The following is a 55,681-nucleotide window of genomic DNA, read 5'->3' on the forward strand; positions in this document are numbered from 1 at the left end:
ATTGTCATAGGCAATGTCGTCGGAAATAGCGGCGAGTTGCGCCTCAAGCGAGGCATGGCTGGCAAGGTCGAGCGGGAACAATTCGTCCAGCTGGCGCATCGCCCAGCCCGGACGGATAACCGGACCATTATGTTTCGCCAGCCCCTCCAGCATCTCCCAGCTGAGGTTCAGCCCCGCAAAGCGCGGATAGGGGCTTTCAAGCAGCATCAGCGTCCGCAGCGTATGGGCATTATGGTCGAACCCGCCATGGTCCTCCAACGCCACCTCCAGCGCATCCTCCCCGGCATGGCCAAATGGCGGGTGGCCAATGTCATGCGCCAGGCACAGCGCCTCGGTCAGATCCTCGTTGAGGCCCAGCGTGCGCGCGGTGGTGCGGCCGATTTGCGCGACTTCAAGGCTATGGGTCAGGCGGACGCGATAATGATCGCCATCGGGCGACACGAACACCTGAGTCTTGTGCCGCAACCGGCGGAAGGCGATCGAATGGATGATGCGGTCGCGGTCACGCTGAAACATATCGCGCGGCCCCCGCACCTCGCCGCCCGGTTCAGGGTGCAGCCGGCCGAGGCTGGCGTCGGGATGGCAGGCATAGGGCGCAAGGCTGGTCATGCCGCCGCCCTTACTCGCCGCCGAGCCTTTCGACCACCTCTCCCGCTTCGCTTTTCCACGCGAATACGTCGGCACCATCGGCCTTGAGCTTGCTCTCCACCTCCCTGGCGCGGGCAAAGGATGCGAACGGGCCGACAAGCAGCCGGTTGGTCCGACCCCAGCTTGCGCTCCAGGCATCCTGGGCGGCAAGGCTCGCATATTTCTTTCGCAGCCCCTTCATCGTGAAGCCGAGCGCGGACCTGCTCTGGCCGACCCCGACTTGCAGCCAATTGCGCGATGGGTTGGCTGCAAGGCGCTTCTTTTCCTCGGCCTCTTTCTTGGCCTTGGCCTCGGCTTCCGCCTTGGCCTTGGCAGCGGCGTCCTTCTTGGCCTTGTCTGCCGCGGCCTTTGCAGCGGCCTGCCGTTCGGCGCGGCGCTGGGCCTGGAGCGCGGCGACCTCGTCCAGATTGACTGCCGCGATGCTGGTCTCGCGTTCGGCTTCGGGCACGTCGATTGCCCGGATGATGTCCGCGAGCGTGCGGGTCGCCTCCGGGTTGGGCTGCGGCGTTGGGGCAGGCGGGGGTGGTGGCGGCGCAGCGGGGAGCGGCTGCACGGTTTGCGTTGCCGGAGCGGCCGGCGTGGAGGATTGCGCAAGAGTGATGGCGTTGAGCTGTGACCCGGCGGACGGCGTGGTGGATGCCGGGGCGGTGGGTGGCGCGTCGATCGTGTCGAAACCCGGCGCGGGCGGGCCCTGCACCTGCGCAGGCGACGCCTGAGCCTGGCGGACGGGCGCAGCCGCCGATGCGGCGGCCGCGCCGGGGACGGACTGGATGGTTTGCGGCGCGGGCGTAGGCGGAGGCGGTGTCGACTGCGTCTGGACAGGCGCCGGCTGGGCAACAGGCTGGGCCAGCGCGACCTGCCGTGGCGGGGCGGGCGCGGGAGCCGGCACCGGCGTGGGCGCCGCCGCGGCGGTGCGGACCGGCTGCTGCTGCTGCGTCCGAGCGAGGCGTGCGGCTTCTCGGCGCTGGCGGCGCTGCTCGGCGCGGCTCAGCGGTTTCGCTTGGGCGGGCTGGGCGGCGGCGACCGTGACCGGCGGCTTGGCCGCAACGGCGATGCCCGGCGCGGGCGGCGTCGGGATGATAGCGGCGATAGTCGTGCCGATCTGCTGCGGGAAATGACCGAAATGCACCGCCGCCGCCTTCTGCGCCGCTGTCAGATAGGGCATTTTCTGCATATAGGGCGTGATAGCGGCGGCAAGCTGCGCCGGCATTGTCTGGTCGGCGACCTTGCGCGCCTCGGCCTGCCGGTTGTTCATCGCCAGGATGAACGCGCGATAGCGCCATGCGGCGCGGTCGCTTTTGTAGAGCAGAGGCTCCAGCACCTTTTCCGATGCGTCCACCTGCCCTGAAATGCCGAGCGAGGCGGCATAACGGCGGACCAGTTCATCGTCCCCAGACGACCGGGCGAGCGCGACCTGATAATCGCGCTGCGCCCCGGCCTGATCGCCGGTCATGTCCTTGGCTAGGCCGCGATCGGCCAAGATAGTCGTATCGGGATAGCCGAGCCGAACCCCCTGGTCGAACAGGCGTAGCGCCTCGGCCGGGTTCTGGAGCTTCAGCATGACCCGCGCCAGGCCCGCCTTGATCCTGCCATTTCCGCTTTCGATCGCGTCCGCCCGCGCGAAGAAACCGGCTGCGGCGCGCGCATCATCGAGCGCCAGCGCCGCTTCCCCGGCTCCGATCAGCGCGCTGGCATCACGCGGGTTGGCAGCCAGCCGGGCGAGGTTGCTGTTGAGGTCTGCGGCAGCGGCCGGCCGGACCAGATCGGCCTGGTCGGACTGGGCTTGAGCGGCACCGGAAAGGAACAGGCCGGCGATTATCCAGGGGGCGGTACGCATCACGTCCGGGCCTTAGCCGATGCCGGGCTGAATGGGAAATTGACTCCGGCAAAAAGCGCGCCGGACCGCCTCAGGCGGCGGACGGCGCGCTTGCTTCTAGGCCGATCGGCTTATTGGTTGCTCTGCCGGTTCAGGAAGCGGGGGATGTCGACCCCCGGCACCGCCTCGTCCACGCCCTTCTCGCTGCCACGGGTCAGCCCCGCCATACGCTCGAACAGGGTGCCGCCGGTGGCGACGCGAGGCGCGGGCTGGGGTGCCGCGGGCGCGGACTCCGCATTATCGGCACCCAGTATCAATTCATCGCCCTCCGGCCCCTCGTCAGAGAACACCGCCGCAGGCTTGGGCGCGGCGAAAGGCGCGAGCGCCTCGGCCGGAGCGGGTGCTTCGGGGACATCCAGTTCCAGCGTCTCCGGTTCGGGCTGGGGCGCAGGCGCGGCGACGGGCGCTGGCTGCGGCGTCGGCGCGGCCTTGGGTGCGGCGGCCTGAGGCACGGCGACGGCGGGACGGCTGGCGAAGCTGAACGGTTGCGTCAGTGGCGCGGCCTGCGCGCCCACATCATTGTCGATGCCCGTGGCAACCACCGAGACGCGGATTTTCCCGTTGAGATTGTCGTTGAACGCGCTGCCCCAGATGATGTTCGCATCGGGATCGACCAGCTCGCGAATATGATTGGCGGCCTCGTCCACTTCCATCAGGCGCATGTCCTCGCCTCCCACGATGGAGACGATGACGCCCTTCGCGCCGCGCATCGACACTCCGTCGAGCAGCGGATTGGCGATCGCCTTTTCGGCGGCCTGCAAAGCGCGGCCGTCGCCTTCCGCTTCGCCCGTCCCCATCATCGCCTTGCCCATCTCGCCCATCACCGATCGCACGTCGGCGAAGTCGAGGTTGATGAGGCCCGGCATGATCATGAGGTCGGTGATCGAGCGTACGCCCTGCTGCAACACCTCGTCCGCCATCTGGAAGGCTTCCTTGAAGGTGGTGTTGGGGTTGGCGATCAGGAACAGATTCTGGTTCGGAATGACGATGAGCGTGTCGACATGCTTTTGCAGCTCGTCGATCCCCGCCTCCGCCGATTTCATGCGGCGATTGCCCTCGAAGGTGAAGGGCTTGGTCACGACGCCGACGGTCAGGATGCCGCGATCGCGCGCCGCCTTGGCAATGACGGGGGCCGCGCCGGTGCCGGTGCCGCCACCCATGCCGGCGGTGATGAAGCACATATGCGCGCCATCAAGCGCCTGCTCGACCGAGGCGATCGTCTCTTCCGCCGCAGCCTTGCCGATCTCCGGCCGTGACCCTGCGCCCAGACCTTCGGTGATCTGCGGCCCGAGCTGGATGCGCCGCTCGGCCGGCGAGCTGTTCAATGCCTGCGCGTCGGTATTGGCGACGATGAAATCCACGCCCTCAACCGATGCGGCGATCATGTTTGCGATGGCATTGCCGCCCGCGCCGCCGACGCCGATGACCGCGATCCGCGGCTTCAGTTCGTCGACATGGGGCGGGCTGATCTCAATGCTCATAATGTCTGCTCCCTCGGCTTCCTCGTCAGGAAGCATATCGTCACATATTGTTAACACCAGAAACCGGCGGATTTCACCAGCTAATTTCGTTCTAGTCCAATTTCATTCAATAGTTCGTCTTGATCGCGCGGATCATCCTTTGCCACCACACCGGCGTGCTCAAACGATGGACGGTCTGCGGCGCGGGCGCCATGGTGCGGAGATCAACCGGGTTGGAAGCGCCGTAAAGCGCGAGTCCCGCCAAGGTCGCGAAAGCCGGGCCGCTATGCGCCTCCGGCATCGCCGAAAGTCCGCGCGGCCGGCCGATCCGCACCGCGCGGCCTAGCGCGCCCTGGGCATAGTCGGCCACGCCCTTCATTTCCGCGCCGCCGCCGGTCAGCACCACCTGCCGCCCGGTCGAATGGAAGCCCATGCCGGCAAGCGCCGCATTCACCTCGGTCATGATCTGGTTCAACCGCTCGCAGATGACGCCGACCAGCGCGGCGCGGGTGATCTTGCCACCTTCCGCATTGGGGCCGGCCGCCTGCCCGCTCGCGGCGACGTCACCATGGGGCGGCGCGATCTCGATCATTTCGCGGAAATCGCGCGGGTTCTGCATCGCTGAGCCGTAGAAGCATTTGATCCGCTCCGCCTGGCTGCGGCGGATGCCGAAAGCGGACGCGATGTCGTCGGTGATGTCCGACGCACCCATGGGGATCGAGTGCAGCCCGACAAGCATCCCGCCGGCATAGAGCGACACGTTGGTGACGCCCGCCCCCATCTCCACCAATGCGACGCCAAGGTCGCGCTCCTCTTCCGACAGGCAGGCAAGCCCAGTGGCGATCGGCGATGCGACGATCGAATTGACGTTGAGATATGCCCCCCGCACGCACAGGTCCAGATTGGCAAGCGGCGCGCCGTCGGCCAGCACGACATGAATATCGACGCCCAGCAGATCGGCGTGCATGCCCAAGGGCTTCTTGACCGGCACCTTACCGTTGATGGTGAAGCAGGTGGGCTGGGCATGGAGCACGATGCGGCCGTCGGGATCGATGCCCTGCTGGCCGGTGGTGAGGAGGTCGTCGATATCGGCCTGCTCGATGCGGTATCCGCCCATGTCGCGTTCGACCGTGACGACATCGCTGACGAGGGAGCCGCCCGAGAAGCTGACCCACACATCTTCGATATTGGTGCCCGCGACCCGCTCCGCCTGCTCCACCGTCTCGCGCACGGCGAGTTCGGTCCGCTCCATGTCGGCGATGAAGCCGCGCCGCACGCCCCGGCTCTCGCGCTGCCCGGTGCCCAGGATCGCGAGTTCGCCGGTGTCGGTGCGGCCAGCGATCAGCGCCGACACTTTCCAGGAGCCAATGTCGACCGCCGTGATGAGCTTTTCGACCTTGGGCTGCGCCATGGGACTTAGCCTTCCTCGCCTTCGCCCGAGGGCTTGACCGCTACGCCGTCCGCCGGCTTCTCCTCGACCCGGCCCTGCGGCAGGCGAAGGACGAAGCGGTCAGGATCGCGCATGTCGAACTTCACGATGCCGCGCCCGAGCAGCCGGTTGACCCCGTCCATCCGCGCGAAATTGACCAAAGCCGACGCCGAATCCTTCGCGCCCTCCGGCAGGGAAAGCGTCTCGCCCGATTGAAAGCGCAAGTCCCAGCGCCGGTTCCCGACCCAGGTCGCGCCCGCCAGCATGGGTTTGAGCGCCGGGGCGTTTTCCATCAGCGTGTTGAGCCCGGCCGTCTGGCGATTGGCGTTGGGTCCGACGACCAGAGGAAGGTCAGGCATGGCGCTCGCCGACACCGACTGGAGCACGACGCCATTCACGTCGATCAGGTGCAGCTTGCCGCCATGTTGCCACACCGCGACGGGATCGCGCTCGACGATATCGACCACCAGCGTGTCGGGCAGGCGGCGGGATATGCGCGCGTCCTTGACCCAGCCGAGCTTCAGCATCTCCTGCCGCACCTTGGGCAGATCGAGCGAGAGCATCGAGCGATCGACCTGGCCGAGCGCGATATTATAGACCGGCAGCTCGTCCATCCGCTCGACGCCGCGCACCTCGACCTTGTCGACCTCAAAGCCCGCGCGGGCGGCGATTTCGGCCGCCTGCTGCTTCGCCATGCCCGGCAGGCCAGCGAAGATGGCGATGGCGACCGCGAAGCCGGCGACGATTCCCACGATCGCCCAGGTCGCCATGCGCTGGAGAGTCGCTTCGCTGACGGGCAGCAGCTCGATCAGCCGGTCGAGGCTGCTCTTGCGCTTGAGCGCACGGCCGCCGTTGCGGGTCGCGCGTCCCTTGGCGCTGCTGAGGCGGGCGGTGCCGCCGCGCCGGATGCGTGCTTCAGCCATCTGCCTTCCCCCCGGCGCGTTCCAGCGCCTCCTCCACGATCATCTCGACCAGAGTCGGATAGTCAATCCCCAGCTTCGCCGCCTGTTCGGGGACGAGGCTCAAGGGCGTCATGCCCGGCTGGGTGTTGACCTCCAGCAGGAAGAGCCCCTCGACACCCAGCCTGTCGTCCCAGCGGAAATCGGAGCGCGATGCGCCCTTGCAGCCGAGCAGCTGGTGCGCGCGCAGCGCGATCGCCTTGCACGCCTCGCTAATCTCCGGCGGAATGTCGGCAGGGCAGACATGCTCGGTCATGCCGTCGGTATATTTGGCGTCGAAATCGTAGAAGCCGCTCTTGGGCCTGAGTTCTGTGACCAACAACGCCTCTTCGCCCAGCACGGCGGTCGTCAGTTCGCGGCCGCGAATATAGGGTTCGGCGAGAAGTTGCGGAAAATCCTGCCAAGGGCCGATGCTGTCGCGAGCGATGGGGTTGCCGTAATTGCCCTCCGCCGTAACGATGGCGACGCCCACAGAGCTACCTTCGTTGACGGGCTTCAGCACATAGGGGCGCGGCAGCGGATCGCCAACGAACAGGCTTTCGCTGTCCACGATATGGCCGCCGGGCATGGGGATGCCATGCGGCACCAGCGCCTGCTTGGTCAGCTGCTTGTCGATGGCGATGACCGAGGTGGCGAGGCCCGAGTGGGTGTAGGTGAGGCCCATCAGGTCCATCAGGCCCTGGATCGTCCCGTCCTCGCCGGGAACGCCGTGCAGCGCGTTGAAGACGACGTCCGCCTTGGCTTCAGCGAGCCGCTGCGCGACATCGCGGTCCATGTCGATGCGGGTGACGCGATGGCCGCGCTGCTCCAGCGCCTTGGCGACCCCCTCCCCGCTCGACAGCGACACCGGCCGCTCCGCCGACCAGCCGCCCATCAGGACAGCGACATGCCAGGGGCCACGGGTCACTTGCTCACCCCCACGCGCTGGATTTCCCATTCGAGTTCAACACCGCTTTTCTCCCGCACCCGCCGACGCACTTCCTCGCCCAGCGCTTCGATGTCGGCGCTGGTGGCCTCGCCCAGGTTTAGCAGGAAATTGGTGTGCTTTTCGCTGACCTGTGCGCCGCCGATCTTCAGGCCGCGACAGCCGGCTTCGTCCACCAACTGCCATGCCTTGTGCCCGTCCGGGTTCTTGAAGGTCGATCCGCCGGTCTTGCTGCGCAGCGGCTGGCTTTCCTCGCGCGCGGCGGCGATACGGTCCATCTCGGCCTGGATCGCAGCAGGTTCGCCGGGATGGCCGCGGAAGGTTGCGCTGACCACGACCGCACCTTCGGGCAGAAGCGAGTGGCGGTAGGTGTAGCCCAGGTCGGCGTTGGTGAGCGTCACCTGCTCGCCCGAGCGTAGCACGACCTGTGCTTCCACCAATATGTCGCACGTCTCGCGCCCATAGGCTCCGCCGTTCATGCGGACGAAGCCGCCGACCGTGCCGGGGATCGAGCGGAGGAATTCAAGGCCCGCGATACCAGCGTCGCGAGCGGTAGAGGATACAAGAATGCCAGAAGCGCCCCCACCGCAGATGAGCGTCGTTGCATCATGTTGCTCTACCGTAGCGAAGGGCTTGCCGAGGCGTACAACCACGCCCGGCACGCCGCCGTCCCGTACGATGAGGTTGGAGCCGAGGCCCAGCGCCATCACCGGCACCGAAGGTTCGAGATCACGCAGGAATGCGGAGAGGTCGTCGGCATCTTTGGGCTCGAACAGCCATTGCGCCTCCCCGCCCGCCTTGAACCAGACGAGCGGCGCGAGCGGCGCATCAGCTTTCAACGCGCCGCGTACGGAAGGAAGGGCGATCGTCGCCGTCACGCGGCCTCCTTCACCTTTGCCGCGACCGCGTCCGCGAGGCCCGCCGCCCATTTGGTGATGTCGCCCGCGCCGAGGCAGATGACCATGTCGTCGGCCTGGATGTCCGCGGCGATATGCGCGGCAAGGTCGTCCGCGTCGGCGACGGTCGAGGCGTTGCGATGCCCGCGCCGCTTGAGGCCCGCGACCAGCGCGGCGCTGTCCACGCCCTCGATCGGCTGCTCGCCCGCGGTATAGACGGGCGCGGCATAGACGATGTCGGCGTCGTTGAACGCCTGCTGGAACTCGTCCATCAGATCGTGCAGGCGGGTGAAGCGGTGCGGCTGGACCACGGCGATGACGCGGCCCTTGGCCCCTTCCCGCGCGGCGGCGAGCACCGCCCTGATCTCGACCGGGTGATGGCCATAATCGTCGATGACGGAGGCGGCGCCCTCGCCCACCGCGATCTCGCCCACCTTGGTGAAGCGGCGCTTGACCCCGCCGAACTTGGCGAAACCGGTCTGGATCGTCGCGTCGTCGATGCCCATGTGCAGCGCGACGCCGATCGCGGCCATGGCATTGAGGACATTGTGCCGGCCGGGCATCGGCATCTCGATCCCCTCGATCCGGCGGGTCGAGCCATCGCGCTCGCGGATCTGCACGTCGAAACGGTTGCCGCCGGGGATGGGCTGGACATTGTCCCCGCGAATGTCGGCTTGCGCGGAAAAGCCGTAGGTGACGATCCGCCGGTCCTGCACGCGCGGCAGGATCGCCTGGACTTCCGGGTGATCGAGGCACAGCATCGCCGCGCCATAGAACGGCACGTTGCCGACAAACTCGACGAAGGCGTCCTTCACCCGGTCGAAACTGCCATAATGGTCGAGATGCTCGGGATCGATGTTGGTGACGACGGCCAGCGTGCCGTCGAGCCGCAGGAAGCTGCCGTCGCTCTCGTCCGCCTCGACCACCATCCAGTCGCTGTTGCCCAGCCGTGCGTTCGAGCCATAGCTGTTGATGATGCCGCCGTTGATGACCGTCGGATCCACCCCGCCCGCGTCGAGCAGCGCCGCGACCATCGATGTCGTGGTGGTCTTCCCATGCGTGCCCGCCACCGCGACCGTCGATTTGAGGCGCATCAGTTCGGCCAGCATCTCCGCGCGACGGATGACGGGGATGCGGTTCTCCAGCGCCAGCTCGACCTCCGGATTGCCGCGCTTGATCGCGGTGGACGTGACCACCACGGCGGCATCGCCCAGATTTTCGGCATTGTGGCCGATCATCACCTTGATACCCTTTTTCCGCAGCCCTTCGATCACATAGCCTTCGGCCATGTCGCTGCCCTGCACGGTGTATCCAAGATTGTGCATCACCTCGGCGATACCGGACATACCGATGCCGCCGATGCCGATGAAATGGATCGTGCCGATGTCGGTGCCGACACCCTTCATGCGGGAACTCCCTGGAGATTGAGCGTGGTCGGCGTCGGCCCGACCTTGATCGGATCGTTCATGATCGGGGCCTTGCCGATGCTTTCCAGCAGGTCCGCCATGTCGCGCGCCGCATTGGGGCGGCCGCAGGTCCAGGCGCGCTTGGCCGCGTTCTGGAGCGCGCCGGGCTCCATCGCCATCTTCTGCATCTGCTTGGCGAGTTCAACGGCGGTAAATCGCGCTTGCGAAATGGTGCGCGCGCCGCCCGCGTCGGTCATTTCCTTCGCGTTGGCGGTCTGGTGATCGTCCATCGCACTGGGCAGCGGAATAAGGATCGCCGGGCGTCCGGCGCAGGTCAATTCCGCCAGCGTCGAGGCGCCCGCACGCGCGATCACAAGGTGCGACCAGCCCAGCTTTTCGGGCACATCGTTGAAATAAGTGGCGAGGTCGGCGGGAATTTCCATCTCCGCATAGAGTTTCCGCACGCGCTCGATATCCTCGGCGCGGCACTGCTGCGTCACCTGGAGCCGGCGGCGCAGCGCGACAGGGAGCATCGACAGTCCCTCTGGCACGACGCTGGACAGGATCGTCGCGCCCTGGCTGCCGCCGATCACCAGCACGCGGAACACGCTTTCGTCGGTCAGCACGGGGAATTCCTCCTCGCGCAACTGCTTCACTTCCTCCCGCACTGGGTTGCCGACCAGATGCACCTTGCCGGCATGGCGGGGCTTCAACCGCTGCACGTCGGGATAGGCGGTGGCGATGGCGTTCACTCGTCCCGCCAACAGCCGGTTGACGCGGCCGAGCACGGCATTCTGCTCATGGATCGCGGTGGGCACGCCGTCCGCCAGCGCGCCGAGCAACGCCGGCATGGCGGGATAGCCACCGAAGCCCACGACAGCGGTCGGCCGGAAGGTTTCGTTCAGGCGGCGCGCCATCGCCCGGCCGGCCAGGATAGCCTTCAACGCACCGGGCCAGCTCATCGGGTTCTTCGTCATGCGCCCAGCGGGCATCACATGCACCTGGGCGCTTTCGAAAATGCCGGGGATCTTCGCGCCGCGCTCGTCGGTGACCAGCGCCACGCGATGGCCGCGCGCCATCAGCTCCTCAGCCACCGCATGGGCGGGAATCATATGGCCCCCCGTCCCGCCGGCGGCGAGGACGAAGTGACGGGAAATGCTCATCGGCCGCTCCATTTGACGACGGTATGCCGGCCCATGAAGGGATTGCGCCGCGTGAAGGCGAGCAGCAGGCCGACCCCGATACAAAGCGCGAGCATAGAAGAGCCGCCGTAGCTGATAAAGGGCAGCGTCATGCCCTTGGACGGAAAAATCTGCGCGTTGACGCCCATGTTGATGATCGCCTGAAGCCCGAACTGGGTCGTGAGGCCGGCGGCGGCGAGAATGGTGAACACATCCTCCTCGTCCAGCAGCCGCAGCAACACGCGCACCACGATGGCGAGATAGACGCAGGCGATGGCGATGCAGGCGAGCAGGCCGAATTCCTCGCCGATCACGGAAAAGATATAGTCGGTATGCGCTTCGGGCAGGCGGAACTTGTTGAGGCCGCCGCCCGGCCCTACGCCGGTGAAGCCGCCATGGGTGATGGTGCGGAAGGCAAGATCGGTCTGGTCCGGCCCTGCGTCCATCTGGACGCCGATGCCAAGGAAATCGTTGATCCGCTGCCGGCCATTTTCATAGAACATATAGGCCGCGACCAGCCCCGCCAGCCCCGCGCCGCCCAGCATCGCGATCCAGCGCATCTCCAGCCCCGAGAGCAGCAGCAAACAGCCCCAACAAGCGAGGAAGATCACAGTCTGGCCGAAATCGGGCTGCTTCATCAGGATGGCGGCGATCAGCAGTGTCAGCGCCCCGGTCAGCGGCACCACCGGCAGGGTCGCATCCTTGGCCCGCAGCGACAGCAGCCAGGCGAGGGTCACGACATAAGCGGGCTTCAGGAATTCGGACGGCTGGAAGCGGAAGCCCGGCAGGTCGATCCAGCGTTTCGCCCCGTTCACCACCGATCCCAGCAGCGGCACGCATAGCAGCATGATGAAGAAGAAGGCGCACAGGAATATCGCCAGCCGCCGCGCCTGCGGCCGGGGCAGCATGGAAATGACGAGCATGATGGGCAAGCCGAGGAACACCCACATCAGCTGGCGATAGAAATAGAGCAGCGGATTTACGGCGACCGTGGCGGTCGAGCGATCGATCGCGGCGACGGGCGACGCGGCGGCGACGGCGACCAGCCCGATCGCCATCAGCGTGACGATCAGCGACAGGAGGACGCGGTCGATCTCCCAGAACCAGATCGCAAGCGCGGTGCGCTCACGCGGGACGGTGCGGGTCTTGAAACCCTTCACCAGTTCGCCCGGTTTGAACATCCCTGTCGTGCCTTCCCTGTTCATGCCCCAGCCCCCGCTGAATTCACTCGAGTGCTTCGACCGCCGCGACGAACGCATCCCCGCGCGCCTCGAAGTCGCGGAACTGATCGAAACTGGCGCAGGCGGGCGAGAGCAGCACGACGTCGCCCGGCTGGGCGATGCGCGCGGCGCGGCGGACGGCGGCGCTTAGCATCTCGCTGTCATCGACCGCCATATGCGGGCGCAGCAGATCGGCGAACATATGGCCCGCTTCGCCGATGGTGTAGGCGTGGGCGACATTGGCGAAATGGGGCGCGCACTCGTCCAGATTGTCGGTCTTGGCAAGGCCGCCGACGATCCAGTGGATGCGGGCCTTGCCCTCGTTCGCCGGCCAGGCGGCGAGCGCTGGCGCGGTGGAGGCGGGATTGGTCGCCTTGCTGTCGTTGACGTAGAGGACGCCGTTGCGCGTGGCGACCGCCTGCATCCGGTGGGGGAGCGAGGCGTAGCTGGCGAGCGCGTTGGCGATGGTCGCTTCGTCGATACCGATCGCCTTGGCGACGGCAATGGCGACAGCAGCGTTCTGCGCGTTGTGTGGCCCTTGAAGGGCGGGCCAGCCGAGTTGATCGACGGGATCGATGTCGGTCGATTGCACCTTCATCACGCCAAATTTTTCCGCGTCATCCCCGCGCAGGCGGGGATCCATCTCCGCCTCGTTGGATCCTGACGCAAGGTCGGGAGATGGGTTCCCGCCTTCGCGGGAATGACGGACGGTAGAGAGGATGGACCGGCTCGGCTCATCCTCCGTCGCGATTACCGCGACATGGCCGGCCGACTGCATCGAAAACAGCCGCGCCTTCGACGCGACATAGCCCTCGAACCCATCGTACCGATCCAGATGATCGGGCGTGATGTTGAGCAGAACCGCGACATCGCAGTCGAGGCTGCGGGTCAAGTCGATCTGGTAGCTCGACAGTTCCAGCACATAGACGCCGGGGCCTTTGAGGTTCGGCTCCAGCGGCGGCTGGCTCAGGATCGGGAGGCCGATATTGCCACCCATGACCGTCGGAATGCCCGCCTGTTCGATGATGTGGTGGATCAGCGCCGTGGTGGTCGACTTGCCGTTGGTGCCGGTGATCCCCACGACCTTGTGCGGGGGCAGCGTCGGGCGGGCGAGCGCGAACAGTTCGATGTCGCCGATGATCGGCACGCCGGCAAGTCTGGCACGCATGGTAATGGGGTGGCGGTTCAAGGGCACGCCCGGCGATACGACGATGCCGTCGAACCCGGCGAGGTCGATCTCCATCGGATCGCCCAGTTCCGCCCGGCCCTCTACCAGCGTGCGCGCTTCCTCGCGGCTGTCCCACGCGACCACGCGCGCACCGCTCGCCACCAGCGTCTCGACCGTGGCGAGGCCCGATCGCGCGAGGCCGAGGACGGCATATGTCTTGCCCGCAAAGGCGCTGCTGACGATCATCGCAGCTTCAACGTCGCAAGGCCGGCCAGCGCCAGCACGAAGGCGATGATCCAGAAGCGGATCACCACGGTCGGTTCGGCCCAGCCCAGTTGCTCGAAATGATGGTGGATAGGCGCCATTTTGAACACGCGCTTGCCGGTGCGCTTGTAGAAGAAGACCTGGATGATGACGCTCATCGCCTCCACCACGAACAGCCCGCCGATGATGCCGAGCACGATCTCATGGTGCGCCGTCACCGCGATCACACCGATCGTGCCACCAAGGGCAAGGCTGCCGGTGTCGCCCATGAACACGGCGGCGGGCGGCGCGTTGAACCAGAGGAAGGCAAGGCCCGAACCGATGATTGCGCCGCACAGGATGACGAGGTTGCCCGCCCCCGGCACATGCGGGATGCCGAGATATTCGGCGAAGTCCGCGCGGCCGACGAGATAGACGATCAGCAGGAAAGCCAAGCTCGCAATGATGACCGGCATAGTCGCCAATCCATCCAACCCGTCGGTCAGGTTCACCGCATTGCCAAACGCGACGATCACGAAGGCGGCGAAGCAGAAATAGAAGGGGCCAAGCTCGATCGCCGGGCCATTGTAGAAGGGCACATACAGCGCGGTGTTGCCATGGCTATGGACGATCATCCAGGCCGCGACCCCGGCGATCAGAAACTCGAAGAGCAGGCGCATCTTGCCAGACAGCCCCTTGTGGCTGGCCTTCGTCACCTTGTCATAATCGTCGAGGAAGCCGATCGCGCCAAAGCCCAAAGTCACGAACAGACAGGCCCAGACATAGATGGAGCTAAGGTCCATCCACAGAAGGACCGACGAGACCATCGACGTCAGAATCATGAGCCCGCCCATGGTGGGCGTGCCCCGCTTGGCAAGGTGGCTCTGCGGGCCGTCGTCACGGATCGGCTGCCCCTTACCCTGCCGTACCCGCAGCCAGCCGATGAACTTGGGACCGATGACGAGGCCGATCAGCAACGCGGTGGCGATCGACGCGCCCGCGCGGAAGGACAGATAGCGTATGAGGTTGAACACCCCCGCGAAATCAAGCGTCTGGGCAAGCCAGTAGAGCATCAGTCACTATCTCCGTCGCGGGCGGCGTCGGCAAGGGCGGCGACGAGGCGGGAGAGGCCCACCCCGTTCGAGCCCTTGACCAGGATCGCGTCGCCCGCGCGCATTTCGGTCTGGATGAGGGGGATGGCCGAGGCGGTGTCGGGCACATGGGCATGGGGCACGGTGGTGAGCGCGCTGGCGAGCGGCTGCATCTCCGCGCCGACCAAAATGGCGTAATCGACCTGCGCGCCCTCAATCGGGGCGGCAAGGCCGGCATGGAGGTCCGCGCTCTGCTCGCCCAGTTCGCGCATTCCGCCCAATATGGCAATGCGACGGCCGGCCTTCTCGCGGCCAAGCTGCTTCAAGGTCGCGGCCATGGAGAGCGGATTGGCGTTGTAGCTTTCGTCGATCAGCAGCGCCTCGCCACCCGCGACCGGCAGGATGCGCCGCTCGCCCCGCCCCGGCAGGCCCGGCATTTCCGCCAGCGCAAGGCCAGCCGCCGCGAGATCGCCGCCGATCGCCTCGACCGCCGCCAGCACCGCAAGCGCGTTCGACACCCAGTGGTCACCCGGCGCGGCGATGGTGAAGCAGATTTCGGCGTCGGGCAACCGCGCCGTCACCAGCGTGCCGCCGCCCGGCGCGGGCACAGCCTCAAGCGCGCGGACATCGGCCTCGCCGCTCATGCCGAAGGTCAGGATGCGCCCGGCATGGCGCTCCGCCTTGTTGTAGAGCAACGCGACATGCGGGCTGTCATAGGGGATGATCGCCGTGCCGCCGGGTTCCAACCCCTCGAATATTTCGGCCTTGGCCTCTGCGATCTTCGCTTCGGTGCCGAAAAACTCGATATGGGCGGGCGCGATGGCGGTAACGATCGCGACATGGGGTCGCACCTGCCGGGTCAGCGCGGCGAGTTCGCCGGCATGGTTCATGCCCATCTCGAACACGCCGAACGCGCTGTCGCGGTCCATGCGGGCGAGGCTCAAGGGCACGCCGACATGGTTGTTGTAGCTCTTGACCGAGCGATGCACGTCACCCGGCGCGGCGCGATCGAGCGCCTGGAACAGAGCTTCCTTGGTGCCGGTCTTGCCGACCGAGCCGGTGACGCCGATCACCTTGCCCGCCATCCGCCTGCGCGATGCCTTCCCCAGCGCTTCGAGCGCGGCCGCGCTATCGGGGACGAGGATGTGGGGATGATCGACGGGGGTGCTGACGATCGCGCCGGCTGCCCCCTGCCCGAACGCCTTGTCGACGAACTTATGGCCGTCGGTCGTCTCGCCCTTCATCGCGACGAACAGGTCGCCGGGGCCGACTTCGCGGCTGTCGAAGGCGACGCCCGAAACGGCGAACGGCGCCGACGCGGCGCCGCCCGTGGCTTGCACGATCTCCGCCGAGGTCCAGAGCGGGGTCATGGACACACAACCCCGTTCGGTGTGGGAGTGTGGCATGTCACCCCGCGCACTCCCGCGCGACGGTCACGTCGTCGAAAGGCAGCACCCGGTCGCCGATGATCTGGCCCTGCTCATGCCCCTTGCCCGCCAGCAGCACGATGTCGTCCGCGCCGGCCATGCGGATCGCGGCGGCGATGGCGGCGCGCCGCCCGCCGATTTCTTCCGCCCCCGGCGCACCCGCCAGCACGGCGGCGCGGATGGCGGAGGGTTCCTCTGACCGGGGATTGTCGTCGGTCACGATCACATGGTCGGACAGCTCGGCCGCGACCTTGCCCATCAGCGGGCGCTTGCCCGCGTCACGATCCCCGCCTGCGCCGAACAGGGTGATGAGCCGCCCGCGCGTATGCGGCCGCAGCGCCTCGATCGCGGCGCGCAGGCCATCGGGCGTGTGCGCATAGTCGACATAGACCGGCGCACCCGCCCGTGTGATGACCGCGCGCTCCAGCCGCCCGCGCACCGGCTGCACCCGGCCGAGCAGTTCGAGAACCTTGCCGGTATCGCCGCCGGTCGCGATGACGAGGCCGGCAGCCACCAGCGCATTGGCAGCCTGATAGGCGCCGATCAGCGGCAGGTTGACCTTGTAAGCCTTCCCATCCGCCTCGATTTCCAGCGTCTGGCCAAGTTGGGTCGGGGTGCGATTGACGAGACGAAGCCCCTCCCCCTGCACCCCGACGCTCAGCAGGCGAAGCCCGCGCTTACGCGCCCGATCGATCGCTTTCGACGACCATTCGTCGTCCGCCCAGATGACGGCATGACCGGTCGCATTCACCACTTCATCGAACAGCCGCATCTTGGCGTCGAAATAGGCGTCCATGTCGCCATGATAGTCGAGATGATCGCGCGACAGGTTGGTAAAAGCGCCGGCTACGACCGGCAGCCCTTCGGTGCGATACTGGTCGAGGCCATGGCTCGACGCCTCGAACGCGGCATGGGTGATACCCTCGCGCTTGAGGCCCGCCATATTCGCGAGGAAGGTGACGATGTCGGGCGTGGTGAGGCCGGTTGAAACCTGATCGACCGATGTGGTGACGCCCAGCGTCCCGATCGAGGCGGACTTCTGCCCCAGCATCCGCCAGAGCTGGCGGGTGAGTTCGACCGTGCTGGTTTTGCCGTTGGTGCCGGTGACGGCGACGGTTGTGTCGGGGAAGGGCGCGAAATAGCGCGCCGCCATCAGCGCAAAGACCCGGCGGGGGTTGGCATGGGCGATATGGAACGCGCCGTCCACATCAGCTTCTGGCCGGGCGACGACCGCGACCGCGCCGGCCCGCACCGCGTCGGCGATATAATCCTCGCCATTGACGCGCAGTCCCTGGAACGCGCCGAACACCGTGCCGGGTGCGACCTTGCGATTGTCGATGGCGAAACCGGACACGGGCATGTCGAGGCCGGCGCCAGCGCCAGCCCCGACATCCAGCCCCTCGATCAGCGACCCGAGACGCATCATTCCTTCTCCTTGTCGCCGTGCAGCAGCGGCATCAGATCGGATATATCCACGTCGCGGCGCTCGTCAGGCACGACGCCCAGCATCGGCCCGGTGCGCTCGATCACCCGCTTGACCACCGGCGCGGCGGTCCAGGCGGCGGTCCGCAGGCCGAATGTCTGGGCATTGCCCTTGGGCTCGTCCATCATGGCGAGCACGACATAGCGGGGATTGTCCATCGGAAAGGCGGACGCGAAAGTCGTCACCAGCGAACTCTTGTTGTAGCGGCCCTCTTCGGGCTTTTCTGCCGAACCCGTCTTGCCGCCCACCCGGTAACCCTTGGCGTCGGCGCTTCGCCCTGTACCCGCCGCCACGATCATCCGCAACAGCTGGCGCATACGCGCGCTGGTGGCGGCAGAAAAGACGCGGCGGCCCGCCGGCACTTCGCCCTGCTCCAGCTTGCGGAGGGTCGCGGGCCGCCACAAACCGCCATTGACCAAAGCGGCATAGGCGCTGGCGAGATGCAGAGGGGTGACGGCGATGCCGTGGCCGTAGGACACGGTCATGGTGGTGATCCGCCCCCAGTTGACCGGCCACAATGTTCCCGCGCGCTCCTTGAGCTCGATCGGCGCACGCTGGTCGAAATGGAGGCTGCGGAACATGTCCTGCATCGGCTGCGCGCCCATTTCGTCGGCGATGCGGGCGGTGGCGATATTGGAGCTGTGTACCAGCGTTTCGGGCACGTTGATCCAGCGGCCGAGCGGATGGTCGTCCTTGATGCGGAAACCCGCGACCGCGAGCGGCGCGGTGGCGTCATAGCGCTTGCTCATCGAGGTGACCACGCCGCGATCCATGGCGGTCGCGATCGAAAGCGGCTTGAAGGTCGATCCCAGCTCGTAGCGCGCCTGGACGATATGGTTGCAGAGCGGCGAGTCGCTGCACTTCTTGCCGGCGTAATTCTGCAGCTTGTTGGGATCGAACACCGGGATCGAAGCCATGGCGATCACTTCGCCGGTGTTGGCGTCCAGAATGATGCCGCCTGCCCCCTTGGCGCTATGGGCAACCATCTGGGCATAAAGCTCGCTTTCCAGCGCGCCCTGAACCCGACTGTCGATCGACAGGGCAAAGGGCTTGCCGCGCAGCGCCGGATCGATCAGCCGGTCGTTGAACGCCGCTTCCACCCCCATGCCGCCGGTGCCTTCGCTATTGGGTGCAAAGCCCAGCACATGGGCGGCCAGCGAACGCTGGGGATAGAGCCGCTCCTTCTCGCGCGGGAATTCGATGCCGATCTCGCCCAGCGCATTCACCGCCGCTACTTCTTCGGGCAGCGCGCGGCGGCGCAGATAGGCCCAGCCCTTGCCCTTCAGCTTCTTGTAGAAGCTAGCTTCCGGCTCGTCGGGAAAAATCTCGTGCAGCTTGCGCGCCAGTTCGGCAGGCTCGCCGATCAGCTTGTGCGGGCGCACCGCGATCGAATAGGCGTCCATCGTCCGCGCCAGTGGCACGCCGTTGCGATCGACGATGTCGGCGCGCGCGGGGACGAAGGCCGACAGCGCATCGTCACCGGCCGCCCCATGCGCGAAGATGCCGACCCAGCTCAACCGGCCGATCAGGATGGCGGTAATCGCCATGAACAGGATCAGCAGCAGCATCAGCCGGTTGTGCGCGATCGCGGTCAGGCTGACCCGCTGGCGCCCCGCCCGCGCGCCGCCCGGCTGAACGATGATCGTCGCCATCAGCGCGCCCCCTTCCGCTTTTCGCGCGCCGCCCGCGCGGTGAGATCGCCCAAGGTACTGTCGTCCAGCAGCTTGGCGTCGAGCATCGCCATCCGCTCCGCCTTGCGCGCGATCGGGTTGGGCTTGCTGACGTCGGCGTCGACCTTGGCCTGCTGCACGGGCGTCTTCCTCGCCGGCTTTTCCAGCTTGTCGACATTGTCGGCGGCATGGGCCTCGCGGATGACGGCGATGTCGCTGCGAATCTGGGTCGCGGCCGGGCTTTCGGGCACCTTCTGCGGCGCCGACGGCAGGTCGGCCGGGGTCTCCACCATCGCCACCATCACCGGCGGCGCGACATAATCGGGGCCGTTGGGCTGCACCCCGTCGAGATGCGCGAGCGCCTGCTCGCCGCCCAGATATTGCTGCGCCGTCGGCGTCGCATAGAGGAAGTCGTGCTGGTTCCAGCTTTCGAGCTGCCGCATCGAGGCGCGGGCGCTGAATTCCGTCTCCAGATAGCGGATGTCGGCCTTCGCCCGCGCGATCTGCGCGCGCACCTTCATGAGGTCGTTGCGCTCGGTCGCGACCTTCAGAGACACCATATAGGCCCCCAGTGCGCCCAGCGCGACCAGGATCACCCAGATCAGGCTCTGCAATCTCTTGACGGCGATCATGCGCGGACACTCCGGGCGGACGGGGGGACGGGGGCAGCGGTGCGGACGGCGCTGCGCAGCGTGGCGGACCGGGCGCGGGGGTTGCGCGCCAGTTCGGCCTCGCCCGCGCGCACTGCCTTGGCGGGCTTGGCGAAGGTCGGCGCGGCAGCGGCCGCGCGTTCGGGCAGATGACGCGACCCCCCCGACTCGCTGCCGCTGCGGTTGCGGAAAAATTGTTTGACGATGCGGTCTTCCAGGCTGTGGAAGGTGACGACCGCCAGCCGGCCGCCCTCCTCCAGCAGCGCCTCGGCCGCCTCCAGCCCGCGTTCCAGCTCCTCCAGTTCGCGGTTCACATGGATGCGGATTGCCTGAAAAGTCCGGGTCGCCGGGTCTTTCTTGTCGTGCGGCTTGTACCCCAGCGCGCGGCGGACCACGGCGGCAAGCTGTCCGGTGCGCTCCAGCGGGCGCGCGTCGACGATCGCGCGGGCGACGCGGCGGGAGCGCGGCTCCTCGCCATAGCGGTAGATGACATCGGCGATCTCCTCTTCCGGGGCGGTGTTGAGGAAATCGGCGGCGCTCATCCCGCTCTGCGCCATGGTCATGTCGAGCGGACCGTCGGCCTGGAAGGAAAAGCCCCGTTCCGCCCGGTCGAGCTGCATCGAGGAGACGCCGATGTCGAGCGTGACGCCCGACACGCGGGCGACGCCGCGTTCGGCGAGCAGCGCCTCCATCCGCGAAAATTCGCCGGGGATGAGGGTGATGCCATGCGCGTCCGCCACCCCCTGCCCTTCGCGGATCGCATCGGGGTCGCGATCGAAGGCGAAGACCCGCGCGCCGGCCCGCGCCATGGCGCTGGAATAGCCGCCCGCCCCGAACGTGCCGTCGACATGAACCTCGCAGGGGCTGATGGCGAGGGCGTCGAGCACTTCATCGAGGAGGACCGGGATATGCGGCGCCGCGGCGGACGTGGGCGCACTCACTTGCCGCCCTCCATGCGCGTTTCGAGCCAGCGCTTCACCTTGTTGCGGATCAGCGCCGGGCGATCCAGGCTGTCGACCAGCCGCTCGGGCTTCCAGATCTGGAAATAGCGACCGACGCCGTAGAAGAACACCGCGTCGGTGATGCCCGCTTCTTCCTTGATATCGGGGTGTAGGAAGAAGCGGCCGCCATCGTCGAAATTCACGTCCTCGATCATGCCCAGGCGATTCTCGCGCTCCAGATCGCCGTTGAAATCGCGCCCCGCCTCGCGCGCCAGACGCTCCAGTTCCTCGACCTCGTCGAACAGGAACTGCTTGTGCGACAGGCCGAATCCGGTGGCGCAGCCATTGTCGAGATGAATGGACAGGCAGAGCTTGTTGGCGCCGGCGCTGGCCTGGACGACCAGCTTGCGCATCTCCAGGGGCAGCACGAAGCGGCCTTTGCCGTCCGCGACGCTGAATGCGTTGCCCGAATAGAGAATGGCGTCCGACACGGTGAAAAGTGGCCCCTTTTCGATGGGGCACAGACTTCCCGCCGCCGGAATCGCGATCACGACTCCGAGCCCCAGGACTGATCGACGCCTGAAAACCCCAATGCCGATTACCTATCAAGCATGGGGCTATGTGGGAAGGGATTTTTTGGGTGAGGAAGGGACAGGCAGGTTAGAAATGGGACCAGCCGTTTTCCTTCACCTTTTCCTTGGTTTGCGCTGGTCCGGCGCGGGCCTGAAAAAGCGCCAGGATGCGGGGCAAGAGCAGCGCGCCCATCACTGCCCAGATCGTCCCGGCCAGCAGCGCCGCGCGCACGCCCGCCAGCACATCGGGCAGGTCGCGCATCCACCGCCGCTCGGCTACAGGCGCGCCGTCGAGCCAGCGGACCAGCAGCGCCGGTGTGTCCGCGCTCCAGACGCGCGGGTCGAGCGGCCGGGCGGGATCGGCGAGCCAGAGGCGATCGTCGATCGCATCCGCATCGCCCAGCAGAGTGACGGTGCCATTCCCGACCCGGCGTGTGACCGGCGTATCGCGATAAGCGCCCGACAAGGTGAGCAGAGCGCCTGTGCCTAAGAAACGGCGTATCTCCGCACCTTCCTGCACACCGGGCGCGAAACCCCATCGCGCAAGAATCGGGTCGAGCAGGCTGGTTGCCGGCGGCCGGCGTCGATCGCCGATCGGCAGGTCGGAGGGCCAGCGGAGCATCGGGTCCGCCAGAACCAGCGCCCGGCCGCCCGCCCGCACCCAACGGTCGATGGCTACCAGTTGGGCCGGCGTCAGTGCGCGCGGCTGGGCCAGCAGCAGGCGGCGCGCGCCTCTCTCTGGCAGTTGCGTCGGATCATCGAGTGGTCCGACGGTGAAGCGGGTCCGCAGCAGCGTCAGGATCGGCGCATCCCGCCGCCTGCCCTCCTCGTCCCAGAAGAGCGGCAGCGCGGTGACGACGATAAGGCCGGGACGATCCGGGACAGGCTGGACCGGCTGCGACGGTCCGCGCCAGAGCAGCAGCGCGGTCAGGGCAAGCAGCCCAAGTCCGACTATCGATCGCAGCCGTGCGCCGGTGAATGTCGCAGCCAAGGCTACAGCCACCAACCCCACCGCTGCACTCACCTCCGGCGGGCGGCCAGCCGCCAGCGCGCAGAAGATCAGCGCAGTCCCGGCGCTGCCCAGCGCCACCCAGATGAACGCCGCGTCGTCCCTCCGGCGCAGCAGACCCACCCCCGCCAGCACCAGCGCGGCGACGATGCTCCAGTCCCAAGGGTCGGTCTGCCCCGTCAGCCAGGCGCGACGGAGGCCAGCCAGGAATATCGCCAGCGCCGGGAGCCAGAGCCAAAGGAAGCGCCCGAACGCCCGGCGCAGCGCCGCCATGCTCAGCGCTGCTGCTGCGCGTCGCGGTTGCGGATGTTGGGGTCGGGCTGGAGGTCGGGGACGATGGGCGCCTGTTCGGGCGCGGGCTGGACGCCGAGCTCAGCCAGCGGATCCTTCGCCGACACGGCGTTCTGGGTGAGCGTGGGGACGACCGGCGGCGGCTGCGCCGCGTCATCGATCCGCGCCTTTTCGATGACGATATTGGCCAGGCCGACGAGCAGCACGACGCCCGCCAGCCCGGTGAGGCCGATCTGGACGCGCTGCAACCCTTCCTGTCGGCGGGGTGTATCAGCCATGCAACCCTATTCTCTCGCTCGCCCCGGCGGATGCCAGGGATCAGTTACTTTGCGCGAGCCAGGGGAAGACGGTCAAGCCCTTAGATTCGAGCCATTGGCGGTTATAGAGGGTCGACAGATAACGAAAGCCGGTGTCGCACAGGATCGTCGCGATCCGCTTGCCCGGCCCCAGTTGCTTCGCCAGCGCCACCGCGCCCGCGACGTTGATCCCGGACGACAGGCCAAGGCAAAGCCCCTCCTCGCTCAGCAGCCGGTTGACCCAGTGCAGCCCGTCCTCATCGGAGATGCGGAACTGGGTGTCGATTGGCGCCCCTTCCAGATTGGCGGTGATCCGGCCCTGGCCGATCCCTTCGGCGACGCTGTTGCCCTCCGCCTTCAATTCGCCATGCGCGTAATAATTATAGAGCGCCGCGCCATGGGGGTCGCTGAGCGCGATGACGATGGTCTCGTCCTTGGCCTTGAGGCCCAGGCCCACGCCCGCGATGGTCCCGCCAGTTCCGGCCGCGCAGGTGAAGCCGTCGATCCGGCCTTCCATCTGGGTCCAGATTTCCTCTGCGGTGCCCACGATATGCGCCTTGCGGTTGGCGATATTGTCGAACTGGTTGGCCCAGATCGCATTGTCGGTTTCTTCGGCAATGCGGCGGCTGGTGTGGACGAAATGGCCGGGGTTGGAATAGGCGGCGGCGGGCACCGTCACCAGTTCGGCCCGCAGCGCGCGGAGCGTGTCCATCTTTTCCCGGCTCTGCGTCTCGGGCATGACGATGATCGTCTTGTACCCCTTCGCATTGGCGACCAGCGCCAGACCGATGCCGGTATTGCCCGCTGTCCCCTCGACGATCGTACCGCCGGGCTTGAGCAGCCCCTTCTCCTCGGCGTCATTGACGATGAACAGCGCCGCGCGGTCCTTCACCGAAGCGCCGGGGTTGGCGAATTCGCATTTGGCGAAGATGTCGCAGCCGGTCTCCTGCGATGGACCGGCGAGGCGGACGAGCGGGGTGTTGCCGATCAGGGCGAGGCTATCGGGATGAAGCAGCATGGCGAGTGGCATAGCGGAGGCGGCGCGGCTTTGCCAAGCAAGCGAATGATGGCGGGGACAAAGGGGTGATTTTAACATTTGCCGCGCGCGCCGTCCCATCGCGGCACAGCGGCAAATGCGGGGCAGAAGCGACACGGGCTTTGGTGTAAGGGCCGGTTCGGGACGATGCAGCGACGGGTGATTGGTGCGGTTTTTTAAGGGCTTGAGCGGGTGGAAGGGGCGCGGCGCGATCATCGCGCTCGCGCTGACCCTGCTCGTCGCCCCGCGCCTCATCACCGCGGCGCCGCTCGACATGCTGGACGGGGGAGAGGCGCGCGCCGCGATCGACCCGGCCGAGGAATCAGGGCAGAACTTCCCCGGATCGGCCTTCTTCTTCGCCGAGGGCGCGTTTGATCCGGCGCCCGGCGTCGAGACAGTGAAGAGCGAACATGTGCTGGGGCTCGACGCGGTGAAGGCCGCGCCTGCGGCGGTGTTCCGCGGCATCACCGCGCTGGACAGCTATCGCGCGCTCAACTGCCTGACATCGGCCATCTATTATGAGGCCGGCAACGAGCCGGAGGACGGGCAGCGCGCCGTGGCCCAGGTGGTGCTCAACCGGGTGCGAAGCCCGCTCTGGCCGAATACGGTCTGCGGGGTCGTCTATCAGGGGTCGGAACGGACCGATTTTCGCTGCCAGTTCACCTTCAGCTGCGACGGCGCGATGGCGCGCGCGCCCATGGCGGCCGCCTGGGCGCGGGCGCGGCGAGTGGCGGCCGATGCGCTGGCGGGTCAGGTCTATGCCCCGGTCGGGCTTGCCACCCACTATCATACGCTGGCGGTACGGCCCGACTGGTCGGGCAGCCTGCGCGCCGTGGCGGTGATCGGGGCGCATATCTTCTACCGCAATCCGGGCTTCAATGGCACGGAAGCGGCGTTCCGGGACATCTATCTGGGGCGGGAGACGATTTCCGGTCCGGCGCGGACAAGCTGGCCGGCGCGTCCTGCGCGTGCGCCGGCCGAGTTGCTCGCCCCGCCTGCGCCGCTCTTCGCAGCGCCCGTCGCTCCTGTGGCACGGGGCTGGACCCCGCCGCCGGCGCCGCTTCCAGCCGACGATGGCCTGCCGCAGTCCACGATCCGGCCCGAATATCGCAACAGCGGCCGGCCGCTGATCTGACGCTGGCGGCGGGCGAGCGGCTGACGGGCGGGAGAGGATTTGGACAGCGAGTTGTACAGCTATACGCGCTGCGCAATTTGATTAGGTAGCTAACTAACAACATTGTTATTGGGGCGGGCCATTTGATGCGCGGCCGTGCAAATTTCCGGGTTAATCCCTGCTAACCAAGGAAGTAGCTGGAATCGCGCCGATAAAATAATTGCATTTTTTTGGGGCGTGACGGGAACCGATCGGAGACTTCGGGGGTTCTACATTTCGGATAGCAAATCTTTTGCCCCCCGCTCTTGCTATCCGCAAAATATGAGCCCGGAACGTCTCCCCCCCCCCGACGCGTTCCGGGCTCAGACTTTTTCAGGGCAATTTTCCCGCCAAAATCATTATCTTTCCGGCACCGGAACGGAATGAAGAAGCGCGGGTTCTTCCCTCCGTCACCGCCACGGGCGGTCACGCAAGTTTGAGGAGATTTTCCATGACGAAGAAGATCCTGGCCGCTCTGCTGCTCACCGGTTCGCTGATGGTCGCGGCGTGCAACACGGTCGAAGGAGCGGGCAAGGACGTTCAGAGCGCCGGCAAGGCGGTCGAGGACGCGGCCGACTAAGCCGCTTTTCAGTTTTTACGGTCCCCTAGCATTGGCCCGCCGGATTTCCGGCGGGTCTTTTTTTGCCTGCGCCTTCAAGCGCTGGGCGTTAATCCAAACCACCTCCGTTCGGTTCGAGTAGCCCTTCGAGCGAAGTCGAGAAGGCGTATCGAGAAGGCTCGCGCCAACCTTCTCGACAGACGGTTCTCGACTTCGCTCGAACCTGCTCGAAGCGAACGGCTTAGATTACAGGCTCGGCGCCTTGGCTCATGCCGCTGCCTCTTCCGCCGCATCCTTCGCCTGCCGCCGGTCGGTGAACCAGATGGCGATGATCGTGAATTCGTAGAGCAGCAGCAGCGGGATCGCCAGCATCAGCTGCGACACGACGTCGGGCGGGGTCAGCACTGCCGCCAGCACGAAGGCGGCGACGATCATGTAGCGGCGCAGGCCGATGAGCTGCGCGCGGGTGACGAAGCCGGCGCGGTTCAGCAGCATCAGCAGCACCGGCATCAGGAAACTGATGCCGAAGGCGAGGATGAACTGCATGACGAGACCAAGATAGGCATCGGCGCTCGGCAGCGCCTCGACCGACAGGCCGCTGCTGTTCCCCTGAAATTGCAGGAAGAAATGAAAGGCGGTCGGCATCACCACGAAATAGGCGAGGCTCGCACCCATTCCGAACAGGAAAGGCGTCGCGATCAGGAAGGGGAGCAGCGCCTTCTTCTCCTTCGCGTACAGGCCCGGCGCGACGAACGCCCAGAGCTGATTGGCGATGATCGGGAAGGACAGGCAGAATGCGCCGAAAAAGGCGATTTTCACCTGCACGAAAAAGGCTTCGTAGAGCTTGGTGTAAACCAGCTTGCCGCCGCCGTCGCCGAACGCTTCCTTGAGCGGATGGACCAGTACCGCGAACAGCTGCTCGGAAAAATAGAAGCACAGCGCCCCGGTGATCGCCAGCGCATAGACGCATTTGAGCAGGCGGCCTCGCAGTTCGATCAGGTGGTCGAGCAACGGCGCCTTGCTGTCGTCAATGTCGCTGATCATGCCGCCGCGTCGCCCTTGTGGGGGGCTTCGGCCAGATAGGGCGGGCCTTCGGTGACGGCCGGCGTGACGGGGGCAGATTGGGCGACAAACGCCGGCGCATCGACTGGCGCTTCATCAACCGGGGCGGACTGGGCGACGAAGGCGGGCGTCTCCGCCTCGACCGGCGCGGGCAGAGCGCCCGGCGTCGTTTCGGGCGGGTGTTCGTCCATGATGCGCTTATTCTGCGCCGCCCATTTCTTTTCCAGTTCCTCCAGCTCGACCTCGCGCACCATCGCGTCGATGCCGGTGCGGAAATGCCGGGCCATGCCCTGCGCCTTGCCCACGATCTGCCCCACCTTGTAGAGCGCGCGCGGCAAATCCTTCGGCCCGATCACGATCACCGCGATGATCACGATCACCAGAAGCTCAGTGGAATCGATCCCGAACATGCGCGCCTATCGCCCCGGTTCGCGCGGAATCAGGCCTTGGTCTTTTCTTCAGTGACGGTGGGGGCGTCCTGCTCCGGCACGCGATGGCCCTCGATCCGGGTCGCGGGCTTGGGGGACGTCACCTCGTCATCCTCGGCCATGCCCTTCTTGAAGCTCTTGATGCCCTTGGCCACGTCACCCATCAGGCCGGAAATACGGCCGCCACCGAACAGCAGCATGACGACCAGGAGCACGATGACCCAGTGCATCAGCGAAAAGGAACCCATTTTTCAATACTCCTAGCAGAAGCCCTATCTAAGCCTCTTCCTCGTCATTTTCCAGAACGGATTGGCCGGCCAGACCCTCCAGCGCCAGATCGACCGGATCGAGCAGGCCGGCGGCCCGCAGATCGTCCATCCCCGGCAAGTCGCGCCGGCTGCCAAGCCCAAAATGCGACAGAAATTCGGGCGTGGTCGCGTAGATCAGAGGCCGCCCCGGCACTTCGCGCCGCCCGGCCGGGCGAACCCAGCCCGCCTCCATCAGCACGTCCAGTGTTCCCTTAGCGACCTGAACGCCCCGGATCGCCTCGATCTCGGCGCGGCTGACCGGCTCGTGATAGGCGATGATCGCCAGCGTCTCCATCGCCGCGCGGGACAGGCGGCGCATCTCGTCCTTCTCGCGGCGCAGGATGTGGGCGAGGTCGGCGGCGGTCTGGAAATGCCAGCGCCCGCCCCGCTCGACCAGATTGACGCCACGCCCCGCATAGTCCGCCTGAAGCGCGCCGAGCGCCGCGTCCAGATCGCCCCCTCCTCCGACATGCAGCTTGAGTTCCGCAGGCGTCAGCGGCGCTTCGGCCACGAACAAAGCCGCCTCCACCGCGCGGCGGAAATCATCGGGTTCTTGGCTCATAGCAGCGACCCGGTGGGGGCAGCGGGCTGGTGCGCGCGCAGGTAGATGGGCGCGAAAATGTCCGCCTGGTCGATCTCCAGCCGCCCCTGCCGCGCCAGTTCCAGCGCCGCGACGAAGCTGCTCGCCAGCGCCGATTTTGCCCGCTCCGGGTCGAGCGCAGGCGGCAGGAAGGCTTCGAGCCGGGTCCAGTCGAGCGCCGCACCGACCAGCGATCCGACCCGCTGGATCGCCTCGTCCAGCGTCATCACCGGCCGCACGGCGATGGTGTGGACCACCGTCCGGGTGCGGGCGCGCACCTTGCCATAGGCGGCGATCAGGTCGTAAAGGTTCGCCTGCCACTGCGCCTTGCGGACGAGGCGCAGCCCTTCTGGCGCCCGCCGGCGGAACACGTCGCGGCCGATCCGGTCGCGCGCCATCAGCCGGGCGGCGGCATCGCGCATGGCATGCAGCCGCTGGAGCCGCAATTGCAGCCGCAGCGCCAGTTCCTCGGGACTGGGATCGGGCTGTTCCGCCTTCGGCAGCAGCAGCGCGGATTTGAGATAGGCGAGCCAGGCCGCCATGACGAGATAGTCGGCGGCGAGTTCCAGCTTCAGCTGCCGCGCACTGTCGATGAAGGCGAGATATTGTTCGGTCAGCGCCAGGATCGAGATTTCGCGCAAGTCCACCTTCTGCCCCCGCGCCAGCGTCAAGAGCAGGTCGAGCGGCCCCTCCCAGCTGTCGAAGCTGACGGTGAGGGTGTGCGGCGAGGGGATGGCGGGGGCGGTGAAGAGGTCGTCCATTTACATCCTCAAGCCGGCACCAGTCCCAGCAGCGTGTCGCGTGTCGCCAGCAGTTCCTCGATCGGCGGCTGGTCCGCGCCGCGGGTGACCGAGGCCATGGCCCGGTCGAGCCGGGCGCGCGACGCGTCAGTGATGTCCGGCAGCCGATCGGCGATTCCCACCATGTCGTCCATCCGCCCCCAGCAGTTGAGCGCCAGGTCGCATCCCGCCGCGACCACCCCAGCGGCCCGATCGGGAATCGTCCCAGTGAGCGCCCGCATATCCAGATCGTCGGACATCAGCAGCCCGGTGAAACCGATCGAATCGCGGATGATCTCGCCGATGATGGCGGGCGACAGGCTCGCGGGCCGTTCCGCGTCCCATTCGGTATAGACGACATGGGCGGTCATGCCGATCGGCGCGTTCCGCAACGTGCGGAAGGGGGCGAGGTCGGTTTCGAGCGCATTGAGATTGGCGTCGACGACCGGCAGTTCATGATGGCTGTCGACCGTTGCGCGGCCATGCCCCGGCATATGCTTGACGATGCCGACAACCCCGCCTTCGGCCAGCCCCTCCAGCGTCGCGCGGCCCAGCGCCGCGACCCGCATCGGATCGGCGCCCAGCGTGCGGTCGCCCATGATATCGCTCGCGCCGTCCTGCCGCACGTCGAGCAGCGGCAGCGCATCGACGGTGATCCCGACCTCCGCCAGCATCAGCGCGATGGCGCGGGCGTTGGCGCGCGCGGCGGCGATGGCGCTCGATGGCGCAACGTCGTAAAGCCGGTCGAACGCCGCGCCGGCCGGAAAGGCGGGCCATATGGGCGGCTGCATCCGCGCGACCCGCCCGCCCTCCTGATCGATCATGATGAGCAGGTCGTCGCGCCCGTGCAGCCCGCGCAGATCGTCAGTCAGCGCGCGCAGTTGCGCGCGGTCGACGCAGTTGCGCTTGAAAAGGATATAGCCCGCCGGCTCCGCCTCCCTGAAGAAAGCGCGTTCGTCGGGCGTCAGTGACTCGCCGGAAAGGCCGAAGATTGCCGGTTTCATGGGGCGGATGGTAGCGGTTGCGCCCTGCCCTGTCGAAGGGGTTGTTACGGCTTTAGTTGACGACGATGCAGCTTTCGCCCGCGACCTTGAGCTTGCCGCAGATCGTCGCCGCCTGCCCCCCGGCGCTGGCGCGCAGGCGATAGACGGTGCCGCCGCCGACCTGCGCCGGCTCGACCAGGGTGGCGAGCGGCGCGAGATAGGCGAAACGCTTGGAGAGCTTGGCCCACGCCTCGTTCGCGCCCTTTTCGCTGCCATAGGCGCCGAGCTGGATGAGGCCGCCCGCGACGGCTGCCCTGGGCGCGGCGGCGGGACGTGCGCCCGATTCGTCGGCGACGCGCGCGGTGAGGCTGGAGGCGGCTTTGGTCGGGGCGGGCTTGGCGGCATTGGGCGCGGGCCGGGTCGCGGTGATCGGCGCCTCTGGCACGCGGCTGGGATCGATGCGGCCGTCGCGCGCGACGCCCTCGCTCGCGGCGAAGCTGGCGTCGCCCTCGCCATCGAACTTCTTGGCGTCCGCCTCATTGGCGGCGATTTTGTAGTCGCCCGCGGGCGCGGCGATCAGCGCGCCCTCGCCCGCCTTGCCGCCGCCGGTCCGGTCCTTGACCAGCCAGACGCCGCCCACCACTGCGCCTATAAGGACGAGGCCGAGCAGGATCAGGCCCAGCAGGCGCAGCGGCGATATGCGGTCGTCGTCCGTATCGTCCACCGCCGGTTCGAGCCAGGGCAGGCGATCCTCATCGTCGAGGTCGAGCCGTCCGCGCGCATAATCGCCCATGTTCTTCAGCGCCTCACTGCATTTCCGTCAAAGCCTCGACGCCCATCAGCGCCAGCCCGTTGCGGATAATCTGCCCTATTCCGCGACTTAGGAAAAGCCGGGTTGCGGTGAGCGCCGGATCGTCGGCCAGAATGACGCGCGCGCGCGGATCGTCATTGCCCATATTCCACCAGCCGTGGAATGCGGAGGCCAAGTCATTGAGATAGAAGGCAATCCGGTGCGGCTCGCGCGCCTGCGCCGCCCCGTCGACCACGCGCGGGAACTGGGCGGCGAGCTTGACAAGGCCAAGCTCGGCCGTCCCAAGCAGGGACAGGTCGGGCGCGGGCAGATCCAGACCCGCCTCCTGCGCGCGCCGACCGAGCGAGGAAATCCGCGCATGGGCATATTGGACATAGAAGACCGGATTGTCCTTGGACGCCTCCACCACCTTGGCGAAATCGAAATCCATCTGCGCGTCGGCCTTGCGCGTCAGCATGGTGAAGCGGACCACATCCTTGCCCACTTCGCGCACGACATCGGCCAGCGTCACGAAATTGCCGGCGCGCTTGGACATCTTCACCGGCTCGCCATCGCGCAGCAGGCGGACCATCTGGATGAGCTTCACATCGAAACGCGCCCGCCCTTCGGTCAGCGCCGCAACCGCCGCCTGGATGCGCTTCACGGTCCCGGCATGGTCCGCACCCCAGATGTCGATCAGCTGATCGGCGGTCTGCGCCTTCTGGAAATGATAGGCCATGTCCGCACCGAAATAGGTCCATGACCCGTTCGACTTCTTGATCGGGCGATCCTGATCGTCGCCGAACCGGGTCGACCGGAACAGCGGCAGCTCGACCGGCTCCCAGTCGTCGGGCAGCTCGCCCTTGGGCGCTTCGAGCACGCCGTCATAGACGAGGTCGTGCGCGCGCAGCCAGGCTTCGGCCTCGTCAGGCTTGCCCGCCGCCTGCAATTCCGCCTCGGACGAGAAGATGTCGTGATGGATGCCCAGCAGCGCGAGATCGCTGCGGATCATATCCATCATCCGCGCGACGGCGAAGGTGCGGAACAGGACCAGCCAGTCCGCTTCGGGCGCGCCGACGAAGCGGTCGCCATATTCACCGGCGAGCGCCTGCCCCACCGGCACCAGATAGTCGCCCGGATACAGCCCCTCGGGGATATCGCCCACATCCTCGCCCAGCGCTTCGCGGTAGCGCAGATGCGCCGAGCGGGCGAGCACGTCCACCTGACCGCCCGCATCGTTGATATAATATTCGCGGATGACCTTGTGCCCCGCATATTCCAGCAAGGTGGCGAGCGCGTCGCCCACCACCGCCCCCCGGCAATGGCCCATATGCATGGGGCCGGTCGGGTTGGCCGAGACATATTCCACATTGACGGTCACGCCCTGCCCCGTGTCGGAGCGGCCATAATCGTCGGCGTCGGCATGGATCGCCGCCAGTTCGGCGCGCCAGGTCGCGTCGGTCAGGGTCAGGTTGATGAAGCCGGGGCCGGCGATCGCGGCGCTTTCCACCTCGTCCAGCGCCTGGAGCTTCGCGACGATCGCCTCGGCCAGCGCGCGCGGGTTCGTGCCGGCGGGCTTGGCCAGCACCATCGCCGCGTTGGTGGCGAGGTCGCCATGGGATGGGTCACGCGGCGGCTCGACCGTCACGGGCTTGCGGTTGAGCCCGGCGGGCAACACGCCCTCTGCCTCCAGCGCGTCCAGCACGGCGTCGAGATGGGCGGTGAAACGGGTGTAAAGGGACACAGGGAAATTTCCTTCAACTCCGTTCGCCCTGAGCGAAGTCGAAGGGCCCTGGCTGAGCTTGGCGAAGCACTTCGCTTCGCTCAGTGGCGGGCTTCGACTTCGCTCAGCCCGAACGGATATGGTTCAATGGGCGTCAGCGCGTCGCATTATATCGGAGCTGGTCCTGGGTCAGGTTGAAGCCCACGAGCAGCTCGAAACTGGTGCGTTGCAGCGCCGCCTTGACGTCGGGCTGGGCGAAGGGATCGATCGCCGCGTCGGCGTCGCCCGCCTTGCGCTTTTGCGTGATCTTCGCCTGAATGTCGGAAGGCAGCGTCGCCGCGCTCTTGTTGACGTAGGAGCCCGCCTTCGCCTGCGCGCTGGCGCGATAGTCGCCCGGCGCGAAATTCAGCGTCACCTGGCCGACGCGCTTGGCAACGACATTGGTGCCGGCCTGCACCACGGCGGAGAAATAGGGCAGCGTCACCTGCCGCGCGCCGCTGGCGTCGCTGCGGCGCGCATTCACGGTGAAGCTCGCTTCGGTATAGAATTGTTCGCCATCGGCGCAGGTCGAGCGCAGGTCGGTGATGTTCGCCACCACGTCGATCGCCGATGCATCGGTGCTGCCCGCCGGATTGAACAGGGTGACGTCCCCGGTCTGCGCCGGGATCGCCGCCACCGGACAGGCCGACCGCACCGCGACGATGCCGCCCGTCGCGTCGATCTCCCCCCGGCGCGAGCAGCCCGCCAGAGCCAGGGCCAGCATTGCGGTCAGGGCGACAGATGACAGTTTCACGAGGCACATATTCCTTCGATCGGGCCGCACGGCCGACGCTTTGCGCTTCCTTATCCATCCCCCGCCCCCCGCGCAACCTATAGGCTCTTTCTTCACGGGCGACATTGGCCTAAGCGCCGGAGCATGACGCAAGCGCCCGCTGACCCCATCACGAACATGCGCCCCATGACCCTGCTGATCGCCGCGCCGCGCGGCTTTTGCGCCGGGGTCGATCGCGCCATCATCATCGTCGAAAAGGCGATCGAGAAATATGGCGCGCCCGTCTATGTCCGGCACGAGATCGTCCATAACAAATATGTCGTGGACGGCCTCAAGGCCAAGGGCGCGATCTTCGTCGACGAGCTGGATCAGGTGCCCGACGGCGTGCCGGTCGTCTTTTCCGCCCATGGCGTGCCCAAGGCGGTGCCGGCGAAGGCGCAGGAGCGCGGGCTAGACTATCTGGACGCCACCTGCCCGCTGGTGAGCAAGGTCCACCGCCAGGCGGAGCGGCAGGTCGACGCGGGCCGCCATATCCTGTTCGTCGGGCATCGCGGGCATCCCGAGGTCGTCGGCACCTTCGGGCAGGTGCCAGACGGCTCCATGACGCTGATCGAAACGGTCGAGGATGCGGAAGCATTCGACCCTGCCGATCCCGACAATCTCGCTTTCCTGACGCAAACCACCCTGTCGGTGGACGATACCGCCGCGATCGTCGCTGTGCTGGAACGCCGTTTTCCGACCATCGCTGCGCCCAAGGGCGAGGATATCTGCTACGCCACCTCGAACCGGCAGACGGCGGTCAAGGCGATCGCCCCGCGCTGCGACGCGCTGTACGTCATCGGCGCGCCCAACAGCTCCAACTCGCTGCGGCTGGTCGAGGTGGCGGAGCGCGAAGGGACGCGGGCGCGCCTTATCCAGCGGGCGGACGAGATCGATTTCGACTGGCTGGCCGACGTGCGGACGCTGGGCCTTACGGCAGGGGCTTCCGCGCCGGAGGTTCTGGTGCGCGAAGTGGTCGACCGGATCGCCGAGCGGTTCGACGTGATCGAGGAACAGGTCGAAACCGCGCGCGAAAGCATCGCCTTCAAACTGCCGCGCGGGCTTGAGGCCGCCTGATCCATGGCGGTCTATACCCATGTCCCGGCCGAGGATATCGACGCATTCCTGACCCGCTACGACGCCGGGCGGCTGGTGTCGGCGAAGGGCATCGCCGAAGGGGTGGAGAACAGCAACTATCTCCTCGAAACCACCGGCGCGGACGGGCGGGGTCACCGCTATATCCTGACCCTCTATGAAAAGCGGGTGGAGGAGGCGGACTTGCCCTTCTTCATGGACCTGCTCGATCATCTGGGCGCGCGCGGATGCCTGGTGCCTCGCTTCATCGCCGATCGGGAAGGGCGGCGATTGCAGCAGCTCGCCGGACGCCCCGCCTGCCTGATCGAATTCCTGACCGGCATCAGCGTCACCGAACCCACCCCGGCGCAGGCGCGCGCGACCGGGGCGGCGCTGGGCGACCTGCATCGCGCGGCGCAGGGCTTTGCCGGCGGGCGGCGCAACGCCCTCGACAAGGATGGATGGCACGCGCTGGCGGCCAGATGCGGAAGTGATTTCGATTCGATCGCGCCCGGCCTTGGCGACCGCGTGGCCGACGAACTCGCCTTCCTCGACGCGCACTGGCCGTCCGACCTGCCGCGATCGGTGATCCATGCCGACCTCTTTCCCGACAATGTGCTGATGCTGGGCGATCGGGTCACCGGCCTTATCGACTTTTATTTCAGCTGCACCGACATCCGCGCTTACGACCTGGCCGTCACGCATAGCGCCTGGTGCTTCAGTCATGATGGCGCACGCTGGTTCGGCGACCGGGCTGCGGCCTTGGGTGAGGGCTATGGCGAAACGCATGGCCTGACCGATGCGGAGCAGGCCGCCTTCCCGATCCTGTGCCGGGGCGCGGCTTTGCGCTTCCTGCTGACCCGCGCCTATGACTGGATCAACACGCCGCCCGACGCGCTGGTGACGCGGAAAGACCCGCTCGCCTATCTGCGGCGGCTCGACTTCTACGCCCAGGCGGACGCGGCCGCGTTGCTCGGCGCATGAGCGAACTTCCGCAGGTCGAGATTTTCACCGATGGCGCGTGCAAGGGCAATCCCGGCCCCGGCGGCTGGGGCGCGGTGCTGCGTTTCGGCGAGACAGAGCGCGAGATGTCCGGCGGCGAAGCGCAGACCACCAACAACCGCATGGAAATGATGGCAGCGATCGAAGCGCTGAGGCAGCTCAAGAAGCCGTGCCGGGTCACGCTCTACACCGACAGCAAATATGTGATGGACGGCATCACCAAATGGATTTTCGGCTGGCAGAAGCGCGGCTGGCGCACGGCGGACAACAAGCCGGTCAAGAATGTCGAACTATGGCAGGCGCTGATCGCCGCCGCCGCGCCGCACAGGCTGACCTGGCAATGGGTCAAGGGCCATGCCGGCCACCCGGAGAATGAGCGCGCCGACAAGCTCGCCTGCGCGGCGGCGGAGACGTTTCGGAGGTAGCTTGAAGCATCCATCCTCCCCTTGCAGGGGAGGTGGCTGGCCGCAGGCCAGACAGAGGGGTGTCGCCCTTACGATGGCGTGACACCCCTCCACCACGCCCTGCGGGCGCGGTCCCCCTCCCCTTGCAGGGGAGGAATTTTATGCGCGTTGCGCCAATATCGCCTCGATCAGCGTCACGTCTTCCGCCTTGTCCGCGTCGATGCAGGCTTCGGGCTGCGTCATCGCCACCAGCCGCGCTTCAAGGCCAAACTTGCGCCCCATCCGCGTGATCCCGCCGCGCAGCGTCAGCAGCCGCAGCAGCGCGCCGATCAGCGCAAAGGGGCCGAACGCCGCCAATATCTTCCACCCCTTCTTCCGGTCCTGCTCCACCTCCTGCCACAGGGCGATCAAAGGGCGGGCGCGGGCGTTGCCGATCCAGAAGATGTTCGCGCCCGACCACCAGCCGTCGCGGAATTTGAGCCAGGTGCGGCGCGATCGCGGATAGCGAGCGATCAGCGTCTCGCGCTCCACCATCGCGACGGCGATATCCGCCCCCTGCGCTTGCCCCACGAACTGGTCGAGCATCGCGCCGTCGAGCAGCACATGGTCGGCGGTGGTGAGGAGGATCGGGAAGGGCAAGGCGTGGCTTTCCATCAGCGCCAGCAGCGAGGCGGCGATCCCGTGCCCGCCCATCTCGAATGTCACGCGCGGGTCGGCCGCGAGCCAGGCGGTGGCGGGATGATCGGCGAAGGCGTCGGGCCGCTGGGTCAATATGATGACCCGGCCGATCGCCGGATGATCGAGAAGCGCTCGCGCGGGCCGGTTGATCATCGGTTCGCCACCGACCGGCGCGAGCGGCTTGACCGGCACGCCCGCCGCCTGCGCCAGCGGATCGGGAATGGGGCGCGCGCCTGCCAGCAATATGGCGGTGATCGGACCTGTCATCGCCGTGCGTTAGCCGAGCGGATCGTCAGCGAAAAGCGGCTTATTTCCCGATCGCAACGGGCGCGGCCGCCGGCTTCTGCGCGAATGCTTCGTGCAGCCCGACGCGCAGGCCCTGATATTGGGCCAGCTTCGCGCGGAAGGCGGCGAGTTCCGATCCGGCAAGCTGCGCCATGGTGGTGAACTTCACCGATAGCGGATTGACCGTCGCGCCGTTGCGATAGAGTTCGTAGTGGAGATGCGGACCCGTCGACAGGCCGGTCGATCCGACATAGCCGATCACCTGCCCCTGCCGCACCCGCTGCCCCGGCACCGCCGCGATCCGGCTCATATGTGCGTATCCGGTGGCGAGCCCGCCGCCATGCTGGATACGGACATAATTGCCATGCCCGCCATGCCGCCCCGCATAGGCCACAACGCCGTCGGTCACGGCATAGATGGGCGACCCGTAGCGCGCGGCGAAATCAATGCCGGCGTGCATCCGCGTATAGCCCAGGATCGGATGCCGCCGCATCCCGAAGCCCGACGACATGCGCCCCGACACCGGCGAGGACAGGACGCCGCGCCGTTCGCCGACGCCCGACGCCTCGAACCATTCGGTGCGCCCGTCCTTGGTCCATTTGAGCATGTCGATCGACCTGCCCCGCGCGCGCTTAAGGCCGGCATAGAGAAGGTCGCCCACCTCCACGTCGCCCGTCTCGGCGCGGCGATAGGCGGTGACGATGTCGTAGCGGTCGCCCGCGCCGATGCCGCCCAGATCGACCTGCTGCGCGATGACGCGCAGGAAGGCCTGCACCGCCTTGGGCGGCGCGCCGGCGGCGCGGGCCGACCGGTAGATGCTGTCGCCGACGACGCCCTGGATGCGCAGCGGCGTGTCGTCGACGCGGATGGGGACGCGGCGCACCGACAGCAGCCCATCATTGCGCGTCAACTCCAGCGCCAGGTCCAGCCGCGCGCGGAATGCCAGCTTGTCGAGCGGACGGGGCCGGTCGCGGCTGGCGCGCCGGCCCAGCACGATGTCGAGCCGGGTTCCCGGCTTCACCCCGGCGTCGATGTCGCCGCCGACCAGCCCCATGATCGTGGCGACGTCGCCGCCGCTCACCCCCGCGCGGGACAGGGCGCGGGGCAGCGTATCGCTGCTCCCCACCTGCGCGCTGAGGTCTATCTGCGGCCGTTCGGGCGTCTCGCGCAGCGGCTGGACGGCATCGGTCGATCCCATATGCCGGCCGCTGTCCGCGCCGAGCGCCAGCGGCGTGATCATCTGGCTGCGGACCTCGTCATAATGCGAGTCGCTCAGCGTCGGGCCGGGCGCGCCGGGAACGGGCTGAAAACCGGGGGAAAGATAGAGGGCGGTGGCGCAGAGGCCGAAACAGGTGGCGAGCCCGCGAAACCAGGTGACGCTGCCGATGTTGCGGCCAAGGTCGGGCACCAGCTCCACTTCGTCGGCCCAGGCGCGCAGCCGCGCGCGCCAGTCCGGCGGCGGCGGCGCGGCCGGAGTGCGGACCAGCGAATCGGCCAGCCATAGCGACACGGACGCGCCGCCCTGCTGTGACCCGAACGAGTTTTCCTGAAACAACCCCGCGACCCCAAAGGCATTTTGTCGTTGCGCGCCGGCAACGTCCCCCGCGCCGCGCGTGGGCCGCACCGTTGTGAAGCGACAGGGTTAAAGTCAAATAAAGACGGCTGCCGCTTTTGCATCCCGCGACGAGCCGTGCGCGCGAGCGGCTGGAACGGCGGCGCGAGGAAGAACGGTCGATTCCCCTTGTGCGCTGCCTCCCGCTCCCCGACATAGGGGCGACCATGGCCCAGTTCGCCCGCTCTTCCATCACTGCGGTCCTGGGACCGACCAACACCGGCAAGACCCATCTCGCGGTCGAGCGCATGTGCGGCCATTCCAGCGGCATGATGGGCTTTCCCCTGCGGCTGCTGGCGCGCGAGGTCTATGACCGGGTGGTCGCGATCAAGGGCGCGGACAAGGTCGCGCTGATCACCGGCGAGGAAAAGATTGTCCCGCCGCACGCCCATTATTTCCTCTGCACCGCCGAATCGATGAGCCTGGAGCGCGACTTCGCCTTCGTCGCGCTGGACGAGGCGCAACTGGGCGCGGACCCGGAACGCGGCCACATCTTCACCGACCGCATCCTGCGCGCACGGGGCCGCGAGGAAACGATGATCCTGGGTTCCGCCAGCATCGCCCGCGTCGTCAAGGCGCTGGTCCCCGATGTGGAGATCATCGGCCGCCCGCGCTTCTCCACCCTGTCCTATGCCGGCGCGAAGAAGCTATCCCGCCTGCCCAAGCGCTCCGCCATCGTCGCCTTCTCCGCCGAGGAAGTCTATGCCGTCGCCGAGATGCTGCGCCGCTTCCGTGGCGGCGCGGCGGTGGTGATGGGCGCGCTCTCCCCCCGCACCCGCAACGCGCAGGTGCAGATGTTCCTGAATGGCGAGGTCGACTATCTCGTCGCCACCGACGCGATCGGCATGGGGTTGAACCTCGATGTCGCGCATGTCGCCTTCACATCGCTCCGCAAGTTCGATGGCCGCCGCACCCGCCGCCTGACCGTCAGCGAAATGGCGCAGATCGCTGGCCGCGCGGGGCGGCATCACAAGGACGGCACGTTCGGGAGCCTGGGCCATGAGGATGGCGACGCCGCCTTCACGCCCGAGGAGATCGAGGCGATCGAGGCGCACCGCTTTCCGCCCATCGACCAGCTTTACTGGCGGGACGGCACCCCGCGCACCGACAGCCTGGCCCATCTGATCGCCGACCTGGAGGAGAAGCCCGACCGGCCCGAACTGCGCGCCGCGCCCGAAGCGGTGGACCTGGCCGTGCTCAAGCGGCTGGCCGACGATCCGCTGGTGATCGAACGGGCGCGCGGCCAGCGGCAGGTGGAGCGGCTATGGGCCGCGTCCAGCCTGCCCGATTTCCAGAAGCTGGGTGCGGAGCATCACGCCCGGATGGTGAGCCGCATCTGGCGCTTCCTGTCTGAAGGCAGCGGCCATATTCCGCGCGACTGGTTCGCGCAGCAGATCGCGCGACTCGATTCGGTGCAGGGCGATATCGACATGATTTCGGGCCGCATCGCCGCCGCGCGCACCTGGGCCTATATCGCCCATCGCGCCGACTGGCTCGCCCATCCCGGCGAAATGGCCGAGCGCACCCGCGCCCTCGAAGAAAAGCTGTCCGATGCGCTCCATGCCGCGCTCACCCAGCGTTTCGTGGATCGCCGCACCGCCGTCCTGCTGCGCGACATCGGCCATAATGCGAGCAACCTGCCCGTCACGGTAGAGCCGGACGGGACGGTCTGCGTCGATGGCGAGACGATCGGGCGACTTGACGGCTTCCGATTCTCGGTCGATCCCGCTACGCGGCTTGCCGATCGCAAATTGTTGCTGGCGGCGGCCGAACGCCGGCTTGGAAAGGTGTTGCGCGTGAAGGCTGAAGAATTGGTGGCGGCGCAGGACGCGGATTTCGCGCTGCTGGACGAGGCGGGGCAGGCGCCGGGCATCGCTTGGGCGGGTACGCCCGTTGCGGCCTTGCTCGCTGGCCCCGCCCTGCTGTCGCCCGAAATCCGGCTCGACCGCGCGCTGCTGGCGCTGGGGCAGGATATGCAGAAGCAGGTCGCCGCCCGCATTGCCGCCTGGTTCGACGCGCAGAAGCAGAAGCACCTCCTCCCCCTCGTCAAGATGACCGAGAGCGCCGCCGACCCCGCCGTGCCGCCGGTGGTGCGCGCCGTCTTCGCGCAGCTCGGCGATGCAGGCGGCGTGATCGCGCGCACCGATCTCGACGCGGCGCTCGGCCATCTCGACAAGGACCAGCGCCATCTGCTGCGGAAGGCCGGCATCGATATCGGCGTGCTCGACATCTATCATCCCGGCCTGTTGAAGCCCGGCGCGGCGCGCTGGCGATCGGCGCTGCTGGCCGCGCGCATCGCCAAGCCGTGCCTGCCGCTGCCCGGCCCCGGCCTCACCCTGCTGCCGCTGGGCGAGAAGCCCGCGCAGATGGGCGCGCGGATCGCCGGTTTCCGGGGTTTCGGCGACCAGATGCTGCGCATCGACATGGCCGAGCGCATGGCCCGCGCCGCGCATGAGGCGATCGCGAAGAACGAGCCGTTCATGGCCACCAGTCCGCAGATCGTGTCGCTCGGCCTCCATGAGCCGGCGTTCCTCGCGCTGATGCGCCTCGCCGGCTTCCGCCCGGTGGAGCCGGTCGCGCCCGCTCCGGTTGCGGAGGCGGCCGAACCGGTCGAAGGCGCGGAAGCCGCCGAAGCCGCCCCGCCCGCGCCCGCCGGCGCGAACTGGGCCTTCCGCGGCCGGCAGAAGCCGCGCCCGGATCGCCAGCCCCACGGCGGCAAGCCGCGCGGGACCAAGCCGGAAGGCAAGGCCGACGGCGAACGGCGCCCGCCCCGCGATCGCGGCCCGCGCCCCGCCTCCGCCGGCAGCACGCCAGCGCCCGCCAACAACGCTTTTGCCGGGCTTGCCGAGCTGCTTGGCCGCAATGGCTGACGCGGCGGCGGTGGGGCACGGCCCCAGCCTTCGCATCGACAAGTTCCTCTGGTTCGCGCGCCTGTCGAAAAGCCGATCGGCCGCGCAGGCGCTCGCCGAGGACGGCCATATCCGCGTGAACGGCCGCCGTATCGATCGCGCCCATGCGCCCGTGCGCGCCGGCGACCTCATCACCTTCCCCCATGTCGACAAGGTCCGCGTGGTCCGCGTCATCACCCTCCCCGCGCGCCGTGGCCCCGCCCCGGAGGCGCAGGCGTTTTATGAGGAACTGACGATCGGAGGGTGAGGACGCGGGAATCCGCTATTTGAACCCGGCCTCCTTCTGGTGCCTGACCGCCAGGATCACCACCCGCATATCATCGACATGATAACGCACCACATAGCCGCTATCGCCGAAGTCGATGGGCCACTCCCGAAACGATTCGGGCAGATCGTCCACAAGGCGACCCATTCGGGGATAGGCCGCCAATATCTTCACCCCCTGCCGGATCGCCTCGCCGGCGCGGCGCGCGGCGTCTGCATCCTTGGGCGACAAAAAGTCCCGCAAGCGCTGCAAGTCCCGGACGGCGGCCGGCGCGTAGATTATTTGTGGCATTCGGGCGCTTGCAGCTCAGCCTCCGTGCCCCAGCTGGCGAGCCATGTGTCGACATCATCCGCCGCCACATGCTGCCCGGTGGCGCTGAACTCTTCCCATGCCGCCAGCACGTCCTGCCGCAGCACCTCACGCCGCTCCTCCCGATCGACATATTGCGCGATGGCTTCGCGCATGATCCAGTGTGCGCTCCGGCGGCGGGCGTCGGCCAGCTGCTGGATTCGTCCTTTCATTTCTTTATCGAGCTTGACTGATGTTGCGGCGGCCATGAAGGAAGCTCCATCGAAAGGTAATACCAAGCGATACCATGCGCTACCGCCCGGCGTCCACGGCAAACCGCCGGGCGATCCAAACCGGGCCTACCTCTCCGCCAACAATATCCTCATTGACCTTGGCGGCAGGCGGGCATAGCAGGGCCGCCGTTCACAACCCCAAGAGTGCCAGCCAATGACCTATGTCGTGACCGACAACTGCATCCGCTGCAAGTTCATGGATTGCGTGGAGGTCTGCCCCGTCGATTGCTTCTACGAAGGGGAGAATATGCTGGTCATTAACCCCAATGAATGCATCGACTGCGGCGTGTGCGAGCCCGAATGCCCGGCCGAGGCGATCCTGCCCGATACCGAAAACGGCCTCGAAAAATGGCTGGAGCTGAACACCAAGTTCAGCGCCGAATGGCCCAACATCACCGTCAAGGGCGACGCGCCCGCCGATGCCGAAGCGATGAACGGCGTGCCCGACAAGCTGGCGCAGTTCTTCTCCCCCGAACCAGGGCAGGGCAGCTAAACCAAACCCGTCCCGTTTCAGGCCGGAATCCCCGCCGCCCCGGACATTATGTCCAGGGGTGGTAATTTTGTTACGAATCTGCTAAAAAGGCCCGTAACGGCCGGATGTCCCCCTATCTGGCCCTGGAGAATATACTTCATGTCTTGACGGGCCACGCCGCGGATCATCCGGCTCTGGGCATCATGCTTCTGCGCTCCCGCGACGACCCGTTTCCCCGGTGGAATTGGAAAGGTATCAAATGGCTGCCAAGGCGCTGTCCTTTGACGTTGGTGATTATGTTGTTTACCCCAAGCATGGCGTTGGCCGGGTCATAGAGCTGCAAAAGGAGCAGATCGCCGGCATGGAACTGGAGCTGTATGTGCTTCGGTTCGAGAAGGAGCGCATGACGCTCCGCGTGCCGACCAACAAGGCCGAAGGCGTGGGCATGCGCAAGCTCTCCAGCAACAAGACGCTGGAAGAAGCTATGGAAACCCTCAAGGGCAAGCCCAAGGTCAAGCGCACCATGTGGTCGCGCCGCGCCCAGGAATATGAAGCGAAGATCAACTCGGGCGATCTCGTGTCGATCGCCGAAGTGACCCGCGACCTGTTCCGCGCCGACGATCAGCCCGAACAGAGCTATTCCGAGCGCCAGATTTTCGAGGCCGCGTCGAGCCGCCTTGCCCGCGAACTGGCCGCGATGGAAGAGACCGACGAGCCGAGCGCGCTCAAGAAGATCCTGCGTATCCTGAACGACGCCGCGCCCAAATATGTGAAGGTCGAGGGCTGAATTAAGCCATAGCTGCAAAGCAAAAGGGCGCTCCGACCGGTCGGAGCGCCCTTTTTCGTGCCGCTCTGGCGCGCTTACTCGCCCTTGACGCTGCCCGCCGCGTCCTTGGCCGCGTCGCCGACGTCGCTCGCCGCCTGGCCGACCTGCGTTGCCGCGCTGCTGACCGCATTGTCCTTGTTCGTCTGGCTGCTGATCAGGAAGAAGGCGGCGACCGCCACCACGACCACCAGCAGCAATATGGCGAAGGTCGTCCCGCCGCCGCCGCTACGCTTTTCGATCACGGTCGTCGTCGTCGTTGCCGGACGGTCCTGATAGTCGGTGCGGTAATCGGTCATGGTCTCTCCTCCTGGTCACGCCACCCGGCAGCAACAATGCGGTAATATGGCGGGAGGTTCCCGAGACCGGCCGTCAGTCTCCTGTCGGCACGAACGCCCCTTTCGCCCGATCCTTCACCACCTTGTCGGCGCGGAAGACCGATCCGCTCATGGTGATATAGACGCCGGGTTCCGCGACCTGCGCGGTGGCGAAGGCCATGCCGAGGTTAAAGCTGGCGTCGCTTTCGCCGAAGCGCGCCGGGGCGAGCGCACCGACCAGCACGATGGTCTTGCCATCGATGCCCTGAAGCTGCTTTGCCGTCTGCGTCATCGTGTCGGTGCCGTGGGTGATGACGACATGCCGTTCCGGCGCGGCGGCGACGCGGGCATAGATCAGCGCGCGGTCGGCATCGTCCAGCTCCAGGCTGTCCTTGCGCGTGACCTCCTCGATGCGGAAGGGGCGCTTGACGCGCGCGATCTCCAGCAGCTTCGCCATCACGGTCTCGCCCACCTGATAATCGGACAGGGCGTCGAAATAGATTTTGTCGATCGTCCCGCCGGTGGTCAGCAGCAGGATCGGCGTTTCGGGAGAGAGCATGGGATCGTCCTTCTGAAGCATCATGCTTCAACTAAGAATCGCTCGTCCTGAGTAGCCATTGAGCGAAGCCGAAATGGCGTATCGAAGGAGCAATGCTTCGATACGAGGCTTCGACAAGCTCAGCCTCTACTCAGCACGAACGGTATGGTTCAAATTAAGCGCAGTCCCCTCTACCTACCGCGCGCCATCGCCTCGCCCCTGTCGCGGGCGGCGGCAAGCGTGTCGGTCAGCAGGGTCAGCAGCCGGTCGTCGGCATCCAGCACGTTCAGGCCCTCGCGCGTCATCCCGCCCGGAGACGCGACCTGATCGGCGAGCGTCGCGGGGCTTACGACGGCGCGGGCGGCCATGTTGGCAGACCCCTGCACCGTCGCCAGCGCCATGCGCGCAGCCTGATCCGCCGGAATGCCGATCGCTTCGCCGGCCCGGGCCAGCGCGTCCACGAAGCGGAAGAGAAAGGCCGGGCCGCAGCCGGACAGCGCCGTGATGCGGTTGAACAGCGCCTCGTCGGCGATCCATTCCGCAAGGCCGAGCGGCCGGATCAGCGCTTCGACCGCTGCCCGAATGTCGGCGGTCGTGCGATCGTCGGCGAACAGCGCCGTCACCCCTTCGCCCAGGCCGACCGGCAGGTTAGGCATGGCGCGTACGATGGCGGCGGTGTCCGGGAAATGCCCGCGCAACGTCGCGAGCGTGGTGCCGGCAAGGATCGAGACGATCCGCGTGTCCGCAATGCAAATCGGTGCCAGCCGCGCCGCCACATCATCGATCTGATAGGGCTTCATGCCCAGCAGCACCGTCGTTCGCGCCGGGAGAGATGCGGGCCAGTCCGTCACGACTGTCACTCCCTCCGCCACTGGCCGCCCGCTCGGGCGCAGCACCGTCACCCGCGCGGGATCAAGGCCGCAATCGAGCCAGCGACCGAGCATCTGCCCCGCCATATTGCCGCAGCCGACCAGGAACAGATGGTCGGGCCAGGCGACTACGCCCATATCAGGCCTCGCCGCGGGTTTCGATCAGGCTGGCGGAAATGGCTTCGGATGGCGACTTGCCGCCCCACAGCACGAACTGAAACACCGGATAGAAGCGCTCGCATTCATCGATCGCGGTTTCGACCAGCAATTGCGCCTGATCGAGCGTCAGCGTGCCGCCCGCCCCCAGCAAAGCGCCATGCCGGAACAGGATGATGCCGCTCGACGACCACAGCTCGAAATGGCCGATCCACAGCTGCTCGTTGATGAGGCCCAGCGTCTCGTAGATGGTGGCGCGCTTCTCGTCCGTCACCCTTATGTCGGGCATGGCGAGCAGCTGAAGCACCTGATCCTCGTCGCGCCAGATGCCGCGCAGCTCATATTGCGCCCACGACCCCTGGGTATTGCCGACGATCTCGTCGTCCCCGACCTGATCGAAGCTCCAGCCATGCGCTTCGAAATAGGCGGCCAGCATGTCGATCGGCGCGGCTTCCTGACCGCCATGTTCGAATTCGTCGCTATCCATCATCGCCGCGCCTTATCATCGCATGCGGCCAAAGGACAGACGGATCGCAACGGCAAGGGGTCAGGCCGTGCCGCCCTTGCCTTCCAGCGCTTCGATACGGGCCTTGAGCTGCTCCACTTCCTCGCGCGCCGCCGCCGCCAGCGCCTTGACCGCGTCAAATTCCTCGCGCGACACGAAGTCCAGGCCGCCGATCCATTCGCGCGCGCGCTCGCGGGCGTTGGACTCGAACTCGCGGGTCACGCCCGCCACCGTACCGGCGGCGCCGTTCACCAGCTTCGCCAGATCGTCGAAAAAGCGGTTCTCGCTCTGCATTGTTCTTGTCCTCATGTGGGCGCGATGCTGCGCCGCTCTCTAACGTACTTGGGTTCGCAGCGCGGGTGCGACAAGGGTCTCGGCATCGGGGTTCAGCCGGCCGATCTCGTAATTGAGGTAGGAAGCGAAGGCCAGCCAGGCGAGATAGGGGATCAGCAGCAGCCCCGCGAGCCGGCGGATGCGCCAGAACAGCGCCGTCGTCGCCGCCACCACCAGGAACAGCGCGAGGATCAGGAGCAGCGCGCTCCCCACCTGATGCGCGCGAAAGAAAAGCGGCGACCAGGCGAGGTTCATGACAAGCTGGATCAGGAACAGCGCGATCGCCGCCCCCCGCCCCTTCGCGCCGCGCGCATGGAGGACGATCGCGAAGGCCAGCGCCATCAGGATATAGAGGATGGTCCAGGCGACCCCGAACACCCAGCCGGGCGGGATCAGTGCCGGCTTGTCCAGCGCGTCGAACCAGCGGTTGCCATAGCCGCTATTGGCAAGCTGCCCCGACAGAAACCCCAGAAACACGATCGCCGGCACGGTGACCAGCGCCCAGCGCAGATAGGCCAGGCGCAACTGACCTTGGGACGCAATCTCGTTCATCGAAAGCAACACTCCCCACGCATGTCACTCATTCAGCCGGCTCGGGCGAATCCTTCAGTGCCGATTCCAGCTTTCGGCTGACGGTTTGCGGAGAAACCGTCCGCTTGGCAACGCGCGAATAGAAGATCGGGATCAGGAACAGCGTGATCAGCGTCGCCAGGCTGACGCCGAACACCACGACCACGCCGATCGACTGGCGCGCCGCCGCCCCCGCCCCGCCCCGGATGACCAGCGGCACCGCGCCGATGACGGTCGCGATCGAGGTCATGAGGATCGGGCGCAGCCGGCGCTTCGCCGCCTCGCGGATCGCCGCCGCGACCTCCAGCCCTTCATCGCGCAGCTGGTTGGCGAACTCCACGATCAGGATGCCGTTCTTGGCGGCGAGGCCGACCAGCATGACGATGCCGATCTGGCTGTAGAGGTTGATCGTGCCCCCGGTGATCGCCAGCCCCAGCACCCCGCCCGCAACGGCGAGCGGCACGGTGGCGATGATGACGCCGGGGTGGATGAAACTTTCGAACTGGGCGGCCAGCAGCAGGAAGACGATCAGGATGGTGAGGGCGAACACCAGCCAGATCGCGCTGCCGGTTTCCCGCAAAGATTGGCTTTCGCCGCGATAGCCGATCGCCAGCACTTCGGGCGACTGCCGCGCCTGTTCTTCCAGCCAACCGAGCGCGTTGCCAAGCGAGGTGCCCGGACCCAGCGCTGCGGACAAGGTGATGGCGCGCAGCTTGTTGTAGCGGTTGAGCTGGCGCGGGCCGGCGACCTCGCGCACCGTCACCAGCGCCGACAGCGGCACCAGCGCGCCGGTGCGGCTGCGCACGTTGATCCGCTCCAGATCCGCGACGGTCTCGCGCCCCTCATTTTCCGCCTGGACGAGGACGCGATATTCTTCGCCCCGGTCGACATAGGTGGTGACGCGGCGCGACCCCAGCAGGCTTTGCAGCGCCTGGCTGACGTCGTTCACCGATACGCCGAGGTCGCCGGCGCGGGCAAGGTTGGTTTCGATCCGCATCTGCGGCTTCGATTCCTTGTAGTCGCTGTCGAGGTTGATGAGGCCGGGATAGTCGGCCGCCGCCGCCATGATCCGGTCGCGCGCGGCGGCCAGCCCTTCGTAGGTCGATCCCGCCAGCACGATATTGACCGGCAGCCCGCGCCCCCGTCCCAGCCCCGATCGCGGCGCGACATTGCCGCGCACCCCCGGCTGGTCGGCGATCACCTTGTTGACGATCGCGGCCACTTCGCTCGTCGTGATGCTGCGATCCTCCCAGGGCCGCAGGAAGGCGATGACGTTGCCGCCGTTGAAATCGTCGGTCGAACCGAAGCCGGAAGGCGTGCGGATGACGAGATTCTGGAGCGTTCCGTCCTTGCGCAGAAAGGCGAGATCGTCCTCGATCTTCTTCATATAGGCCATCATCCGGTCGAACCCGGTGCCTTCGGGCGCGCTGATCTGCCCTTCGACCACGCCGGTATCTTCCGCCGGGGCAAGTTCGCTCGGCAGGCGGGTGAAGAGGAAGCCGGCTATCCCCAGAAACAACAGCACGCCCAGCAGAGGCAGCAGCGGACGACGGATCGCATGGTCGAGCCAGCGCGCATAGCCGCCCTCCAGCCGCTGGAACCGCGCATCCACCCAGCGCGCCAGACGCCCGCGCTCGGCGGTCTTCAGGAGCTTGGAACAAAGCATCGGCGCGAGGCTGAGCGAGATGAAGCCGGAAAAGGCGATCGCCGCGATCATCGCGATCGCAAGTTCGCGGAAGAGGAGGCCGGTCTGCCCGGCCAGGAACATCACCGGCACGAACACGGCGCACACGACCAGCGTCGTTGAAATGATCGCGAAGCCCACCTGCCGCGTGCCCAGGAACGCCGCGACCAGCGGATCGTCGCCCTGCTCGACGCGGTGATAGACATTCTCCAGCACCACGATCGCGTCGTCCACCACCAGGCCGATGGCGAGCACGAAGGCGAGCAGCGTCAGCAGGTTGATCGAGAGGCCGAGCAGCCACATCACCGCGCAGGTCGCGAGCAGGCAGATCGGCACCGTCACTGCCGGGATCAGCGTCGCGCGCACCGACCCCAGGAACAGGAAGATGACGAGGATGACGAGCAGGGCCGCTTCGATCAGCGTGTCATAGACATTCTCGATCGCGCGCTCGATGAACAGCGACTCGTCGGTGCCGATCGCGACCCGCATCCCCTGCGGCAGGGTCGGTTCCAGTTCCTTGATCAGCGCCTTGGCGCGCTGCGCCACCTCCAGCGTGTTCGCGCCCGACTGGCGGATGATGCCCAGGCCCACCGCCGTGCCCTGGTTGGATCGGAAACTGCTGTAGCGGTTTTCCGCGCCTTCCTCGATCCGGGCGACGTCGCCCAGCTTCACCAGATAGCCGTCCGCGCCGCGTCCGATGACGAGATTGGCGAACTGGTCCGGCGTCGAATAGGGGCGTTCGACGCGCAACGTCTGGTTCTGATCGCGCGATTCGAAGCGGCCCGCGGGCAATTCCACATTCTGGTTGCGCAGCGCATTTTCGACATCGGCCGGGGTCATGCCGAAGGCGGCGAGCTTTTCCGCGTTGAACCAGATGCGGGTCGACGGGCGCGCCTCCCCGCCGATATTGACGCGGGCGACGCCGTCGATCGCGGCGAAGCGATCGACCAGATTGCGATCGAGATAATCGCTGATGCGGATCGGCGACCATCCCGGCCGCGAAAACACGATGAACAGGATCGGACGCGCATCCGAATCGACCTTGCGGATTTCGGGTGCCAGCGCGTCTTCCGGCAGATCCTCGACCACCGATCCCACCCGGTCGCGGACATCGTTGGCGGCGCTGTCGATGTCGCGCGAGGGATCGAATTCGATGTTGATGTTGGACGTGCCGTCCTGCGAGGTGGAGGTGATCGTCTCGATCCCCTGCACGCCCGCCACCGCATCCTCGATCAGCTGGGTGATGCGGGTTTCGACGACCGATGCGGCCGCGCCGGTGTAGCTGGTTTCGACCGATACGATCGGCGGATCGGTATCGGGATATTCGCGCACGGAGAGGCTCAGCCACCCGACCACGCCGACGATGCAGAGCAGCACCGCGACGACGGCGGCGAACACCGGGCGGCGGACGGAAAGGTCGGACAGCTGCATCGCGTGTCAGCCGGCGCGCTTGGGCGCTGCGGGTTCCGCCTTGTCCCCCGCCAGCCGGACCTTGGCGCCGTCGCGCAGCTTGACGACGCCCTCGGTCACGATCCGCTGCCCCGGCTTCACCCCGCCGGTGATTTCGACAAGCCCGTTCTGGCGTATGCCGGTATCGACCTTCACCCGCTTCGCCTCCCGCCCTTCCAGCACGAAGAGGAAGCGATCCTCGCCATCGCCGACCACCGCCAGTTCGGGCGCGGCGAGCGACTGGCGCTGGCGCGCGGCGACGGTGACGGTCAGCAACATGCCTGGCTTCAGCGCGCGATCGGGGTTGGGCAGGATCGCGCGCACCCGCACCGCACGGGTCGCGGGATCGATGACGGGATCGATGGTGGCGATCGTGCCGGCGAAGGGCCGGGCGGGGAAAGCGGCCGACAGGGCGCGGATCGGCATCCCCTCCCGGATCATCGCCAGCCGGGTTTCGGGCACGGTGAAGTCCAGCTTGATGCGGCTCACATCGCTGACTGTCGCGATCGCGGTGCCCGCCGGGATGATCGCGCCCGCCGATATGGTGCGAAGGCTGACATAGCCGGAAAAGGGTGCGCGGATGACCCGGTCGCCGATCGCGGCGCGCGACTGGTCGGCCGCCGCCTTGGCCGCATTGGCGAGCGCGAGCTGCTGGTCGAGCGAGGCGGCGGTGGCGAAACCGCGCGCCTTCAATGCCTGCACCCGGTCGAGCTGCTGCTGCGCCTGCCGCGCCTGCGCCTGCGCGGCGGCAAGCTCCGCCTGTTCCTGCGCCACTGCCATGCGCGCGACCACCTGGCCGCGCCCGACATAGCCGCCATCGGCGAAGTTGAGCGACTCCACCCGCTCGGTCACCGGGGCGGAGAGCACCACCTGTTCGTTGGCGAGCGCGGTGCCCACCGCCTCGATCGCGTCGGTGAAGGTCGCGCGCGCGATCGGCGCGGCGCTGACAAGCGGCGGGGCGCTCGGCTTGCGGTCGGGCTGGCCGCCGCAGCCGGCGAGGCAGAGCAGGATCGCGGGGAAAAGCAACAGGGAACGCATGGTGGCGGGCTATCGGGCCTTGGGAAAGGATACAAGCCGGCCCTTTGTGCCACCCTGTATCAAATGGTATCGGCGGTGAAAACGAACCTTGCCGGCTTATCCGCCAAGCCGGGCGTGGAGCAGGAATTCGATATTGCCCTGCGGCCCGGTAATCGGGCTGGTTGTTATCCTCGCGACGGTCCAGCCCTGTTCCGCCACCCAGTCCCGCACCTGCGCGCAGACCCTCTCATGCACGGCGGGATCGCGCACCACGCCATTCTTGCCCACCTCCTCGCGGCGCGCCTCGAATTGCGGCTTGATGAGCGCGACGAGATGCGCGCCGGGGCGGGCGAAGCTGATCGGCCGCTCCAGCACCTTGGAGAGGCTGATGAAACTGGCGTCGCACACGATGATGTCGACCGGCTCAGGCACATGAACGTCGGTCAGGATGCGCGCGCTGGTCTGTTCGTGGACGATGACGCGATCGTCGGCGCGCAGCTTCCAGGCGAGCTGGTTGGTGCCGCTGTCGACCGCATAGACCCGCGCCGCGCCGTTCGTCAGCAGCACGTCGGTGAAGCCGCCGGTCGAGGAGCCGACATCGATCGCCACCATGCCCGTCACGTCTATGGCAAAGGCGTCGATCGCATGGGCGAGCTTGATGCCGCCGCGCGACACCCAGGGATGGTCGCGCCCGCGCACGTCCAGCACCGAGTCGGCCGCCACCTGCTGCCCCGCTTTCTCGACCTTCTTGTCGCCCAGATAGACGAGGCCGGCGAGGATCAGCGCCTGGGCGCGCGCCTTGCTTTCGGCCAGGCCATTGTCGACGAGCAGCTGGTCGGCGCGCAGCTTCGCCATCAGCGCACCAGATCGGTGAGCGTCGCAACCGTCAGCAACTGCGGCAGCACCTGCGCTGCCTTGCCGGGCGCATACCAGAGATAGAGGGGGACGCCCGACCGGCCCTGGCTTTCGAGGAAGCGGGTGATCGCGGGATCGGCATTGGTCCAGTCGCCGACCATCACTGTGACCCCGGCCTTGTCGAACGCGGCGCGGGTTTCGGCCCGGTCGATCGCGGCGGCTTCGTTGGCTTTGCACGTCAGGCACCAGTCGGCCGTGAAGTAAAGAAAGACCGGCTTGTTCGCGGCGCGCAGCTTGTCCAGTTCCGCAGCAGCGAACGGAACCGCCGAATCGCCCGTCGCCTGCGCGGCCGGAGCCTTGGCCGGAAGCGCGACAGCCGCGCCGGCGAGCAGCCCAAGCGCCGCGAGCGCCGCGATCAGGCCGCCCCCCCTGCCCGCGCGCTGCCGCCCACCCAGCCACCATAGCAGCAGCGCCAGCAGCAGCGCCGCGCCGAGGCCGATGGTCATGCCCGGCACGCCCCGCTGCTGCCCAAGCAGCCAGGCGAGGCCGAGCGCGGTCAGGAACATCGGGACGGCGAGGATTTTCTGAACCCGGCCCATCCATGCCCCCGGTTTCGGCAGCCGCTGGCGCAGCGCCGGCACATAGGCGAGCAGCAGGAAAGGCAGCGCAAGGCCAAGCCCCAGCCCCGCGAACACCGCCAGCGCGGCGGGCAGCGGCAGCAGCAGCGCCGCCCCCATCGCCGCCGCCATGAACGGCCCGGTGCACGGCGTCGCGACGAAAGCGACCAGCGCCCCGGTCCAGAATGCGCCGGAAAGCCCGCCCTTGCCCGCCAGCCCCTCGCCACCGCCGAACGCGGCCAGATCGAACAAGCCGGCAAGGTTGAAGGCGATGGCGGTCACCAGCAGCAGCAACGCCATTATGATGCGCGGGTCTTGCAACTGGAACGCCCAGCCGACCGCGCCGCCCGCCGCGCGCAGGCCGAGCAGCAGCCCGCCCAGCGCCAGGCAGGTGAGGATGATGCCCGCCGCGTAGGCCAGCGCCTCCCGCCGCACGACGCGCTCGTCGCCGCCGGCCTTCGCCAGCTTCATCGCCTTCAACCCCAGGATCGGAAAGACGCAGGGCATGATGTTGAGCAGCAGCCCGCCCAGGATCGCGCCGCCCAGCGCGGCGAGGATGGCGGACCATTGCGACGCCCCGCCCGCGCCGGGAACGACGCCGGGCCGGGCGGTCAGCAGGAAGCCGACATGGTCGCCGGTCCGCAGCACCGCCTGCGTTGTGCCGCCCTTATGCCCTTCGGCGGCGTCGGTCTCGATGACCAACCGGTCGCCTTCGCGCGACACCATCTGCGGCGCGGCATAGCGCGCCAGCCCCTCGGCGAGTGGAAAGACATGAATATCGGACGCCTGCGCGCTCGCGGGAAAAGGTATGGCGAGGCGCAGCCTGCCGTCCTTCACCGCATAAGTCGCTTCCGAACCCAGCGGTCGGGGCAGATGGGTGCGCCACCCATCGAACCGACTACGTTGCGTATCCGAAACAATACCCTCGCCCGCGACCAGGTCGAGCGCGAGGTCGCCGCTTTCGGGCACGCACACCTTGTCGGTGCAGGCGAGCCAGTTCGCCTTCGCCCGCACCGGCAGGCGGGTGCCGGGCGCGACATCGGGTGCGACCTTCAGGCTCGCCAGCACCGCATAGGGGCCTTCATAGACATGGTTCATCAGGCCCGAAATCAGCAGCGTCTCGGGCACCGGATAGCGCAGCGCGCCGACGCTCACGCCCTTGGGCAGGGTCCATTCGACCGTCATGCCCAGGCCCGCGTCGCCCGGATTTTCCCAATAGCCGTGCCAGCCCTTCGCCGGCGTCATGGCAAAGGCGATGGTGGTCCCCTCGCCGGCCCTGGGCGCACCGCTTTCCGCCACCAGCCGCGCAGCGATATGCGCCGGACCGCCGCCGAAGGCGCCCTGCGCCTGCGCGAGCGGTATCCCCGCCAGCAGAGCGACTGTCATGACAATGACTTGAAAAATCCGCATCGGGCCTCTGGTCGGCTGGGTGAATGGGGGCTAGGTCCAGCTGCATTCGCCGTCAAGGCTGCTGAAAGTGCCGACGCTCCGATGATCCCCATCCTCCCCTGCAAGGGGAGGGGGACCATCGCGGAGCGATGGTGGAGGGGTGTCGCCCTGTCGAGAGCAGGACACCCCTCCGTCAGGCGCTGCGCGCCTGCCACCTCCCCTTTCAGGGGAGGATTTTAGTGGGATGATATGATGAAGACACTCGCCGCCGCCCTCCTGTTCGCCACAGCCATCCCCGTAATGGCGCAAGAGACCCCCGCCACGCCCGCCGCCCCGCCCAAACTCATCGTCGCGATCAGCGTCGATCAATTCTCCGGCGACCTGTTCAGCGAGTATCGCCAATATTATAGCGGCGGCCTGAAGCGCCTCACCGAACAGGGTGCGGTGTTCCCGCGCGGCTATCAGAGCCATGCCGCGACCGAAACCTGCCCCGGCCATTCGACCATCCTGACCGGCAGCCGCCCGTCGCGCACCGGCATCATCGCCAACACCTGGTTCGACCTGTCGACCGCGCGCGACGACAAGGCGGTCTATTGCGCCGAGGACGAGACGCAGCCGGGGACGAACAGCGACGCCTATGTCGCCTCGCCCGTCCACCTCAAGGTGCCGACGCTGGGCGGCCGGATGAAGATCGCCAACCCCGCAACGCGGGTGGTGTCGGTGGCGGGCAAGGACCGCGCGGCGATCATGATGGGCGGCCCGACCGCTGACCAGACATGGTGGCTGGGCGGCGCGCAGGGCTTTGTGAGCTACAAGGGGGTCGCCATCCCGCCGCTGGTGGCGAAGGTGAACGCGGCGCTGGCCGAACAACTGGCCCGGCCGAGCGCGGGCTATGACTTGCCGCCGCAATGCGCGGCGCGGGACTTTCCCGTCGCGATCGGCGCGGGCAAGACCGTGGGCACCGGCCGCTTCGCGCGCGAGGCGGGGGATTACAAAGTCTTCCGCGCCTCGTCCGAGCAGGACGCCTACACGCTGGTGCTGGCGGCGGCCGCGGTCGAGAGCATGGGCCTTGGCAAGCAGGCGCAGACCGACATCCTGTCGATAGGCCTGTCGGCGACCGACTATATCGGCCACACCTACGGCACCGAAGGGACCGAAAGCTGCATCCAGATCGATCGGCTGGACAAGGAGCTGGGCGCCTTCTTCGACCGGCTCGATCGTGACGGGATCGACTATATGGTCGTTCTGACCGCCGACCATGGCGGCCACGACCTGCCCGAGCGGCACCGCGAAAATGCCATGCCGATGGAGGCGCGGGTCGATCCGGCACTGACGCCCAAGGCGCTGTCGGCGACCATCGGCGAACGAACCGGACTTACCGGGCGCAAGCTCATCTGGGGCGACGGGCCGGCGGGCGACCTTTATTTCGACAAGGGGCTCAACGCCGCGCAGCGCGCCCGCGTGGAGGCCGAGACGCTCAAGCTGCTGCGCGCCCACCCTCAGGTCGAGCGGGTTTTCACCAAGGCGGAAATCGCCGCCGCCCCTGCCCCCTCCGGCCCGCCCGAAAGCTGGAGCCTGTTGCAGGAAGCGCGCGCCAGCTTCGATCCCGCCCGCTCGGGCGACCTCCTGCTGCTGCTCAAGCCGCGCGTCACGCCAATCCCGGACCCGACCAAAGGCTATGTCGCGACCCACGGATCGCCCTGGGACACCGACCGCCGCGTGCCGATCCTGTTCTGGCGCAAGGGGATGCGGCCGTTCGAGCAGCCGCTGGGCGTCGAGACGGTGGACATATTGCCGACGCTGGCGGCGGTGATCGGGCTGCCGGTGCCGGCGGGCGAGATTGACGGGCGCTGCCTGGATCTGGTGGCGGGCGAAGGGGATAGCTGCGCCGGGCGGTGAGGCATACGATGCCGCAGGGAAAGAAGCAGAACCCCGCTCTTGCGGCGCGCACCCGTGCGGCTATCGTGCTGGCCATGACCTTCCGCTTTCCCGGCCTGCTGGCCCCGCTCGCCCTCCTCGCCCTCGTTCCTGTCCCTGCCGCCGCCCGCACGCGCATCCCGCCCTCGGCAACCGTGTCCGCCGCCGATCCGCGCGCGGCGCTGGCCGGACAGGAAATCCTGCGCCAAGGCGGCAGCGCGACCGACGCCGCCATCGCCATGATGCTGACGCTGGGCGTGGTCGAGCCGCACAACAGCGGCATCGGCGGCGGCGGCTTCATCCTGCA

General features: G+C 67.2%; 55 protein-coding genes (2 of these 55 running past the window's edge). 11 read left to right on the forward strand and 44 right to left on the reverse strand.

From position 1 onward, the window contains the following. The 21 genes from ACETPF_RS09060 to ACETPF_RS09160 form a co-directional block, all read right to left on the reverse strand. Positions 1-609, reverse strand: partial view of a deoxyguanosinetriphosphate triphosphohydrolase gene (locus ACETPF_RS09060; protein WP_373934126.1) — the 5' portion only. The gene continues 543 nt to the left of window position 1, outside the view; only the first 609 of its 1,152 coding nucleotides appear in the window; its start codon is at positions 607-609; the stop codon falls past the left edge of the window. A gap of 10 nt (positions 610-619) precedes the next feature. Then, the gene (locus ACETPF_RS09065) at positions 620-2,485 is read right to left on the reverse strand and encodes a tetratricopeptide repeat protein (protein ID WP_373934298.1); all 1,866 of its coding nucleotides are present in this window, start codon (positions 2,483-2,485) and stop codon (positions 620-622) included. Between the two features lie 110 nt (positions 2,486-2,595). Next, positions 2,596-4,005 (reverse strand): cell division protein FtsZ, encoded by a 1,410-nt coding sequence (ftsZ, locus tag ACETPF_RS09070; RefSeq protein WP_373934127.1) that lies wholly within the window; start codon positions 4,003-4,005, stop codon positions 2,596-2,598. A 106-nt stretch (positions 4,006-4,111) separates the two neighbouring features. Next, a complete protein-coding gene (gene ftsA / locus ACETPF_RS09075; protein ID WP_373934128.1) occupies positions 4,112-5,395 on the reverse strand; it encodes a cell division protein FtsA in 1,284 nt (427 codons plus the stop codon). Between the two features lie 5 nt (positions 5,396-5,400). Next, on the reverse strand, positions 5,401-6,336 hold the full coding sequence (locus tag ACETPF_RS09080; RefSeq protein ID WP_373934129.1) for a cell division protein FtsQ/DivIB: 936 nt from the start codon (positions 6,334-6,336) through the stop codon (positions 5,401-5,403). Continuing rightward, a complete protein-coding gene (locus ACETPF_RS09085; RefSeq protein ID WP_373934130.1) occupies positions 6,329-7,279 on the reverse strand; it encodes a D-alanine--D-alanine ligase in 951 nt (316 codons plus the stop codon). Before ACETPF_RS09085 ends, ACETPF_RS09080 begins: the two co-directional genes overlap by 8 nt. Continuing rightward, positions 7,276-8,226, reverse strand: coding sequence for a UDP-N-acetylmuramate dehydrogenase (gene murB / locus ACETPF_RS09090; RefSeq protein WP_373934131.1), 951 nt, complete (start codon positions 8,224-8,226; stop codon positions 7,276-7,278). Before murB ends, ACETPF_RS09085 begins: the two co-directional genes overlap by 4 nt. Beyond that, complete coding sequence (gene murC / locus ACETPF_RS09095; protein WP_373934132.1) at positions 8,172-9,599, reverse strand: UDP-N-acetylmuramate--L-alanine ligase; 1,428 nt, start codon at positions 9,597-9,599, stop codon at positions 8,172-8,174. Before murC ends, murB begins: the two co-directional genes overlap by 55 nt. After that, on the reverse strand, positions 9,596-10,762 hold the full coding sequence (murG, locus tag ACETPF_RS09100; protein ID WP_373934133.1) for an undecaprenyldiphospho-muramoylpentapeptide beta-N-acetylglucosaminyltransferase: 1,167 nt from the start codon (positions 10,760-10,762) through the stop codon (positions 9,596-9,598). Before murG ends, murC begins: the two co-directional genes overlap by 4 nt. Then, positions 10,759-11,961, reverse strand: coding sequence for an FtsW/RodA/SpoVE family cell cycle protein (locus tag ACETPF_RS09105; RefSeq protein WP_373934299.1), 1,203 nt, complete (start codon positions 11,959-11,961; stop codon positions 10,759-10,761). Before ACETPF_RS09105 ends, murG begins: the two co-directional genes overlap by 4 nt. A gap of 43 nt (positions 11,962-12,004) precedes the next feature. Continuing rightward, complete coding sequence (murD, locus tag ACETPF_RS09110) at positions 12,005-13,414, reverse strand: UDP-N-acetylmuramoyl-L-alanine--D-glutamate ligase (protein WP_373934134.1); 1,410 nt, start codon at positions 13,412-13,414, stop codon at positions 12,005-12,007. Beyond that, positions 13,411-14,484, reverse strand: coding sequence for a phospho-N-acetylmuramoyl-pentapeptide-transferase (gene mraY, locus ACETPF_RS09115; RefSeq protein WP_373934135.1), 1,074 nt, complete (start codon positions 14,482-14,484; stop codon positions 13,411-13,413). Before mraY ends, murD begins: the two co-directional genes overlap by 4 nt. After that, on the reverse strand, positions 14,484-15,872 hold the full coding sequence (locus ACETPF_RS09120) for a UDP-N-acetylmuramoyl-tripeptide--D-alanyl-D-alanine ligase (RefSeq protein WP_373934136.1): 1,389 nt from the start codon (positions 15,870-15,872) through the stop codon (positions 14,484-14,486). The genes mraY and ACETPF_RS09120 overlap by 1 nt, the downstream gene beginning before the upstream one ends. A gap of 37 nt (positions 15,873-15,909) precedes the next feature. Continuing rightward, positions 15,910-17,352, reverse strand: a complete 1,443-nt coding sequence (locus ACETPF_RS09125; RefSeq protein WP_373934300.1) for a UDP-N-acetylmuramoyl-L-alanyl-D-glutamate--2,6-diaminopimelate ligase — start codon at positions 17,350-17,352, stop codon at positions 15,910-15,912. Next, entirely contained in the window at positions 17,352-19,064 is a 1,713-nt protein-coding gene (locus ACETPF_RS09130; RefSeq protein WP_373934137.1) for a peptidoglycan D,D-transpeptidase FtsI family protein, read from the reverse strand. Before ACETPF_RS09130 ends, ACETPF_RS09125 begins: the two co-directional genes overlap by 1 nt. Next, positions 19,064-19,714, reverse strand: coding sequence for a colicin transporter (locus tag ACETPF_RS09135; protein ID WP_373934138.1), 651 nt, complete (start codon positions 19,712-19,714; stop codon positions 19,064-19,066). Before ACETPF_RS09135 ends, ACETPF_RS09130 begins: the two co-directional genes overlap by 1 nt. After that, positions 19,711-20,673 (reverse strand): 16S rRNA (cytosine(1402)-N(4))-methyltransferase RsmH, encoded by a 963-nt coding sequence (gene rsmH, locus ACETPF_RS09140; protein ID WP_373934139.1) that lies wholly within the window; start codon positions 20,671-20,673, stop codon positions 19,711-19,713. The genes ACETPF_RS09135 and rsmH overlap by 4 nt, the downstream gene beginning before the upstream one ends. Further along, positions 20,670-21,164, reverse strand: coding sequence for a division/cell wall cluster transcriptional repressor MraZ (locus ACETPF_RS09145; RefSeq protein WP_373934301.1), 495 nt, complete (start codon positions 21,162-21,164; stop codon positions 20,670-20,672). The genes rsmH and ACETPF_RS09145 overlap by 4 nt, the downstream gene beginning before the upstream one ends. 169 nt (positions 21,165-21,333) lie before the next feature. Continuing rightward, a complete protein-coding gene (locus tag ACETPF_RS09150) occupies positions 21,334-22,527 on the reverse strand; it encodes a Gldg family protein (protein ID WP_373934140.1) in 1,194 nt (397 codons plus the stop codon). A 2-nt stretch (positions 22,528-22,529) separates the two neighbouring features. Continuing rightward, on the reverse strand, positions 22,530-22,823 hold the full coding sequence (locus tag ACETPF_RS09155; protein WP_373934141.1) for a hypothetical protein: 294 nt from the start codon (positions 22,821-22,823) through the stop codon (positions 22,530-22,532). Positions 22,824-22,863: 40 nt separating this feature from the next. Then, complete coding sequence (locus tag ACETPF_RS09160) at positions 22,864-23,859, reverse strand: cysteine synthase A (RefSeq protein WP_373934142.1); 996 nt, start codon at positions 23,857-23,859, stop codon at positions 22,864-22,866. Positions 23,860-24,061: 202 nt separating this feature from the next. On the opposite strand from ACETPF_RS09160, the gene ACETPF_RS09165 reads away from it, so the two are divergent. Both ACETPF_RS09165 and ACETPF_RS09170 read left to right on the forward strand, forming a co-directional pair. Next, positions 24,062-25,012, forward strand: a complete 951-nt coding sequence (locus ACETPF_RS09165; RefSeq protein WP_373934143.1) for a cell wall hydrolase — start codon at positions 24,062-24,064, stop codon at positions 25,010-25,012. 469 nt (positions 25,013-25,481) lie between these two features. Further along, positions 25,482-25,610: an entericidin A/B family lipoprotein gene (locus ACETPF_RS09170; RefSeq protein WP_328278747.1), complete on the forward strand. Its 129-nt coding sequence runs from the start codon at positions 25,482-25,484 to the stop codon at positions 25,608-25,610. Between the two features lie 246 nt (positions 25,611-25,856). Here ACETPF_RS09170 and tatC read toward each other — a convergent pair whose 3' ends face one another. From tatC to ACETPF_RS09215, 9 genes are all read right to left on the reverse strand, one after another. Further along, positions 25,857-26,633: a twin-arginine translocase subunit TatC gene (tatC, locus tag ACETPF_RS09175; protein WP_373934144.1), complete on the reverse strand. Its 777-nt coding sequence runs from the start codon at positions 26,631-26,633 to the stop codon at positions 25,857-25,859. Further along, positions 26,630-27,061 (reverse strand): Sec-independent protein translocase protein TatB, encoded by a 432-nt coding sequence (gene tatB, locus ACETPF_RS09180; protein ID WP_373934145.1) that lies wholly within the window; start codon positions 27,059-27,061, stop codon positions 26,630-26,632. Before tatB ends, tatC begins: the two co-directional genes overlap by 4 nt. A 29-nt stretch (positions 27,062-27,090) precedes the next feature. Then, positions 27,091-27,327, reverse strand: coding sequence for a twin-arginine translocase TatA/TatE family subunit (locus tag ACETPF_RS09185; RefSeq protein ID WP_373934146.1), 237 nt, complete (start codon positions 27,325-27,327; stop codon positions 27,091-27,093). 28 nt (positions 27,328-27,355) lie between these two features. Next, entirely contained in the window at positions 27,356-27,949 is a 594-nt protein-coding gene (scpB, locus tag ACETPF_RS09190; RefSeq protein ID WP_373934147.1) for an SMC-Scp complex subunit ScpB, read from the reverse strand. Next, entirely contained in the window at positions 27,946-28,728 is a 783-nt protein-coding gene (locus tag ACETPF_RS09195; RefSeq protein WP_373934148.1) for a segregation and condensation protein A, read from the reverse strand. Before ACETPF_RS09195 ends, scpB begins: the two co-directional genes overlap by 4 nt. Before the next feature lie 8 nt (positions 28,729-28,736). After that, positions 28,737-29,750 (reverse strand): beta-N-acetylhexosaminidase, encoded by a 1,014-nt coding sequence (gene nagZ / locus ACETPF_RS09200; protein WP_373934149.1) that lies wholly within the window; start codon positions 29,748-29,750, stop codon positions 28,737-28,739. A 52-nt stretch (positions 29,751-29,802) separates the two neighbouring features. Continuing rightward, positions 29,803-30,522 carry an SPOR domain-containing protein gene (locus ACETPF_RS09205; RefSeq protein WP_373934150.1) on the reverse strand — a complete coding sequence of 240 codons (720 nt, stop codon included), beginning with the start codon at positions 30,520-30,522 and terminating at the stop codon, positions 29,803-29,805. A gap of 13 nt (positions 30,523-30,535) precedes the next feature. After that, positions 30,536-32,263, reverse strand: a complete 1,728-nt coding sequence (argS, locus tag ACETPF_RS09210) for an arginine--tRNA ligase (RefSeq protein WP_373934151.1) — start codon at positions 32,261-32,263, stop codon at positions 30,536-30,538. 133 nt (positions 32,264-32,396) lie between these two features. Continuing rightward, positions 32,397-33,005, reverse strand: a complete 609-nt coding sequence (locus tag ACETPF_RS09215) for a hypothetical protein (RefSeq protein WP_373934302.1) — start codon at positions 33,003-33,005, stop codon at positions 32,397-32,399. Between the two features lie 153 nt (positions 33,006-33,158). Between ACETPF_RS09215 and ispH the strand changes: the two genes are divergently transcribed. From ispH to rnhA, 3 genes are read left to right on the forward strand one after another with little or no spacing between them, the layout of a single operon-like run. Beyond that, positions 33,159-34,130 (forward strand): 4-hydroxy-3-methylbut-2-enyl diphosphate reductase, encoded by a 972-nt coding sequence (gene ispH / locus ACETPF_RS09220; RefSeq protein WP_373934152.1) that lies wholly within the window; start codon positions 33,159-33,161, stop codon positions 34,128-34,130. A gap of 3 nt (positions 34,131-34,133) precedes the next feature. Continuing rightward, entirely contained in the window at positions 34,134-35,111 is a 978-nt protein-coding gene (gene thrB, locus ACETPF_RS09225) for a homoserine kinase (RefSeq protein WP_373934153.1), read from the forward strand. Next, a complete protein-coding gene (gene rnhA, locus ACETPF_RS09230; RefSeq protein WP_373934155.1) occupies positions 35,108-35,554 on the forward strand; it encodes a ribonuclease HI in 447 nt (148 codons plus the stop codon). Before thrB ends, rnhA begins: the two co-directional genes overlap by 4 nt. 138 nt (positions 35,555-35,692) lie before the next feature. On the opposite strand, the gene mobA is transcribed toward rnhA, so the two are convergent. After that, entirely contained in the window at positions 35,693-36,478 is a 786-nt protein-coding gene (gene mobA / locus ACETPF_RS09235; RefSeq protein ID WP_373934156.1) for a molybdenum cofactor guanylyltransferase, read from the reverse strand. Positions 36,479-36,518: 40 nt separating this feature from the next. Continuing rightward, positions 36,519-38,051: a peptidoglycan DD-metalloendopeptidase family protein gene (locus ACETPF_RS09240; protein WP_373934303.1), complete on the reverse strand. Its 1,533-nt coding sequence runs from the start codon at positions 38,049-38,051 to the stop codon at positions 36,519-36,521. A gap of 224 nt (positions 38,052-38,275) precedes the next feature. Here ACETPF_RS09240 and ACETPF_RS09245 point away from each other — a divergent pair, with 224 nt between their 5' ends. Together ACETPF_RS09245 and ACETPF_RS09250 are read left to right on the forward strand one after the other, a co-directional pair. Continuing rightward, positions 38,276-40,978: a helicase-related protein gene (locus ACETPF_RS09245; protein WP_373934157.1), complete on the forward strand. Its 2,703-nt coding sequence runs from the start codon at positions 38,276-38,278 to the stop codon at positions 40,976-40,978. After that, positions 40,971-41,264, forward strand: a complete 294-nt coding sequence (locus tag ACETPF_RS09250) for an RNA-binding S4 domain-containing protein (protein ID WP_373934158.1) — start codon at positions 40,971-40,973, stop codon at positions 41,262-41,264. The genes ACETPF_RS09245 and ACETPF_RS09250 overlap by 8 nt, the downstream gene beginning before the upstream one ends. A gap of 15 nt (positions 41,265-41,279) precedes the next feature. Here ACETPF_RS09250 and ACETPF_RS09255 read toward each other — a convergent pair whose 3' ends face one another. Together ACETPF_RS09255 and ACETPF_RS09260 are read right to left on the reverse strand one after the other, a co-directional pair. Further along, complete coding sequence (locus ACETPF_RS09255) at positions 41,280-41,525, reverse strand: type II toxin-antitoxin system RelE/ParE family toxin (RefSeq protein ID WP_373934159.1); 246 nt, start codon at positions 41,523-41,525, stop codon at positions 41,280-41,282. A 35-nt stretch (positions 41,526-41,560) separates the two neighbouring features. Beyond that, positions 41,561-41,839, reverse strand: a complete 279-nt coding sequence (locus tag ACETPF_RS09260; protein WP_373934160.1) for a CopG family ribbon-helix-helix protein — start codon at positions 41,837-41,839, stop codon at positions 41,561-41,563. Between the two features lie 178 nt (positions 41,840-42,017). Between ACETPF_RS09260 and fdxA the strand changes: the two genes are divergently transcribed. Then, positions 42,018-42,356: a ferredoxin FdxA gene (gene fdxA, locus ACETPF_RS09265; RefSeq protein WP_373934161.1), complete on the forward strand. Its 339-nt coding sequence runs from the start codon at positions 42,018-42,020 to the stop codon at positions 42,354-42,356. 238 nt (positions 42,357-42,594) lie between these two features. Then, positions 42,595-43,122 (forward strand): CarD family transcriptional regulator, encoded by a 528-nt coding sequence (locus ACETPF_RS09270; RefSeq protein WP_373934162.1) that lies wholly within the window; start codon positions 42,595-42,597, stop codon positions 43,120-43,122. Between the two features lie 74 nt (positions 43,123-43,196). Here the strand turns inward: ACETPF_RS09270 and ACETPF_RS09275 are convergent, their stop codons facing one another. The 10 genes from ACETPF_RS09275 to ACETPF_RS09320 all read right to left on the reverse strand — a co-directional run bounded on the left by ACETPF_RS09275 (position 43,197) and on the right by ACETPF_RS09320 (position 53,478). Beyond that, a complete protein-coding gene (locus tag ACETPF_RS09275; RefSeq protein WP_373934163.1) occupies positions 43,197-43,457 on the reverse strand; it encodes a hypothetical protein in 261 nt (86 codons plus the stop codon). 73 nt (positions 43,458-43,530) lie between these two features. Then, positions 43,531-44,034, reverse strand: coding sequence for an asparaginase domain-containing protein (locus tag ACETPF_RS09280; RefSeq protein WP_373934304.1), 504 nt, complete (start codon positions 44,032-44,034; stop codon positions 43,531-43,533). A gap of 170 nt (positions 44,035-44,204) precedes the next feature. After that, a complete protein-coding gene (gene proC, locus ACETPF_RS09285) occupies positions 44,205-45,020 on the reverse strand; it encodes a pyrroline-5-carboxylate reductase (RefSeq protein ID WP_373934164.1) in 816 nt (271 codons plus the stop codon). A gap of 1 nt (position 45,021) precedes the next feature. Beyond that, a complete protein-coding gene (locus ACETPF_RS09290; RefSeq protein ID WP_373934165.1) occupies positions 45,022-45,528 on the reverse strand; it encodes a type III secretion system chaperone family protein in 507 nt (168 codons plus the stop codon). A 57-nt stretch (positions 45,529-45,585) separates the two neighbouring features. Beyond that, entirely contained in the window at positions 45,586-45,837 is a 252-nt protein-coding gene (locus ACETPF_RS09295; RefSeq protein ID WP_373934166.1) for an accessory factor UbiK family protein, read from the reverse strand. 39 nt (positions 45,838-45,876) lie between these two features. Beyond that, positions 45,877-46,428: a TspO/MBR family protein gene (locus ACETPF_RS09300; protein WP_373934167.1), complete on the reverse strand. Its 552-nt coding sequence runs from the start codon at positions 46,426-46,428 to the stop codon at positions 45,877-45,879. Positions 46,429-46,456: 28 nt separating this feature from the next. Next, complete coding sequence (locus ACETPF_RS09305) at positions 46,457-49,561, reverse strand: efflux RND transporter permease subunit (protein WP_373934168.1); 3,105 nt, start codon at positions 49,559-49,561, stop codon at positions 46,457-46,459. 6 nt (positions 49,562-49,567) lie between these two features. After that, positions 49,568-50,617, reverse strand: coding sequence for an efflux RND transporter periplasmic adaptor subunit (locus tag ACETPF_RS09310; RefSeq protein WP_373934169.1), 1,050 nt, complete (start codon positions 50,615-50,617; stop codon positions 49,568-49,570). Between the two features lie 96 nt (positions 50,618-50,713). Beyond that, positions 50,714-51,451 carry a TlyA family RNA methyltransferase gene (locus ACETPF_RS09315; RefSeq protein WP_373934170.1) on the reverse strand — a complete coding sequence of 246 codons (738 nt, stop codon included), beginning with the start codon at positions 51,449-51,451 and terminating at the stop codon, positions 50,714-50,716. Further along, on the reverse strand, positions 51,451-53,478 hold the full coding sequence (locus ACETPF_RS09320) for a protein-disulfide reductase DsbD family protein (RefSeq protein WP_373934171.1): 2,028 nt from the start codon (positions 53,476-53,478) through the stop codon (positions 51,451-51,453). The genes ACETPF_RS09315 and ACETPF_RS09320 overlap by 1 nt, the downstream gene beginning before the upstream one ends. Before the next feature lie 228 nt (positions 53,479-53,706). Between ACETPF_RS09320 and ACETPF_RS09325 the strand changes: the two genes are divergently transcribed. Both ACETPF_RS09325 and ggt read left to right on the forward strand, forming a co-directional pair. Beyond that, positions 53,707-55,356, forward strand: a complete 1,650-nt coding sequence (locus ACETPF_RS09325) for an alkaline phosphatase family protein (RefSeq protein ID WP_373934172.1) — start codon at positions 53,707-53,709, stop codon at positions 55,354-55,356. A gap of 74 nt (positions 55,357-55,430) precedes the next feature. Further along, positions 55,431-55,681, forward strand: the 5' end (the start) of a protein-coding gene (ggt, locus tag ACETPF_RS09330) for a gamma-glutamyltransferase (RefSeq protein ID WP_373934305.1). It continues 1,447 nt past the right edge of the window; 251 of the gene's 1,698 nt are visible here — the first part of the coding sequence; its start codon is at positions 55,431-55,433; its stop codon lies beyond the right edge, outside the window.

Origin of the sequence: Sphingobium agrisoli (assembly GCF_041877245.1) — a bacterium.
Taxonomy (GTDB): Bacteria; Pseudomonadota; Alphaproteobacteria; order Sphingomonadales; family Sphingomonadaceae; genus Sphingobium.

Excerpts from the sequence above, each read along its gene's own strand:
- thrB (WP_373934153.1), top strand. The coding sequence starts at position 34,134 with ATGGCGGTCTATACCCATGTCCCGGCCGAGGATATCGACGCATTCCTG.
- murG (WP_373934133.1), bottom strand. The coding sequence starts at position 10,762 with ATGAGCATTTCCCGTCACTTCGTCCTCGCCGCCGGCGGGACGGGGGGC.
- murC (WP_373934132.1), bottom strand. The coding sequence starts at position 9,599 with ATGAAGGGTGTCGGCACCGACATCGGCACGATCCATTTCATCGGCATC.
- ACETPF_RS09065 (WP_373934298.1), bottom strand. The coding sequence starts at position 2,485 with ATGCGTACCGCCCCCTGGATAATCGCCGGCCTGTTCCTTTCCGGTGCC.
- ACETPF_RS09280 (WP_373934304.1), bottom strand. The coding sequence starts at position 44,034 with ATGCTCTCTCCCGAAACGCCGATCCTGCTGCTGACCACCGGCGGGACG.
- ACETPF_RS09125 (WP_373934300.1), bottom strand. The coding sequence starts at position 17,352 with ATGCGTCTCGGGTCGCTGATCGAGGGGCTGGATGTCGGGGCTGGCGCT.
- proC (WP_373934164.1), bottom strand. The coding sequence starts at position 45,020 with ATGGGCGTAGTCGCCTGGCCCGACCATCTGTTCCTGGTCGGCTGCGGC.
- ACETPF_RS09245 (WP_373934157.1), top strand. The coding sequence starts at position 38,276 with ATGGCCCAGTTCGCCCGCTCTTCCATCACTGCGGTCCTGGGACCGACC.
- ACETPF_RS09270 (WP_373934162.1), top strand. The coding sequence starts at position 42,595 with ATGGCTGCCAAGGCGCTGTCCTTTGACGTTGGTGATTATGTTGTTTAC.
- ftsA (WP_373934128.1), bottom strand. The coding sequence starts at position 5,395 with ATGGCGCAGCCCAAGGTCGAAAAGCTCATCACGGCGGTCGACATTGGC.
- ACETPF_RS09215 (WP_373934302.1), bottom strand. The coding sequence starts at position 33,005 with ATGCTGGCCCTGGCTCTGGCGGGCTGCTCGCGCCGGGGGGAGATCGAC.
- ACETPF_RS09275 (WP_373934163.1), bottom strand. The coding sequence starts at position 43,457 with ATGACCGATTACCGCACCGACTATCAGGACCGTCCGGCAACGACGACG.
- scpB (WP_373934147.1), bottom strand. The coding sequence starts at position 27,949 with ATGAGCCAAGAACCCGATGATTTCCGCCGCGCGGTGGAGGCGGCTTTG.
- ACETPF_RS09325 (WP_373934172.1), top strand. The coding sequence starts at position 53,707 with ATGATGAAGACACTCGCCGCCGCCCTCCTGTTCGCCACAGCCATCCCC.
- ACETPF_RS09290 (WP_373934165.1), bottom strand. The coding sequence starts at position 45,528 with ATGATGGATAGCGACGAATTCGAACATGGCGGTCAGGAAGCCGCGCCG.
- murD (WP_373934134.1), bottom strand. The coding sequence starts at position 13,414 with ATGATCGTCAGCAGCGCCTTTGCGGGCAAGACATATGCCGTCCTCGGC.
- ACETPF_RS09160 (WP_373934142.1), bottom strand. The coding sequence starts at position 23,859 with ATGCTGCTTCATCCCGATAGCCTCGCCCTGATCGGCAACACCCCGCTC.
- ACETPF_RS09260 (WP_373934160.1), bottom strand. The coding sequence starts at position 41,839 with ATGGCCGCCGCAACATCAGTCAAGCTCGATAAAGAAATGAAAGGACGA.
- mraY (WP_373934135.1), bottom strand. The coding sequence starts at position 14,484 with ATGCTCTACTGGCTTGCCCAGACGCTTGATTTCGCGGGGGTGTTCAAC.
- ACETPF_RS09105 (WP_373934299.1), bottom strand. The coding sequence starts at position 11,961 with ATGTTCAAACCGGGCGAACTGGTGAAGGGTTTCAAGACCCGCACCGTC.
- ACETPF_RS09150 (WP_373934140.1), bottom strand. The coding sequence starts at position 22,527 with ATGGCGGCGCTGCGCCGGGCGTTCGGGCGCTTCCTTTGGCTCTGGCTC.
- rnhA (WP_373934155.1), top strand. The coding sequence starts at position 35,108 with ATGAGCGAACTTCCGCAGGTCGAGATTTTCACCGATGGCGCGTGCAAG.
- ACETPF_RS09130 (WP_373934137.1), bottom strand. The coding sequence starts at position 19,064 with ATGGCGACGATCATCGTTCAGCCGGGCGGCGCGCGGGCGGGGCGCCAG.
- ACETPF_RS09205 (WP_373934150.1), bottom strand. The coding sequence starts at position 30,522 with ATGGGCGATTATGCGCGCGGACGGCTCGACCTCGACGATGAGGATCGC.
- ACETPF_RS09170 (WP_328278747.1), top strand. The coding sequence starts at position 25,482 with ATGACGAAGAAGATCCTGGCCGCTCTGCTGCTCACCGGTTCGCTGATG.
- ACETPF_RS09310 (WP_373934169.1), bottom strand. The coding sequence starts at position 50,617 with ATGCGTTCCCTGTTGCTTTTCCCCGCGATCCTGCTCTGCCTCGCCGGC.
- nagZ (WP_373934149.1), bottom strand. The coding sequence starts at position 29,750 with ATGAAACCGGCAATCTTCGGCCTTTCCGGCGAGTCACTGACGCCCGAC.
- mobA (WP_373934156.1), bottom strand. The coding sequence starts at position 36,478 with ATGACAGGTCCGATCACCGCCATATTGCTGGCAGGCGCGCGCCCCATT.
- ACETPF_RS09185 (WP_373934146.1), bottom strand. The coding sequence starts at position 27,327 with ATGGGTTCCTTTTCGCTGATGCACTGGGTCATCGTGCTCCTGGTCGTC.
- ACETPF_RS09300 (WP_373934167.1), bottom strand. The coding sequence starts at position 46,428 with ATGAACGAGATTGCGTCCCAAGGTCAGTTGCGCCTGGCCTATCTGCGC.
- ACETPF_RS09080 (WP_373934129.1), bottom strand. The coding sequence starts at position 6,336 with ATGGCTGAAGCACGCATCCGGCGCGGCGGCACCGCCCGCCTCAGCAGC.
- ACETPF_RS09320 (WP_373934171.1), bottom strand. The coding sequence starts at position 53,478 with ATGCGGATTTTTCAAGTCATTGTCATGACAGTCGCTCTGCTGGCGGGG.
- fdxA (WP_373934161.1), top strand. The coding sequence starts at position 42,018 with ATGACCTATGTCGTGACCGACAACTGCATCCGCTGCAAGTTCATGGAT.
- murB (WP_373934131.1), bottom strand. The coding sequence starts at position 8,226 with ATGGGCGGCGGGCCTCGCGGACGCGGTCGCGGCAAAGGTGAAGGAGGC.
- ACETPF_RS09120 (WP_373934136.1), bottom strand. The coding sequence starts at position 15,872 with ATGACCCCGCTCTGGACCTCGGCGGAGATCGTGCAAGCCACGGGCGGC.
- ispH (WP_373934152.1), top strand. The coding sequence starts at position 33,159 with ATGACGCAAGCGCCCGCTGACCCCATCACGAACATGCGCCCCATGACC.
- ACETPF_RS09195 (WP_373934148.1), bottom strand. The coding sequence starts at position 28,728 with ATGGACGACCTCTTCACCGCCCCCGCCATCCCCTCGCCGCACACCCTC.
- ACETPF_RS09305 (WP_373934168.1), bottom strand. The coding sequence starts at position 49,561 with ATGCAGCTGTCCGACCTTTCCGTCCGCCGCCCGGTGTTCGCCGCCGTC.
- ACETPF_RS09315 (WP_373934170.1), bottom strand. The coding sequence starts at position 51,451 with ATGGCGAAGCTGCGCGCCGACCAGCTGCTCGTCGACAATGGCCTGGCC.
- ftsZ (WP_373934127.1), bottom strand. The coding sequence starts at position 4,005 with ATGAGCATTGAGATCAGCCCGCCCCATGTCGACGAACTGAAGCCGCGG.
- tatB (WP_373934145.1), bottom strand. The coding sequence starts at position 27,061 with ATGTTCGGGATCGATTCCACTGAGCTTCTGGTGATCGTGATCATCGCG.
- ACETPF_RS09295 (WP_373934166.1), bottom strand. The coding sequence starts at position 45,837 with ATGCAGAGCGAGAACCGCTTTTTCGACGATCTGGCGAAGCTGGTGAAC.
- ACETPF_RS09250 (WP_373934158.1), top strand. The coding sequence starts at position 40,971 with ATGGCTGACGCGGCGGCGGTGGGGCACGGCCCCAGCCTTCGCATCGAC.
- ACETPF_RS09135 (WP_373934138.1), bottom strand. The coding sequence starts at position 19,714 with ATGATCGCCGTCAAGAGATTGCAGAGCCTGATCTGGGTGATCCTGGTC.
- tatC (WP_373934144.1), bottom strand. The coding sequence starts at position 26,633 with ATGATCAGCGACATTGACGACAGCAAGGCGCCGTTGCTCGACCACCTG.
- ACETPF_RS09155 (WP_373934141.1), bottom strand. The coding sequence starts at position 22,823 with ATGGCTGATACACCCCGCCGACAGGAAGGGTTGCAGCGCGTCCAGATC.